At 62.7% G+C, this 54,896-nt stretch carries 57 protein-coding genes and 1 tRNA gene (2 of these 58 cut by a window edge); 37 read left to right on the forward strand and 21 right to left on the reverse strand.

Annotated features, from left to right (window positions below; genetic code table 11):
* Both HSDC_RS03210 and can read right to left on the reverse strand, forming a co-directional pair.
* On the reverse strand, positions 1–1,366 hold the 5' portion of the coding sequence (locus HSDC_RS03210) for an ABC transporter substrate-binding protein (protein WP_064698650.1). It extends 209 nt beyond the left edge of the window; the window shows 1,366 of its 1,575 coding nt (coding positions 1–1,366); its start codon is at positions 1,364–1,366; its stop codon lies beyond the left edge, outside the window.
* A gap of 166 nt (positions 1,367–1,532) precedes the next feature.
* Positions 1,533–2,186 (reverse strand): carbonate dehydratase, encoded by a 654-nt coding sequence (gene can / locus HSDC_RS03215; RefSeq protein WP_064698455.1) that lies wholly within the window; start codon positions 2,184–2,186, stop codon positions 1,533–1,535.
* A gap of 161 nt (positions 2,187–2,347) precedes the next feature.
* Here can and gorA point away from each other — a divergent pair, with 161 nt between their 5' ends.
* The 5 genes from gorA to HSDC_RS03240 all read left to right on the forward strand — a co-directional run bounded on the left by gorA (position 2,348) and on the right by HSDC_RS03240 (position 7,553).
* Positions 2,348–3,709 carry a glutathione-disulfide reductase gene (gene gorA, locus HSDC_RS03220; protein ID WP_244534408.1) on the forward strand — a complete coding sequence of 454 codons (1,362 nt, stop codon included), beginning with the start codon at positions 2,348–2,350 and terminating at the stop codon, positions 3,707–3,709.
* A gap of 261 nt (positions 3,710–3,970) precedes the next feature.
* Positions 3,971–4,549 carry a diaminobutyrate acetyltransferase gene (gene ectA / locus HSDC_RS03225; protein ID WP_013332344.1) on the forward strand — a complete coding sequence of 193 codons (579 nt, stop codon included), beginning with the start codon at positions 3,971–3,973 and terminating at the stop codon, positions 4,547–4,549.
* Between the two features lie 82 nt (positions 4,550–4,631).
* Entirely contained in the window at positions 4,632–5,897 is a 1,266-nt protein-coding gene (gene ectB / locus HSDC_RS03230; protein ID WP_064698457.1) for a diaminobutyrate--2-oxoglutarate transaminase, read from the forward strand.
* A gap of 94 nt (positions 5,898–5,991) precedes the next feature.
* Positions 5,992–6,405 (forward strand): ectoine synthase, encoded by a 414-nt coding sequence (locus HSDC_RS03235; protein WP_064698458.1) that lies wholly within the window; start codon positions 5,992–5,994, stop codon positions 6,403–6,405.
* A gap of 137 nt (positions 6,406–6,542) precedes the next feature.
* Complete coding sequence (locus HSDC_RS03240; protein WP_064698459.1) at positions 6,543–7,553, forward strand: AraC family transcriptional regulator; 1,011 nt, start codon at positions 6,543–6,545, stop codon at positions 7,551–7,553.
* 27 nt (positions 7,554–7,580) lie between these two features.
* Here HSDC_RS03240 and HSDC_RS03245 read toward each other — a convergent pair whose 3' ends face one another.
* A complete protein-coding gene (locus tag HSDC_RS03245) occupies positions 7,581–8,477 on the reverse strand; it encodes a LysR family transcriptional regulator (RefSeq protein ID WP_064698651.1) in 897 nt (298 codons plus the stop codon).
* 111 nt (positions 8,478–8,588) lie between these two features.
* Between HSDC_RS03245 and HSDC_RS03250 the strand changes: the two genes are divergently transcribed.
* The 10 genes from HSDC_RS03250 (at position 8,589) to yidD (ending at position 17,911) form a co-directional block, all read left to right on the forward strand.
* On the forward strand, positions 8,589–9,782 hold the full coding sequence (locus HSDC_RS03250) for an MFS transporter (RefSeq protein WP_064698460.1): 1,194 nt from the start codon (positions 8,589–8,591) through the stop codon (positions 9,780–9,782).
* Between the two features lie 108 nt (positions 9,783–9,890).
* Positions 9,891–11,099 (forward strand): DNA glycosylase AlkZ-like family protein, encoded by a 1,209-nt coding sequence (locus tag HSDC_RS03255; protein WP_064698461.1) that lies wholly within the window; start codon positions 9,891–9,893, stop codon positions 11,097–11,099.
* A gap of 55 nt (positions 11,100–11,154) precedes the next feature.
* Positions 11,155–11,571 carry a DUF1090 domain-containing protein gene (locus tag HSDC_RS03260; protein WP_064698462.1) on the forward strand — a complete coding sequence of 139 codons (417 nt, stop codon included), beginning with the start codon at positions 11,155–11,157 and terminating at the stop codon, positions 11,569–11,571.
* A 252-nt stretch (positions 11,572–11,823) separates the two neighbouring features.
* Complete coding sequence (locus HSDC_RS03265; RefSeq protein ID WP_064698463.1) at positions 11,824–13,002, forward strand: MFS transporter; 1,179 nt, start codon at positions 11,824–11,826, stop codon at positions 13,000–13,002.
* Positions 13,003–13,328: 326 nt separating this feature from the next.
* Positions 13,329–14,069, forward strand: coding sequence for an ATP-dependent zinc protease family protein (locus HSDC_RS03270; protein ID WP_439951090.1), 741 nt, complete (start codon positions 13,329–13,331; stop codon positions 14,067–14,069).
* A gap of 41 nt (positions 14,070–14,110) precedes the next feature.
* A complete protein-coding gene (locus HSDC_RS03275) occupies positions 14,111–15,622 on the forward strand; it encodes an inactive transglutaminase family protein (protein WP_064698465.1) in 1,512 nt (503 codons plus the stop codon).
* A gap of 4 nt (positions 15,623–15,626) precedes the next feature.
* A complete protein-coding gene (locus HSDC_RS03280; protein WP_064698466.1) occupies positions 15,627–16,601 on the forward strand; it encodes an alpha-L-glutamate ligase-like protein in 975 nt (324 codons plus the stop codon).
* A 79-nt stretch (positions 16,602–16,680) separates the two neighbouring features.
* Complete coding sequence (locus HSDC_RS03285) at positions 16,681–17,133, forward strand: Fur family transcriptional regulator (protein ID WP_064698652.1); 453 nt, start codon at positions 16,681–16,683, stop codon at positions 17,131–17,133.
* A gap of 14 nt (positions 17,134–17,147) precedes the next feature.
* Positions 17,148–17,597: a phosphoribosyl-AMP cyclohydrolase gene (gene hisI, locus HSDC_RS03290; RefSeq protein WP_064698467.1), complete on the forward strand. Its 450-nt coding sequence runs from the start codon at positions 17,148–17,150 to the stop codon at positions 17,595–17,597.
* An 8-nt stretch (positions 17,598–17,605) separates the two neighbouring features.
* Positions 17,606–17,911: a membrane protein insertion efficiency factor YidD gene (gene yidD / locus HSDC_RS03295; RefSeq protein WP_064698468.1), complete on the forward strand. Its 306-nt coding sequence runs from the start codon at positions 17,606–17,608 to the stop codon at positions 17,909–17,911.
* A gap of 99 nt (positions 17,912–18,010) precedes the next feature.
* On the opposite strand, the gene HSDC_RS03300 is transcribed toward yidD, so the two are convergent.
* Both HSDC_RS03300 and HSDC_RS03305 read right to left on the reverse strand, forming a co-directional pair.
* A complete protein-coding gene (locus HSDC_RS03300) occupies positions 18,011–18,436 on the reverse strand; it encodes a SufE family protein (protein ID WP_064698469.1) in 426 nt (141 codons plus the stop codon).
* Between the two features lie 28 nt (positions 18,437–18,464).
* Positions 18,465–19,625 (reverse strand): tyrosine-type recombinase/integrase, encoded by a 1,161-nt coding sequence (locus HSDC_RS03305; protein ID WP_244534421.1) that lies wholly within the window; start codon positions 19,623–19,625, stop codon positions 18,465–18,467.
* Positions 19,626–19,937: 312 nt separating this feature from the next.
* Here HSDC_RS03305 and HSDC_RS03310 point away from each other — a divergent pair, with 312 nt between their 5' ends.
* Complete coding sequence (locus HSDC_RS03310; protein ID WP_064698470.1) at positions 19,938–20,981, forward strand: DNA-binding protein; 1,044 nt, start codon at positions 19,938–19,940, stop codon at positions 20,979–20,981.
* Between the two features lie 288 nt (positions 20,982–21,269).
* Here the strand turns inward: HSDC_RS03310 and nfuA are convergent, their stop codons facing one another.
* The gene (nfuA, locus tag HSDC_RS03315; protein WP_064698471.1) at positions 21,270–21,860 is read right to left on the reverse strand and encodes a Fe-S biogenesis protein NfuA; all 591 of its coding nucleotides are present in this window, start codon (positions 21,858–21,860) and stop codon (positions 21,270–21,272) included.
* Positions 21,861–22,158: 298 nt separating this feature from the next.
* Here nfuA and metH point away from each other — a divergent pair, with 298 nt between their 5' ends.
* From metH to HSDC_RS03335, 4 genes are all read left to right on the forward strand, one after another.
* A complete protein-coding gene (gene metH, locus HSDC_RS03320) occupies positions 22,159–25,860 on the forward strand; it encodes a methionine synthase (protein ID WP_064698472.1) in 3,702 nt (1,233 codons plus the stop codon).
* Position 25,861: 1 nt separating this feature from the next.
* Entirely contained in the window at positions 25,862–27,241 is a 1,380-nt protein-coding gene (locus tag HSDC_RS03325) for an MATE family efflux transporter (protein WP_082919925.1), read from the forward strand.
* 163 nt (positions 27,242–27,404) lie between these two features.
* A complete protein-coding gene (locus HSDC_RS03330; RefSeq protein WP_064698473.1) occupies positions 27,405–29,057 on the forward strand; it encodes a nitrite/sulfite reductase in 1,653 nt (550 codons plus the stop codon).
* The gene (locus HSDC_RS03335) at positions 29,050–29,562 is read left to right on the forward strand and encodes a DUF934 domain-containing protein (RefSeq protein WP_064698474.1); all 513 of its coding nucleotides are present in this window, start codon (positions 29,050–29,052) and stop codon (positions 29,560–29,562) included. Before HSDC_RS03330 ends, HSDC_RS03335 begins: the two co-directional genes overlap by 8 nt.
* 120 nt (positions 29,563–29,682) lie before the next feature.
* Here HSDC_RS03335 and smrA read toward each other — a convergent pair whose 3' ends face one another.
* On the reverse strand, positions 29,683–30,276 hold the full coding sequence (smrA, locus tag HSDC_RS03340) for a DNA endonuclease SmrA (RefSeq protein ID WP_064698475.1): 594 nt from the start codon (positions 30,274–30,276) through the stop codon (positions 29,683–29,685).
* A 200-nt stretch (positions 30,277–30,476) separates the two neighbouring features.
* On the opposite strand from smrA, the gene HSDC_RS03345 reads away from it, so the two are divergent.
* The 6 genes from HSDC_RS03345 (at position 30,477) to pdxH (ending at position 33,726) form a co-directional block, all read left to right on the forward strand.
* Positions 30,477–30,905 (forward strand): gamma-glutamylcyclotransferase family protein, encoded by a 429-nt coding sequence (locus HSDC_RS03345; protein WP_064698476.1) that lies wholly within the window; start codon positions 30,477–30,479, stop codon positions 30,903–30,905.
* A gap of 140 nt (positions 30,906–31,045) precedes the next feature.
* Complete coding sequence (locus tag HSDC_RS03350) at positions 31,046–31,507, forward strand: MgtC/SapB family protein (protein WP_064698477.1); 462 nt, start codon at positions 31,046–31,048, stop codon at positions 31,505–31,507.
* Between the two features lie 85 nt (positions 31,508–31,592).
* The gene (locus tag HSDC_RS03355) at positions 31,593–31,934 is read left to right on the forward strand and encodes an arsenate reductase family protein (protein WP_064698478.1); all 342 of its coding nucleotides are present in this window, start codon (positions 31,593–31,595) and stop codon (positions 31,932–31,934) included.
* Between the two features lie 35 nt (positions 31,935–31,969).
* On the forward strand, positions 31,970–32,590 hold the full coding sequence (gene wrbA / locus HSDC_RS03360; protein WP_064698479.1) for an NAD(P)H:quinone oxidoreductase: 621 nt from the start codon (positions 31,970–31,972) through the stop codon (positions 32,588–32,590).
* Entirely contained in the window at positions 32,587–32,982 is a 396-nt protein-coding gene (locus tag HSDC_RS03365) for a DUF2069 domain-containing protein (RefSeq protein WP_064698480.1), read from the forward strand. Before wrbA ends, HSDC_RS03365 begins: the two co-directional genes overlap by 4 nt.
* A gap of 102 nt (positions 32,983–33,084) precedes the next feature.
* A complete protein-coding gene (gene pdxH, locus HSDC_RS03370; RefSeq protein ID WP_064698481.1) occupies positions 33,085–33,726 on the forward strand; it encodes a pyridoxamine 5'-phosphate oxidase in 642 nt (213 codons plus the stop codon).
* Between the two features lie 54 nt (positions 33,727–33,780).
* Here the strand turns inward: pdxH and HSDC_RS03375 are convergent, their stop codons facing one another.
* Entirely contained in the window at positions 33,781–36,528 is a 2,748-nt protein-coding gene (locus tag HSDC_RS03375) for a bifunctional acetate--CoA ligase family protein/GNAT family N-acetyltransferase (protein WP_064698482.1), read from the reverse strand.
* Positions 36,529–36,645: 117 nt separating this feature from the next.
* Here HSDC_RS03375 and HSDC_RS03380 point away from each other — a divergent pair, with 117 nt between their 5' ends.
* The 5 genes from HSDC_RS03380 (at position 36,646) to HSDC_RS03400 (ending at position 40,473) form a co-directional block, all read left to right on the forward strand.
* Positions 36,646–37,578, forward strand: coding sequence for a histone deacetylase family protein (locus HSDC_RS03380; RefSeq protein WP_064698483.1), 933 nt, complete (start codon positions 36,646–36,648; stop codon positions 37,576–37,578).
* A 152-nt stretch (positions 37,579–37,730) separates the two neighbouring features.
* A complete protein-coding gene (locus HSDC_RS03385; protein ID WP_064698484.1) occupies positions 37,731–38,363 on the forward strand; it encodes a helix-turn-helix domain-containing protein in 633 nt (210 codons plus the stop codon).
* A gap of 55 nt (positions 38,364–38,418) precedes the next feature.
* Entirely contained in the window at positions 38,419–38,745 is a 327-nt protein-coding gene (locus tag HSDC_RS03390) for a DUF1244 domain-containing protein (RefSeq protein ID WP_064698485.1), read from the forward strand.
* A complete protein-coding gene (gene moaB, locus HSDC_RS03395; RefSeq protein WP_064698486.1) occupies positions 38,742–39,263 on the forward strand; it encodes a molybdenum cofactor biosynthesis protein B in 522 nt (173 codons plus the stop codon). Before HSDC_RS03390 ends, moaB begins: the two co-directional genes overlap by 4 nt.
* Positions 39,256–40,473, forward strand: coding sequence for a molybdopterin molybdotransferase MoeA (locus tag HSDC_RS03400; RefSeq protein WP_064698487.1), 1,218 nt, complete (start codon positions 39,256–39,258; stop codon positions 40,471–40,473). The genes moaB and HSDC_RS03400 overlap by 8 nt, the downstream gene beginning before the upstream one ends.
* Positions 40,474–40,477: 4 nt before the next feature.
* On the opposite strand, the gene HSDC_RS03405 is transcribed toward HSDC_RS03400, so the two are convergent.
* The 6 genes from HSDC_RS03405 to HSDC_RS03430 all read right to left on the reverse strand — a co-directional run bounded on the left by HSDC_RS03405 (position 40,478) and on the right by HSDC_RS03430 (position 43,272).
* Positions 40,478–41,041 carry an acyl carrier protein phosphodiesterase gene (locus tag HSDC_RS03405; RefSeq protein WP_064698488.1) on the reverse strand — a complete coding sequence of 188 codons (564 nt, stop codon included), beginning with the start codon at positions 41,039–41,041 and terminating at the stop codon, positions 40,478–40,480.
* 1 nt (position 41,042) lies between these two features.
* Positions 41,043–41,399: a TusE/DsrC/DsvC family sulfur relay protein gene (locus tag HSDC_RS03410; protein WP_064698489.1), complete on the reverse strand. Its 357-nt coding sequence runs from the start codon at positions 41,397–41,399 to the stop codon at positions 41,043–41,045.
* A complete protein-coding gene (tusB, locus tag HSDC_RS03415; RefSeq protein WP_064698490.1) occupies positions 41,399–41,689 on the reverse strand; it encodes a sulfurtransferase complex subunit TusB in 291 nt (96 codons plus the stop codon). The genes HSDC_RS03410 and tusB overlap by 1 nt, the downstream gene beginning before the upstream one ends.
* Positions 41,690–41,717: 28 nt before the next feature.
* On the reverse strand, positions 41,718–42,095 hold the full coding sequence (tusC, locus tag HSDC_RS03420; protein WP_064698491.1) for a sulfurtransferase complex subunit TusC: 378 nt from the start codon (positions 42,093–42,095) through the stop codon (positions 41,718–41,720).
* Between the two features lie 45 nt (positions 42,096–42,140).
* Positions 42,141–42,533 (reverse strand): sulfurtransferase complex subunit TusD, encoded by a 393-nt coding sequence (gene tusD / locus HSDC_RS03425; protein WP_064698492.1) that lies wholly within the window; start codon positions 42,531–42,533, stop codon positions 42,141–42,143.
* 70 nt (positions 42,534–42,603) lie between these two features.
* Complete coding sequence (locus HSDC_RS03430; protein WP_064698493.1) at positions 42,604–43,272, reverse strand: Bax inhibitor-1/YccA family protein; 669 nt, start codon at positions 43,270–43,272, stop codon at positions 42,604–42,606.
* Positions 43,273–43,525: 253 nt separating this feature from the next.
* On the opposite strand from HSDC_RS03430, the gene HSDC_RS03435 reads away from it, so the two are divergent.
* From HSDC_RS03435 to HSDC_RS03445, 3 genes are all read left to right on the forward strand, one after another.
* Positions 43,526–43,615: transfer RNA gene (locus HSDC_RS03435), tRNA-Ser, on the forward strand.
* A gap of 497 nt (positions 43,616–44,112) precedes the next feature.
* Positions 44,113–44,739 (forward strand): hypothetical protein, encoded by a 627-nt coding sequence (locus HSDC_RS03440; protein ID WP_064698494.1) that lies wholly within the window; start codon positions 44,113–44,115, stop codon positions 44,737–44,739.
* 133 nt (positions 44,740–44,872) lie between these two features.
* A complete protein-coding gene (locus HSDC_RS03445) occupies positions 44,873–45,031 on the forward strand; it encodes a YqaE/Pmp3 family membrane protein (RefSeq protein WP_064698495.1) in 159 nt (52 codons plus the stop codon).
* Positions 45,032–45,104: 73 nt separating this feature from the next.
* Here the strand turns inward: HSDC_RS03445 and HSDC_RS03450 are convergent, their stop codons facing one another.
* Positions 45,105–45,839, reverse strand: a complete 735-nt coding sequence (locus HSDC_RS03450) for an aspartate racemase/maleate isomerase family protein (protein ID WP_064698496.1) — start codon at positions 45,837–45,839, stop codon at positions 45,105–45,107.
* A gap of 18 nt (positions 45,840–45,857) precedes the next feature.
* Complete coding sequence (locus HSDC_RS03455; protein ID WP_064698497.1) at positions 45,858–46,907, reverse strand: CNNM domain-containing protein; 1,050 nt, start codon at positions 46,905–46,907, stop codon at positions 45,858–45,860.
* 215 nt (positions 46,908–47,122) lie between these two features.
* On the opposite strand from HSDC_RS03455, the gene HSDC_RS03460 reads away from it, so the two are divergent.
* On the forward strand, positions 47,123–47,371 hold the full coding sequence (locus tag HSDC_RS03460) for a GlsB/YeaQ/YmgE family stress response membrane protein (protein WP_064698498.1): 249 nt from the start codon (positions 47,123–47,125) through the stop codon (positions 47,369–47,371).
* 101 nt (positions 47,372–47,472) lie between these two features.
* Here HSDC_RS03460 and HSDC_RS03465 read toward each other — a convergent pair whose 3' ends face one another.
* The gene (locus HSDC_RS03465; RefSeq protein ID WP_064698499.1) at positions 47,473–49,179 is read right to left on the reverse strand and encodes a potassium/proton antiporter; all 1,707 of its coding nucleotides are present in this window, start codon (positions 49,177–49,179) and stop codon (positions 47,473–47,475) included.
* Between the two features lie 247 nt (positions 49,180–49,426).
* On the opposite strand from HSDC_RS03465, the gene HSDC_RS03470 reads away from it, so the two are divergent.
* Positions 49,427–50,599 (forward strand): ABC transporter substrate-binding protein, encoded by a 1,173-nt coding sequence (locus HSDC_RS03470; RefSeq protein WP_064698500.1) that lies wholly within the window; start codon positions 49,427–49,429, stop codon positions 50,597–50,599.
* A 12-nt stretch (positions 50,600–50,611) separates the two neighbouring features.
* Here HSDC_RS03470 and HSDC_RS03475 read toward each other — a convergent pair whose 3' ends face one another.
* From HSDC_RS03475 to HSDC_RS03485, 3 genes are all read right to left on the reverse strand, one after another.
* Complete coding sequence (locus HSDC_RS03475) at positions 50,612–51,391, reverse strand: alpha/beta fold hydrolase (RefSeq protein ID WP_064698501.1); 780 nt, start codon at positions 51,389–51,391, stop codon at positions 50,612–50,614.
* Positions 51,392–51,417: 26 nt separating this feature from the next.
* On the reverse strand, positions 51,418–52,101 hold the full coding sequence (locus HSDC_RS03480) for a 7-cyano-7-deazaguanine/7-aminomethyl-7-deazaguanine transporter (RefSeq protein ID WP_064698502.1): 684 nt from the start codon (positions 52,099–52,101) through the stop codon (positions 51,418–51,420).
* 126 nt (positions 52,102–52,227) lie between these two features.
* A complete protein-coding gene (locus tag HSDC_RS03485) occupies positions 52,228–54,138 on the reverse strand; it encodes a propionyl-CoA synthetase (protein WP_064698503.1) in 1,911 nt (636 codons plus the stop codon).
* Positions 54,139–54,539: 401 nt separating this feature from the next.
* Between HSDC_RS03485 and HSDC_RS03490 the strand changes: the two genes are divergently transcribed.
* Complete coding sequence (locus HSDC_RS03490) at positions 54,540–54,857, forward strand: ArsR/SmtB family transcription factor (RefSeq protein ID WP_064698504.1); 318 nt, start codon at positions 54,540–54,542, stop codon at positions 54,855–54,857.
* 13 nt (positions 54,858–54,870) lie between these two features.
* Here HSDC_RS03490 and sohB read toward each other — a convergent pair whose 3' ends face one another.
* Positions 54,871–54,896, reverse strand: partial view of a protease SohB gene (gene sohB, locus HSDC_RS03495; protein ID WP_064698505.1) — the 3' portion only. It continues 1,012 nt past the right edge of the window; the window shows 26 of its 1,038 coding nt (coding positions 1,013–1,038); its start codon lies beyond the right edge, outside the window; its stop codon occupies positions 54,871–54,873.

Genomic DNA, 54,896 nt, shown 5'->3' on the forward strand with positions numbered 1-54,896 from the left:
GCTTGTCGACCTCGGGGTTGCAGTAGTTGCCGGCGTTGTACTGGCCGGCGCCGGAATCGGCGTCCGGGCAGGCCGTGAGGTATTCGTGGAAGTTGGCCGAGTCTTCGGTGTCGGCATGCCAGCCGATCATCATCATGTCGGCAACCCGATCATCGTACTCGCCCCAGTATTGAGCCTTGGGCAGGGTCTTGAGATCCACCGTCACGTTGATGCGTGCCAGCATGGCCGCAACCGCCTGAGCGATCTTGGCATCGTTCACGTAGCGGTTGTTGGGCGCCATCATGGTGATCTCGAAGCCATCCTCGTAACCGGCCTCGGCCATCAGCTGCTTGGCCTTCTCCAGGTCGTAGCGCGGCTCCAGTTCATCGTTGTGCCCCGCATAGCCTTCAGGCGAGAGCTGGGCCGCCGGCGTGGCGAAGCCCTTCATCAGTCGGTCGGCGATGCCTTCCTGATTGATGGCATAGGCGAAGGCCTGACGAACCCGCTTATCCTTGAAAGCCTCGACGCGTTCCTGATTCATGTGAAAGAGGATGATGCGGGTGCCGGACATGGTGACCAGCTTGGCGTCGTCGTCCTGACGGACGCGTTCCAGATCGTTGGGCGGCACCGGCGCGATGAAGTCGACATCGCCGGAGAGCAGGGCGGCCACTCGCGTGGCGTTCTCGCTGATCGGTGTCAGTTCGATCTTGTCGACGTTGCCCGGGGACTGCTCGTCCCAGTAGTCATCGTTGCGCTCGAAGACGACGCGCACGCCTTGCTGCCGTTCGGTGACCTCATAAGGACCGGTACCGGACTGATGTCGCGAGGCGTAGGAGTTGCCGTTCTTGACGATCTCGTCCTTGGGATCCCCGTCACTGTCTTCACCGGAGTAGAACTGGCTGTCCATCGGGAAGATGTAGGTCGCCAGGTTGAGCAGCAGCGGGTAGGGCTTCTTGGTCTTGATCTCGAGGGTATGCGCGTCGACCGCCGTGGCACCCTCGATGGGCGCGAAGATCGCCTTGAAATCGGGGCTGCGCTTGAGTCGATCGATGGTCCAGACCACGTCCTCGGCGGTAAAGGCATTGCCGCTGTGGAATTCGACGCCTTCACGCAGTGTCATACGTAGGGTGGTGTCGTCGACCCGTTCCCAGTCGGTGGCCAACCGCGGCTCGATCTCGAGATCCTTGGTCCAGCGCACCAGCGGGTCGAAGGTCATGTGCGAAAGCTGCAGGATCCCGCCGGACAGTTGCTCGTGGATATCCAGCGATACCGGATCGGCATCATAGGCCATGCGCAGGGTGGTGTTGGCCTGGGCGGCCGGGGCGAGGGCAGCGGAGGTCATGGCGGCGCCGATGACGCTAGCCAGCAGAGTCTTCTTGATTGTCATGTGTCGTTCCATGCCGGATGGATTGTTATCGGTATCACGGCCGACGGTCGTGATGACCATTATGCTCCATTCACCAACATAGAGAGGTTAGGGGGAAGCGCACAATCGAAATTGTGACACACCCCATGCGCCCGGCGAATAACGATGCCGGGCGCGAGGAGGGCGCTCAGTCTTCGCTGGCGGGCGTGACGCGGTCGATACGGTACAGTTGGGCGACCTGATCGAGTCCGTGGACACTGCATTCCAGGTCGGTGACGCGCCCATCGCTCAGGCCATAGACCCAGCCATGGACGGAGAGCTCCTGGCCACGTTGCCAGGCACGTTGAATGATCTTGGTACGGCACAGGTTCTTGACCTGGGCCTCGACATTGAGTTCGCACATGCGGTCGACCTGCTCATCCTGCGACAGCGAGGACAGCGAGGCACGATGCTGGCTGTAGAGGTCGCGTACCGAATGCAGCCAGTAATCGACGATACCGCACTCGCCTCCGGTGACCGCCGCACGAATGCCGCCGCAACCATAGTGGCCGACGATCATGATGTGCTTGACCTTGAGCACATCCACGGCGAACTGCACCACCGAAAGGGCGTTCATGTCGTTGTGGTGGAGCAGGTTGGCGACGTTGCGATGGACGAACACCTCCCCGGGCGGCAGGTCGATGATCTGGTTGGCCGGCACGCGGCTGTCGGAACAGCCGATCCACAGGTATTCAGGCGTCTGCTGCCGTGCCAGGCGAGCGAAGAAATCGGGATCGTCGCGACACATCTGCTCCGCCCAGGCACGGTTGTTTTCCAGCAGGGTATCGATGTCATTGCTCATGGTCGGGCTCCGGCAAGGATGGGACGAAAGACGAAGGAGCCTTCTTTTACCGTCAGCGGGGATGCGGGTCAACCGCTCTCCCGGGGTGCCACCTTGGCTGGTATGATCGCGCCATTGCCCACAGGGCCTGAATGGGGCCCGACCGTTTACAGGAGAATCGCGTGTCAGATTTCGACTATGACCTGTTCGTCATCGGAGCGGGGTCCGGCGGTGTGCGTGCCGCCCGCACTGCCGCCGCCACCGGAGCTCGGGTTGCCGTCGCCGAGGACCGTTATCTCGGTGGCACCTGCGTCAATGTCGGCTGCGTGCCGAAGAAGCTGTATTCCTATGCGGCCCACTTCCATGAAGCCTTCGAGGATTCCGGTGGGTTCGGCTGGCAATTGGCCGAGGAACCGTCATTCGACTGGGCGACCCTGCGTGACAACAAGATCGGCGAGATCAAGCGCCTCAATGGCATCTATGGTCGCCTGCTGGATAATGCCGGCGTGCGCCTGATCAATGGTCGCGCCAGTGTGGTCGACGCACACCACGTCGAGGTCGGTGGTGAGACGATCAGTGCCGAGAAGATCCTGGTCGCCGTGGGCGGCTGGCCCTGGGTGCCGGATTTCCCGGGCAACGAGTTGACCCTGAACTCCAACCAGATCTTCGATCTCGACGACTTCCCGCAGCGCTTCCTGGTGCTCGGCGGCGGCTACATTGCCGTGGAGTTCGCCAGCATCTTCAATGGATTGGGCAGCGAGTCCCATCTCGTCTATCGCGGCGAGCTGTTCCTGCGCAGGTTCGACAACGAGGTGCGTGAATTCACCCGCGACGAGATGGCCAAGAAGGGCGTCAATCTGCATTTCAACACCAACATCGAAGCCATCGAAAAGGTGGCGGGCGGCCTCAAGGTTACCCTCACCGACGGTCGCGTGCTGGAAGTCGATGCCGTGCTCGCCGCCACCGGGCGTCGGCCGCATCTGGCGGGGCTTGGCCTCGACCGCCTCGATGTCGCGACCAACGACGATGGCTCCCTCAAGGTCAACGAGCGTTTCGAGACCTCGGTGCCTTCGATCCTCGCACTCGGTGATGTCACAGGTGGCCCCGAACTGACGCCGGTGGCGCTGGAAGAGGCCATGAAGCTGGTCGAGCACCACTTTGGCGACTCCACCCCCGAGTCGCTGGATTACGAACGTGTGGCGACTGCCGTGTTCTGCCATCCCAACATCGGTACCGTTGGTCTCTCGGAAGAGGCGGCCCGTGAGCGTTTCGAGGCAATTCGCGTCTACAGTGCCGACTTCCGTCCCATGAAGCACACGCTCTCCGGCAGCAGCGAGCGCAGCCTGATGAAGTTGATCGTCGACGACGCCAGCGACGTGGTGGTCGGTGCTCACATGGTGGGCGAGGAGGCCGGCGAGATCATCCAGGGCATCGCCATCGCCGTGCGCGCCGGGCTGACCAAGGCGCAGTTCGACCAGACGGTGGGCATCCATCCCACCGGCGCCGAGGAATTCGTGACCATGCGAAGCCCGACACGCCGCTGACGCTCTTCGGGCCAGCTTGTCATGGCGATGTCATTCGGACGGGCCACCCTCAAGGGTGGCCCGTCGCGTTTTGCGCATGGTCAGAACGAATGTGGGCTAAGCTACATGAATGGAAAACGGAAGGAACCGCCACAGACGCGGCCTGAGGAGTAGATCATAATTTTGTATTATGGATTTTAGCGAGCAAGATAACCTGGTTTTTGAAATGGCCATAAGTGGCTGTTATGATGCCGATCAAATTCGCTACAGCGAACCATGACAATGAACGCAACCACAGAGCCCTTTACGCCCTCCGCCGACTTGGCCAAGCCCAGCGTGGCCGATGCCGTGGTCGGCCACGAGGCCTCGCCGCTCTTCATTCGCAAGCCCAGCCCCGACGACGGCTGGGGCATCTATGAACTGGTCAAGTCCTGCCCTCCTCTCGACGTCAACTCTGCCTACGCCTATCTGTTGCTGGCCACGCAGTTTCGCGACAGTTGTGCCGTGGCCACCAACGAGGAAGGGGAGATCGTCGGTTTCGTTTCCGGCTACGTGAAGAGCAATGCGCCTGACACCTATTTCCTCTGGCAGGTCGCCGTAGGCGAGAAGGCACGCGGCACCGGCCTGGCCCGCCGCCTGGTGGAGGCCGTGATGACGCGCCCGGAAATGGCCGAGGTGCACCACCTCGAAACCACGATAACGCCTGACAACCAAGCCTCCTGGGGCCTGTTCCGTCGTCTTGCCGACCGCTGGCAGGCGCCGTTGAACAGCCGCGAATACTTCTCCACCGATCAACTCGGCGGTGAGCATGACCCGGAAAATCTCGTTCGCATCGGCCCGTTCCAGACCGACCAGATCTGAGCCGGCACGCCGCCGCGCCGGCCCGGTACGGGCCGGCTGCCCGTCTTCTCGATTCATCACTTTCATCCCACAGGAGGTCGCAATGCAGACCCAGACCCTCGAACGCATGGAGTCCGACGTCCGGACCTACTCTCGCTCCTTTCCGGTGGTCTTCACCAAGGCACGCAATGCTCGTCTGACCGACGAGGATGGTCGCGAGTACATCGACTTCCTGGCAGGCGCCGGCACCCTGAACTATGGCCACAACAACCCGCATCTCAAGCAGGCCCTGCTCGACTATCTCGACAGCGACGGCATCGTTCACGGGCTGGACTTCTGGACGGCCGCCAAGCGCGACTACCTCGAAACCCTGGAAGAGGTGATCCTCAAGCCGCGTGGTCTCGAGTACAAGGTCCACCTGCCCGGGCCGACGGGGACCAATGCCGTCGAGGCGGCCATTCGCCTGGCGCGCGTCGCCAAGGGCCGTCACAACATCGTCTCCTTCACCAACGGTTTCCACGGCGTCACCATGGGGGCGCTGGCGACGACCGGCAATCGCAAGTTCCGCGAGGCCACCGGCGGCGTGCCGACCCAGGCGGCGTCCTTCATGCCGTTCGATGGTTACCTCGGCAGCAGTGCCGATACCCTCGACTATTTCGAGAAGCTGCTTGGCGACAAGTCTGGTGGTCTGGACGTGCCGGCGGCAGTGATCGTCGAGACGGTGCAGGGCGAGGGCGGCATCAACGTCGCCGGTCTGGAGTGGCTCAAGCGGCTCGAGAGCATCTGCCGCGCCCATGACATCCTGCTGATCATCGACGACATCCAGGCGGGTTGCGGCCGGACCGGCAAGTTCTTCAGCTTCGAGCATGCCGGCATCACGCCGGACATCGTGACCAACTCCAAGTCGCTGTCCGGTTACGGCCTGCCGTTCGCTCACGTGCTGATGCGCCCCGAACTCGACAAGTGGAAGCCCGGTCAGTACAACGGCACCTTCCGTGGCTTCAACCTGGCCTTTGCCACCGCCGCTGCCGCCATGCGCAAGTACTGGAGCGACGACACCTTCGAGCGCGATGTGCAGCGCAAGGCACGTGTTGTCGAGGAGCGCTTCGGCAAGATTGCCGCCTGGCTGAACGAGCAGGGCATCGAGGCCTCCGAGCGTGGCCGTGGCCTGATGCGCGGCATCGACGTGGGTTCCGGCGATATCGCCGACAAGATCACCCATCAGGCGTTCGAGAACGGCTTGATCATCGAAACCAGCGGTCAGGATGGCGAAGTGGTCAAGTGCCTGTGCCCGCTGACCATTCCCGACGAAGACCTGGTCGAGGGGCTGGACATTCTCGAAGCCAGCACCAAGCAGGCCTTCGGCTGATCGCCTGAGGTTCGCCATGGGGCCAGCCCATGGCATCACTGTATCGGCCGGCCAGTGTGTGGCCGGCCAGTCACTGATTCACCGGAGAATCGACATGATCGTTCGCAATCTCGAAGAAGCGCGCCAGACCGACCGTCTGGTCACCGCCGAAAACGGCAACTGGGACAGCACCCGTCTGTCGCTGGCCGAGGATGGCGGCAATTGCTCCTTCCATATCACCCGCATCTTCGAGGGCACCGAGACCCACATCCACTATAAGCACCACTTCGAAGCGGTCTACTGCATCGAGGGGGAAGGTGAAGTGGAAACCCTGGCCGATGGCAAGATCTGGCCCATCAAGCCGGGTGACATCTACATTCTCGACCAGCACGACGAGCACCTGCTGCGTGCCAGCAAGACCATGCACCTGGCCTGCGTGTTCACACCGGGCCTGACCGGCAACGAAGTGCACCGTGAAGACGGTTCCTACGCACCTGCCGATGAAGCCGACGACCATAAGCCGCTGTAAACCGGCATCGTCGTCTGCCATCTCGCACGAAGCGCCCCCGGTCATTGATCGGGGGCGCTTCGTTGGTCGCTTCGATCTCACCGGTGCGGATCGCCAGAGGCTGGACATGCCGGATTCTTCATGCCTATGATCGCGCCATGATTGACTCATCGTCCAGCTGTCGTCACTCCAGCGATGATCGGGGCGTGCCCAATGACCTGGTCAGCGAGCTTCTTCGCGGCATGCGTCTGAGCGGCATCCAATACCGCCGCATTCAAGCCGCTCCCCCCTTCGGTATCGAAGGGTTTGGCACCATCGCTGGATGGGCCCACTTTCACTTCATTGCCCGAGGACCGGTGTATCTGCGCAGCCCCGGCGGTGCCATGCATCGCCTCGAGGCCGGCGATGCGGTGCTCCTGCCGCGTGGCGGCCCTCACGCGCTGCTTTCGTCGCCGGATCAATCCGCCAGTCGTGATATCGCCAGCTGCGAGGCCGCTCCTCTCTGCAAGGCCGTCAGTGCAGTGCGCAACGGTTCTCCCGAAGCTTGTCAGGAAAACGGGGTCGTCATCTTCAGCGGTTGCATGGAGTTCGATCTCGGCGGCATGCATCCGCTCGTCGGCTTGATGCCTGAGGTGATGCGCGTCGATACGCTCCTGGAGCGCCATCCCGAGATGCTGCCGATTCTCCAGGCCATGGAACGCGAAGCCAAGGCCGAGCGGGCAGGCTTCGCGAGCATTCTGTCGCGTCTTGCCGATGTCGTCTCGGCCTTCATCGTGCGTGGTTGGGTCGAGTGTGGCTGTGGTGATGCCTCCGGTTGGGTCGAGGCCCTGCGCGATCCCAGACTGGGACGCGTTATCGCCGCCATGCATCGCGAGCCCGGGCGTCAATGGACGGTCGCCGAGCTGGCAAAGCAGATGGGCAGCTCGCGATCGGTCTTCGCCGAGCGCTTCTTGACCGTCACCGGGCTGACTCCTCATCGCTACATGACCGAGTTGCGCATGCACCTGGCCACTCAGTGGATCGGTCGGGACGCCCAGCCCATCGACGTCGTCGCCCAACGCCTCGGCTATGGCTCTCAGGCAGCCTTCAGCCGCGCCTACAAGCGAGTGACGGGCCGCTCGCCCGGTGCAGTACGTGCTGAGGCAAGGCACGACAGGCTTCGGGCTTGAGGCAGGCGCCGCACCGGACGTGCTCGCTCAATCGGGACGTCGGCCAAGCGCTTCGGCCAGCAACCTCGCGGCGGGGCCGAATGGCGCATCGACGCGCCGGGCGAGATAGGCGTCGGAGCGGCGTCGACGACCGTGCCTGCCTCGCACTGCCAGCTCTGCCAGCCGACCTGCACGAAGATCCCGCTCGACCTGCCATACAGGGAGGTACCCCCAACCGACGCCGGCGAGGATGAGCGCGTGCTTGGTGTCCTGGGTGTTCACGCGACAGGTGCGTGTCGAGATGACACCGAAGTCGCGTCCCCGGGAAGGGGGCGATGGGTCAGATTGCACGATCTGGAGGTGATCGGCGAGATGCAGGCTGTCGAGAGGTTCGTCATGGCGCGCCAATGGATGCTCCGACGCCACGACGGCGACGAGCTCCACCGGCGAGAGCGCCTCGAGTTCGACACGTGGGTCACGAAAGTGATCGCCCACCATGATGGCCAGTGCGCAACGCTCGTCGAGCAATGCCTGCAGGGGACCTGCCAGGGGTTCGACGTCGACCCTGAAGGCGACGGAGGGGTAGTGGGCCAGGGTTTCGGTCATGGCCTTGCCCACTTGATGGATGGGAAACAGGGTATCGACGACTAGGGGCAACGCCAGCTCGACACCTTCGCCCAGCCCGTGGGCCCGTGCTCGCATCGCGTCGACACGCAATAATATATCCCGTGCGTTCTCCAGCAGGGCGCGTCCTTCCGGCGTCAATATCGGGCGATGGCCCGAGCGATCGAACAGCGAGACCTCCAATTGTGCCTCGAGATTGGCGATCGCCACGCTGACACCGGATTGAACGCGGGCTAGACGTGCCGCACCGGCGCGAAAACTGCCGCTGTCGGCCACAGCGACGAAGGTGCGCAGTTGGTCGAAGGTGAGGGCATCCAGCATGATCATCTCCCATGATCAATTTGATAAAAATTTTATCACTCCCCAGCATAAGGCAACGACACTATCCTGCCCCTCGATGGACGTTTCGCTTCTCCGTGATCGAGGTGTTGCATGGATACTTCCCTGACTCCCAGAACCGCATCGATCTCCACCGATTGGCATGCCGTCATGCTGATCATCGGTTCCGGCATCGCCGCCTCTTTGCAGGTCGGCAAGGTGGCGATCGCCACTCCCTTGATTCAACAGGACATGAGTGTCGGGCTGGCAGCGGCCGGCTGGCTGATGGGCATCTTTTCGTTCCTCGGCCTGCTGGGCGGCATGCCGGTCGGTACAGTGGTCGCTGCCTTCGGCCACAAGCGCATGCTGCTGGCAGGGCTGGGTTGCCTAGTGTTGGGTGCCATATTGGGCGCACTGGCACCAGGTTTCACGCTGCTGCTGGTGTCACGCGTGGTCGAAGGAGCGGGGTTTTTGATCATCATCGTGGCGGCGCCCGCGATACTTCCGTACGTCGTCGACACTCGCCATCAGGCGCTCGCGTTCGCCATGTGGAGCTGCTTCATGCCGGGGGGCATGGCGCTGGCCATGCTTGTCGGCCCCTGGTTCGAGGCCTGGCGCATCCTATGGTGGGGCAGTGCCGTGATTGCGGCGATCATGGCCTTGGGCGTCATGTTCGCGGTACCCGCTGCAGCGAGGGAAGACATTGCATGGCATGGAAAGCTCCGGGACATGCTCGACACCCTGCGCACGCCGGCTCCCCTGGTGCTCGCCGGAGTCTTCGCTTTCTATAACCTGATGTTCTTTGCGCTGTTCAGCTTTTTGCCGATCCTGCTGATGGAACGCATGGCGGTCAGCCACCAAGCCGCCGGTGCGTTGAGCGCTCTGGCCACCAGTGCCAATATCCTCGGCAACCTCGCCGCAGGAACCCTGCTTGCACGCGGAGTGGGGCGAGTTTTCTTGCTGGCGGCGGCCTCGCTGATCATGGGCGTGACCGGATTGGGAATCTTCCTGTCAATGTTACCGGCGTTGCCGACGTTCTTGCTGTGCATGCTGTTTCTGGCGGTCGGTGGCTTGATACCCGCCACCTTGCTGGCCAGTGCCCCGATCTTTGCACCAAGGACTGTCTTGACGCCTCTGGTCGTCGGACTCTTGATGCAGGGAAGCAACCTTGGGCAGGTCATCGGTCCCGTGGCCATCGGCGACGCCATCGAGTGGCATGGGTGGACGGCAGCCGGCCTCATCGTCGCTGCCGTGGCGATCCTGACCGCCATGCTGGCTCAGGCGCTGCGTCGCCCACACATGGCATGACACATGGACTGAGCCGGCTGAGGAGGGCGGCAAGCTGTTAGACTGCAAGATGCTTCGACATCAGGAGGCGGCCGGGCCGCCCGCACATCCGATTGCCAAGGACCAACGATGACTGCACAGCAACGCCTCAGCCTGGGGCTCCCCGATGCCCGGCGCCTGCTGGCCCGCCATCATGGCCGACAGGGGTCGCTGGCGACGGTGATCCAGCGGCTGGGCACCATTCAGTTCGACCCGCTTGCGCCGCTCGGCACCAATCCCGATCTGGTGCTGCAATCACGCGTGCCGGGTTATCGGCAGGGCGACTGGCAAGATGCTGCCTATCGTCGCCGACTGCTGGTCGACGGGTGGGACAAGCAGGCCAGCCTGATTCCTCCCGATCAGTGGTGGGCTCAAGCTCCTTTCCATCACTGGTTCGCGCGGCGTTGGCAACAGCGCGGCGTGGACATCGACTCGCCGGAAGCCCGAAACCTTCTCGATCAGGTAACACAGCAAGGCCCCTCGACCAGCCTTGAATTGGGCGATCAACGATCCGATCCGGCCTTGCGCGGCAGCTGGTATGGCCCCAAGCGCTCACGCCATCTGCTCAAGGCACTGTGGGATTCCGGACGCTTGATGACGCATCATCGCGTCGGTGGTCGGCACGCTTATGATCTGCCCGAGCGCGTGCTGCCGAATGGTGCCTGCACGGTGGAGCGCGACGAAGATGACGCCCTGGAGCACTTGATCGTGCGTCGCGTTCAGGCTGCCGGGCTATTGCGTCCGGCGGCCGATGCCGCTGTCTGGTTGCTCCCTTGTCAACGCACCGAACGCGACCGTATCGCGTCCCGAGCGCTCGACCAGGGAAAATTGGTCGCCTTGGATGTGGCAGGCGAGTGTCACTGGGCCACTCCCGAGGCCGTTTCATGCCTGGATGATGCCGGCTCGTTCAACGACTCGGATCAAGGCATGCGTTTTCTCGCGCCACTCGATCCGCTGATGTGGGATCGACGCGGCATTTCCCGAGTCTTCGGCTTCGATTACGTCTGGGAGGTCTACAAGCCCCGGAAACAACGGCGTTGGGGTTATTACGTACTGCCGGTGCTGTGGCAGGATCGGTTCGTCGCGCGATTCGATGCCCAATGCCGAGAGGGCACCCTGACCATTCTTGCCTGGCATTGGGAAGACGATATCGTCTCATCCCGGCTTCCCGACGGCATGGCCGAGGCGCTGCAGCAAGCCGCCCGTCGCTTTCTCGACTATCTAGGCGCCGACCGGGTCGTGTTGCCCAGAGGCCTGGGCCGCCAGGCGCGATACGCATGGCAAAGCGCGCTCAAATGACATATCGTCCGTTATTCATGCTTTCGTATGACTCCATGACACAGGATACATGACCATGAAACGGACCTTTCGCAGCATCCTTCCCGCGATGATTCTCGCCATGCCCATTGCCTTCGGGCAACAACAGGCCCTTGCCGACGAGGTGGATTCACTCTGTCAGGACAAGGTGGAAGCCATCCAGAAGCAGCTTCGTATCGCCGAGGAGTACGGCAATGAGCATCGTGTGCGAGGCTTGAAGAAGGGACTGGAAAATGTGCAGCGCCACTGCACCAATGACAGCGTCATCAAAGACGCTGAAGAAGACGTCAGCGAGAGCATGACCGAGGTTCGAGAGCGTCAGGACGAATTGTCCGAGGCCCAGCGCGAAGGCGACGGGGACGATATTCGCAAGCACAGCGAGAAACTCGAAGAAGCCGTCCAGGAGCTTCGCGAGCACCAGGACGAGCTGGAAGCCCTCCAAAGCAAGCGATAAGGAAAAGACAGCCGTCGGGAAATCGCGGTGGCCATGCCTGGCAGTGGAGCGTTCAGTTGGATTCCACACGAAGCATGGCCATGTCTTGGCATATCTAATTTAACATAATATACATTCTGCGAATGTGCTGGTTAGCTGCCAAGAATCGGATCAATGATCAAATATTCGGGAGTCTCTGGTATATACCGTCCGGCGACGGTCGCTCTATCCTGCCCAGCCAACGAGTCACTTCGGCAAGGATAGGAGTCTGCGATGAATGATGTCTCACAACGGACCCCGCCGGCATGGAGCGCGGTCTTCTCGATGACATTGGGCGTTTTCGGCTTGGTAACGGCAGAGTTCCTGCCGGTGAGCCTGTTAACCCCCATGGCTGCGGACCTGGCGATCACCGAAGGCATGGCCGGACAAGCCGTGACCGCGACCGCTGCGGTCGCACTGGTGACCAGCCTGTTGATCACGGCCGCCACTCGGCGAATCGATCGACGCTACGTGCTGTTGGCATTTTCAGGGCTTCTGGTCATTTCCAATCTGCTGGTGGCGTACGCACCGAACATGCCATCACTGCTGCTCGGCCGGGTTCTGCTGGGCGTCGCGCTGGGCGGTTTCTGGACCATGTCGGCGGCCACGGTGATGCGGTTGGTGCCCGAGGACAGCGTGCCACGAGCGCTCTCGATGATCTTCAGCGGTGTTTCGGTGGCCACCATCGTCGCCGCGCCCATGGGCAGCTTCTTCGGCGAGATCATCGGTTGGCGCAATGTCTTCTTGATTGCCGCGCTGTTCGGGGCACTGGCCTTTCTCGTGCAACTGGCCACCTTGCCACGCATGGCGCCAAACGCTCGAACACGCCTGAAAACCCTGTTCGAGGTTCTACAACGCCCGATGGTCGGTCTCGGCATGCTGGCCGCCGCCATGATCTTCGCGGGACATTTCGCGTTCTTCACGTATATTCGTCCCTTCCTCGAGACCGTCACCCGCGTCGATGTGAACGGCATGTCCAGCATCCTGCTGGGCTTTGGGCTGGCCAATTTCCTGGGCACCTTCCTGGGGGGCTTCATGCTCGAACGCAACATGCGCCTCACGCAAATCGTGATGCCGGCGACGATGGGCATCCTTGGCCTGGGGCTGGCGGGCGTCGGTGGCGTCCCGCTGCTTGATGCCATGATGATTGCGCTCTGGGGCATGGCATTTGGCACCGTGCCGGTGGCATGGTCCACCTGGCTGACCCGCACGGTCCCCGATGAAGCCGAAAGTGCAGGCGGTCTACTGGTAGCAGCGATTCAGTTCGCGATTGCCAGCGGTGCGGCCGTCGGAGGGCTGATCTTCGATGCCGGTGGCGCCATCGGCGTCTTTATGGTGAGTGGCTCGGTGCTACTGTTGGCGGCGCTGCTCATTCTCTTCGGCATCAAGGCTCAAACGGCCGCCGCGACCTGATAGATACCATGAGGGCGCCAACATGGCGCCCTTCCTTCGTTCATATTCTGCTAATTCTGCTAATCTCCCACGGTGATCACCCCGCGTCCGTCGGGATCACGCCCGGGCGATAATTCCCGTATCATGGCGCCCCCGGACCGTCATCGTGGACACCGGAGGGCCGGCTCCTTATCATCCCTGCAGTTCACTATCCCGTTCACGTCAGTGTAAAGGACACCCACGATATGCCGAATCGCCCAACATTGATGTTATCGCTCTTCGGCTCAATGGCATTACTCGGAGGGTGCGCCCTGCCGTCTTCGCAGCAGCAGGAACCCCCGCCGCCCGTGACGGCGACACAGTTCGAGGAAGGCATCCAGCGCCTGGAAAGCAATCTTGCCGCCCGCTGCGAGAACCAGTCGCATCTGCTGTCGTTGCAGAGGATGGAACAGAGGACACTGACGGCCGATGTGCGTGAGGTCGGCAGTCTATTGCGGGGCATGCGGGGCGACATTGCTGCCCTGGACGACAGCAAGGGCAAGGAGACGACCAAGATCGTCACCGAGTGCCAGGCAACCGATGACAGGTTGGCCAACAAGGAGCTACTCGGACGCAGCGAGTGGATCGGCCTGCCGAACGTCGGCACCTACCTGCAGGCTCGAGTGGATTCCGGGGCTGACACCTCTTCGCTCAGTGCCAATGACATCACCAGCTTCGAACGGGATGGCGAAGACTGGGTGCGCTTCAAGCTCGGTCTCGACGACGAGGACAGCGTGGTCGAGAGCGTGAGGGACAGCTGGCTCGAAGCACCGGTAGAGCGTCGTGTACGAATTACGCAGGCATCGGGCGAGGAATCTCGGCCGGTCATCGAGTTGCTGATGACCCTCGGGCCGATCCGCGAGACGGTCGAATTTACCCTGACCGATCGTCGTCAACTCGATTATCCGGTCCTGCTCGGGCGTCGCTTCCTGATGGACATTGCCATCATCGATGTCGCCGAGGACTTCCTTCATGAGCGTCCCGAGTTCCCGCGGTCATCCGAACGTGTGGATGATGACGCCAGCAAGGCGGAAGACGAAACATCCTGATATACGGATATATTTTTACTTGATTCGCCAAGGAAGTTGAGATGTCCCGACTGCCCTTCTATGTCATCGTTGCCCTGTTGCTGGTTGCCGGCATCGGCTTGAGCATTCACCGCCATGTCCAGTTCGAGGTACCCTGGACGCCGGGCGAACAGCGACAAGTCTGGGAGATCGAGGCTCAGGTCAACTTCCTGGCCGATGGCGGACCCGCCAAGGTGGAGATGGCACTCCCCTCCACCCAGCAAGGATTCCGGGTCCTGACCGAGCATACGGCATCACCGGGCTACGGGCTTTCCTTCCTCGAGGAAAACGGTAGTCGTCGGGCCCTCTGGACGATACGCGATGCCACCGGCAGCCAGCAGCTCTATTACAGCAGCCGCATCCAGGTAGCCCCTCAGGCGCGCGCCTCCGAAGTCCCGCCTCCTGCACCGACGTCAGATGTCGTCTGGGAACGCCCCTACGACACGGCGGCCTCCCAGGTCATCGACCGTGCCTGGTCACGCAGCGCTGACCCTTTCACCTTCACACGCGAGCTGATTCGTGAGTTCAGCGAAGAGCGTCAGGGGGAAAACGCCCGCCTGCTGCTGACACAGTTCGATCGCGTGCCGCTGCTGGTTCGCCTGCTCAACCAGGCCGGCATCTCGGCACGCGAGGTCAGCGGCTTGATGCTGGAAGACGGCCGTCGCCGGCAGAGCCTGACGCCCTGGATCCAGGTCTACGACGGAGAAGATCAATCGCTCTTCGACCCGTCTACCGGCAAACAGGGACGCCCCGACAATCTTCTTCTCTGGGAGAACGCTGGACAATCGGTGCTCGAGGTCCAGGGCGGCACCAACTCCCAAGTCTATTTTTCCATGCTGTCGCGCAACCAGCCGGCCGGGGCTGCCATCCGCAGCCGCATGGCCGAGACATCCGACACCATCCTCAACTTCTCGATCCACAGCCTGCCCCTCGAGGAACAGGCACTGTTCCAGACGATCCTGCTGATTCCCATCGGAGCCCTCGTCGTCGTCCTGCTACGCGTGCTGGTCGGCATCAAGACGTCAGGCACCTTCATGCCGGTGTTGATCGCCCTGGCCTTTATCCAGACGACCCTGGCGACCGGCCTGATAGGCTTCTTGCTGGTGGTGGCCGTGGGCCTGGTGATCCGGAATTACCTTTCCTATCTCAATCTGCTATTGGTGGCGAGGGTCACGGCAGTCATCATCACGGTGATCGCCATCATTTCCCTGTTCTCGGTGCTGTCCTACCGCATCGGACTGAACGCCGGCCTGACGATCACCTTCTTCCCGATGATCATCCTCTCCTGGACCATAGAGCGCATGTCGATCCTCTGGGAAGAGGAAGGCCCCAAGGAGGTTCTGATCCAGGGGGGTGGCAGCCTGCTGACAGCAGTACTGGCTTACCTGGCCATGAATAACCCCTGGATTCGCCATATCACCTTCAACTTCCTCGGCGTGCAGCTGATCCTGATGGCACTGATCCTGATGCTCGGCAATTACACCGGCTATCGCCTGCTGGAGCTGCGTCGCTTCAAGCCGGTCACGGAGGACTGAGCCGATGTGGACGACCCCCGGCAAGCTTCGTGCCAAGGGCATCATCGGCATGAATCGGCGCAATATCCGTTATATCGGCCGCTACAACGACCGGCGGCTCTATCCGCTGGTCGACGATAAGCTGCAGACCAAGCTGCTCGCCCAGCGCTACAACATCACCACCCCCGCTCTGATCGGCACGGTGTCGACCCAGTTTGGCGTCAAGCACATCCGCGACATGCTCGACGGCCACACGGGCTTCGTTATCAAACCGGCCAAGGGCAGCGGCGGCAAGGGCATCCTGGTCGTCGAGCGGGTCGAGGGGCAGCATTACATCAAGCCCAGCGGCGCTCACTTGACGCTCAAGGATGTGGAGCGTCATGTGTCCAACATCCTCTCGGGTCTCTATTCCCTGGGGGGATCGCCGGACGTGGCGATCATCGAGGATCTGATCAACTTCGATGCCACCTTCAGCGAGTACACCTACGAAGGTGTGCCGGACATTCGTGTCATCGTCTTCAAGGGCTACCCGGTGATGGCAATGATGCGGCTCTCCACCGCCGCCTCGGACGGCAAGGCCAACCTTCACCAGGGGGCGGTGGGTGTCGGTATCGACATCGCTTCCGGTCAGGCGATACGCGGTGTGCAATTCGATCGTTCACGCCACGACCATCCGGATACCGGCCACGAACTGGCCAGCCTGCGGATCAGCGACTGGGGCACGCTGCTGCGATTGGCGGCGGGCTGCTACGAGATGACCGCACTGGGCTATCTCGGCACCGACATGGTACTGGATCGCGACCATGGCCCCATGCTGCTGGAGCTCAACGCGCGTCCCGGCCTGGCCATCCAGATGGCCAACGGCGAGGGACTCCGCAACCGGCTGGATCTCATCGAGCGTCAACCCGATGGTCTCGAGGTCGAGCAACGCGTGGCATTTGCCCAGCACCACTTCGCCCGTCGCAGCGAGCTGGACACGCTCCAGGAGGCGACGGCATGAAACGACGCGGGTCGTTGCCTGGCGATGGTCGTGTGCGGCGCGTAGAATGGGTCATCCACCCCGAGACCACATGGCCAGCATGACCGATTCCCGCGCCTTGATGGACCAGGCCGAACGACAGTGTCGTTATCGTGGCGTCCGCTTTACGCCGATTCGCCGACGTGTGCTGCAGATGATTGCCGACACGCGCGGCGGGTTGAAGGCTTATGACCTGCTCGATCGTCTCACCACCGAGCACGCCTCTGCCCGACCACCGACGGTATATCGTGCCCTGGAATTTCTCATCGATCAGGGGCTGGTGCATCGCATCGAGTCGCTCAATGCCTATGTGGCCTGCCCCTGTCCCGAGCATGCCCACGGCTTTCAACTCTTGATCTGTCGCGATTGCGGCCGGGTCGAGGAGCTGCACCTCGACGATATCAACGAACAATTGGGGCAACGCGCCCGAGAACTGGGGTTCACGGTACAGCGTCAGACCATCGAGCTGCTCGGCCGTTGCGACGCCTGCCAGAGCGTTTCCCAGACTCCCTGATAGCCGGAGAGACCATGTCCGATGCCCTCAAGGCGCTGGAAGGCGCCGCCCTCGATACTCGCCGCCCGCTCGACGAGATCCTCGATGCCGCCCGCTTCAACGACGCCGGCCTGATGCCCGCTATCGCCCAGCAGCATGATTCCGGCGAAGTGCTGATGATGGCCTGGATGAACCGCCAGACCCTGGAAGAAACCCTGCGGACGGGGCGCGTCTGCTATTGGTCGCGCTCACGGGGCAAGCCCTGGCGCAAGGGAGAATCATCCGGACAACAGCAGCACCTTCGCGCCGCCAGCCTCGACTGCGATGGCGACACCTTGCTGCTTCAGGTCGACCAGGACGGGCCGGCCTGTCACAGCGGGCGCCGCAGCTGCTTCTACGTGGCACTGGAGGGTGACCAGGCACGCGTCACCAGCGAGCCGATGGTCGACCCTGCGGCGCTCTACGGCGACAAGTCGCCCCACTGAGACGCGCCATGCATGCCCTCGCCCGAAGCCTGCGCGCCGGGCTCGCCTTCATCATGATCGGCCTGGTGCGTCTCTACCAATGGCTGATCAGCCCTCTGCTCGGCCCACGTTGCCGCTACTGGCCCAGCTGTTCCGATTACACCGCCGAGGCCCTGCGCGTGCATGGTCCCTTGCGCGGTGGCTGGCTGGCGGCTCGACGCCTTCTGCGTTGCCATCCCGGTGCCTCGGGGGGCATCGACCCAGTGCCCGGCGGCCCCAGTGAACGGCTGTGCCAGGCAGATCCTGACCTGGATGACGACTTTCGCTGTCGATAGCTCCACCGAGGGCCTCAGGTTAGTCGGCCCGCCGGCTTCACCGACAAGATGCCCGGTCGGCACCAAGAGGCCGACCGTGCGCAAGGCGTGACGACGGCATCATGCCGCTTCCTGCTCGGCGACCCGATAGATTCGATCGAGCATGGCATGCAGGCCGTTGCTGCGAGTCGGCGACAAATGCTTGTCGAGACCGAGATCTTTCAGAAAATGCGGGCTGGTCGCCCGGATATCCGATGGATGCCGGTCGTTGTAGATGCGCATCAGCACCGCGATCAGTCCCGAGACAATGGCGGCATCCGATACGGCATCGAAATGCAGCGCCTCGCCGTCACGGCGATGATGCATCCAGACATTGGACTGGCAGCCCTGGATCTTGAGCTCCTCGACCTTCCACTCGTCGGGGAAAGCCGGTAGCTGCTTGCCCATGTCGATGATGTACTGGTAGCGGTCCATCCAGTTGTCGAACATCTCGAACTCTTCCAGCAGCGCCTGCTGGGCTTGTTCGGCGGTGGTCTCTGCGTTCATGAGGGCTCCTGACTGGCTTCTGGGCATATTATACCGGTTGCTCCCCTGGTTCGTCCGCCCCTCCTGTGCCCTGGGGCGTCAGGCCGTGCCGAGCCTGCTGTCGATGCCACTCCTCGGCCTCGGTATGCAGGTAGCGGGCCGTGGTGTCGAGCCGGGAGTGGCGCGCCGTCTCGGCGAGGTAGCGCAGCTCGACACCGGCCTGGGCTTGATGCGTCAGCGCCGTATGGCGCAACCAGTGCGGCGTGGCACGCCTTAGTTGCGCCACTTCGCGTTCCGCATCGGCACCGAGCTGGTGTTCCAGGGCAATGGCCGCTTCCTCGAAGGTTGCCCGAATCAATCGATACAAATGATTGTCCCCCACGCCGCGACGGCCATCGAGTCCCCGTAACAAGGGCGTCGGCTCGTCGGCCGACGGCTCCGGCGAAAGATTCAGGCAGACGCGCCAATCGGCGAGCAAGCGCATCATGTCCGGCGGCACGGGAATACGAGCCGTCTTGCCGCCCTTCCCCGTCACCCGCCACCACCAGCGCCCCTCGCGCCGGATGAAGTCATCCATGCGGGCACCGGTCATCTCGCCGATGCGTGGCGCCAATAGATAGGCGAAGCCGAATACCAGACGCCGCCGCATCCAGACGAAGCGCGCTCGGCGGGAGGCCGATGACGCCGGCGGCCGGTCCAGCCATTGCCAGAGCCACTCCCACAGCGGCCGCTCCAGATAGCGCTCGATCGCGCCCCGACGATTGTCCATTCGTCGGCGCTTGTCACGCATCAACCGGAAAGGATTGTGGTCGAGCCACCCTGCTTCGACCAACCAAGCGCACAGGCCCTGCAGGATAATCAAGCTCTGCCGTCGGCTCGAGGGCGACAAAGGGCCCCGAAACGGCCGCCAGCGCGGATCCTGGCGGGCGCGGGTCGGGCCGACCCAGCGCTCGCGTGGCGTGGGATCGCCAAGAAAGGCCTCGAAGGCATCGAGATGGTCGCGACGTAACTCGGCCAGCGACATGCCCTGCTCGCCCAGCCACAGCAGCAAGCGCTCGGCCTCACGGCGGTAAGCCCGCTGAGTGTTCGGACTGGCGCGGTACTCCTCCAGCCAGAGCGCGACGGCCTGGACGTCGTTGGTGGCCGCGATGCGTCCCGCCCCGGCTGGCGAGAGGCCGCTTGGAAGCCAGCCGTCGGTGCCATAGAGCACCGCCCCAATCTCCGAAGCCACCGGATAGGCTGCCTGCGGCACACCTGCCCCGCCCAAGGCCTTTCCTTCGGGCCATTCGTCCGGCACTTGCCCTCCTGTTTCTGTCTGCACATGGCGTACCGAGGCCTATAGTGTCACGCCGTAAGGCAAAATAATCAAGATAATTCGCGTAATCTTGATTATAAAGCATACAAAATAAATAAAATTACATTACACATAATACGTAATAAGCTTTATCTTCGCCTTGGAAAGCGCTATCCTTCGCCCATCAATCGGGCTGCTGCCCCGATAAACCGCGACGAGGAGACCCCCATGGCACGCACCGGTGTGCGATACGAGGATGTACAGCGCGCCATCGACACTCTGATGGCCAAGGGCGATGCCCCCAGCGTGCACAAGATTCGCGAGACGCTCGGTACGGGTAGCTTCACGACCATCAGTGAGCATCTGCGCGAGTGGCGCCGCCTGCGCGAGGAAAACCGTGACGTGCCACCGCCCCAGGGAATGCCCGTCGAGCTCCAGGAGCTGGCCGAGACGCTCTGGACTCAAGCCCAGGAAGCGGCCAATCAGGCACTGGCACACTATCGCCAAGAAGCCGACTCCCGCGTCGACGATGCCCGTCAGCAGGCTGCCGATGCCGAACGTCGCGCCGAAGATGCCGAGCAGCGCGAGACCGCCCTGTCGGCCCACCTGACCCAGATCGACCAGCGTCTCGAGCAGCGCACCTCGGAACTGGCTCAGTTGCGCACCGAGCACGAGGCCCTTCAGAAAGAGGAAGCTCGCTCGAAGGAGCGTCTCGATGAGCTGGTGCGGCGCCTGGAAGCGGCCGAGGCGGAAGTGAAACGCCGTGAGCAGGCCCACCAGCAGGCCTTGGAGGAACAGGCCGAGACGCACCGCGAGCGTCTGGCACAGGAAGAAGAACGCAATGAAACCGCCGAGGCGCGCCTGATGGGACTGCTCGATCAGGAGCGCCAGGAACGCCAGGCGGCCGAAAAGGCCCATGCCGGCCGGGAACAGCGCCTGACACGTCGACTCGAAACCCTCCAGGAACAGCAGAGCGCCCTGCAGACAGATCTCGCTGCGGCTCGCCAGGCACAGCACGACGCCGAACAAGCCCGGGACAATGCCGAGCAACGCGAGGCCGCCTTGCGCGACCAGCATGAACAACTCAAGGCACGTCTCGAGGAACAGGAACGACGTATAGCGGAGCAGACGGAACAGTGGCGCGAACGCGAACGTCAGTTCGAACAGCGGCTATGGGCCTCGCTCGAAGCCATGCGCGAAGAGTGGCGAAGCGAAAGGACTGCCTCGCCCGAGAACGGAAACGACACCCCAGACACAACGAACCCCGCTTGAGCGGGGTTCGAGGAGAAGAAGGTTAGAAGTACTACTTTCAGCGCCCCTAGCCCCGGATAGCCCCAGGGCATGGGGGGCGCCGTGTTACACAGACTTAAAGGAGCGCTGATTTATGTCGCGAGCGATGACAGATTTGGCTGCCGCCGGAGCACAGGAACCGGAGTTTACGCGGTGTCAAATGAGGATTTCGAGCACCGCCGACAGCCAAGGCTAGGCCCGTTCCCGACGGGCCTTCGCACTTCCCGCATCCATGCGGGTCGTCGAGCGCAGCAATAAATCAACGCCTCCTTAGCGATAATAGGCGTTGGTGGTATCGGTGTGGTCGGTCACGTCGCGAATCCCGGAGAGCTCCGGAATGCGCTCCATCAGCGTCTTCTCGACACCATCCTTGAGAGTGATGTCAACTGCCGCGCACCCCTGGCAGCCACCGCCGAATGACAGGACAGCGACCTGTTCCTCGGTCAACTGCACCAGGCGGACTTCCCCGCCATGAGCTGCCAGACCGGGATTGATCTCGCTATACAGCACATAGTTGACCTGGTCCTCGATGGGGCTGTCGGCATTGACCTTGGGCATCTTGGCGTTGGGCGCCTTGATGGTGAGCTGCCCGCCCATGCGGTCGGCATTGAAGTCGACCACGGCCTCCTCGAGGAACGGCACGCTGTTCTTGTCCAGGTAGACGGCGATCTTCTCGAGCTCGAGACGCTCGTCGCTGGGCTCTTCCTCACCGGGGCGGCAGTAGGCCAGACAGGTCTCGGCGTAGGGCGTCCCCGGCTGAGTGATGAAGATACGCACGGCGATCCCCTCGACGTTCTGCTTGGCCAGCAGTTCGGCGAGGTAATCCTGGGCACTATCGCTGATCTGGATGCTGTCGCTCATGATGCTCTCACTGGTCTGGCCCGACCGGGGATGAGGATAACGGACGTGGCCGGGACTAATCGGTGTTTTCCCTAATGGTAAGCGAGCAATGGCGCCGAGACAATCCCGAGTGATTTGCTGGGTCTTTGATGCCCTGCCGCCGGGCGTCACCATTTGCTACCATAGGGCGCCTATCCGGCGCGCCACGCCGAACAAGGAAAAACACTGCACCATGTTGCGCGTGCAGATCGCAGCTTGCGCGGCGATCCGCTCAGCGTTTCCACGACCGATGCTTTCACGCTGGAGATCACCCCGACCCATGGCCGACGTTCCCGTATCCTCGCTTGCGACACTCACCGACAGTCTCGCCAGACGCATCCTGATGCTGGATGGCGGCATGGGGACCATGCTGCAGAATGCCGGCCTCTCCGAAGACGAGTTCCGAGGCGAACGATTCGCGGACTGGCCGACGGATCTCAAGGGCAACAACGACCTGCTGGCGCTGACCTGCCCTGACCTGGTGACGCGCATTCACCGCGACTACCTCGAGGCCGGTGCCGACATCGTCGAGACCAATACCTTCAACAGCACGCGGTTGTCCCAGTCCGACTACGGCATGGAGAACCTGGTACCAGAGTTGAATCGCGAATCCGCGCGCCTGGCCCGTACCATCTGCGATGCCGTGGCACAGGAAACCGGCGTGCCGCGCTACGTGGCGGGCGTGCTGGGGCCGACCTCTCGCACGGCCTCGCTGTCTCCGGACGTCAATGACCCGGCCATGCGCAACGTCACTTTCGACGAATTGCGCGACAACTATCGCGAAGCCGCCGAAGCCCTCGTCGAAGGTGGCAGCGACCTGATCCTGATCGAGACGATCTTTGACACCTTGAACGCCAAGGCCGCCATCTACGCGCTCGAAGAGCTGTTCGAGGCGCGCGGCGAGCGCCTGCCGGTGATGATCTCGGGGACCATCACCGATGCCTCAGGTCGCACCCTGTCGGGCCAGACCACCGAGGCCTTCTGGAACTCGGTACGCCATGCCCGGCCGCTGTCGGTGGGCCTCAACTGTGCACTGGGGGCCGAAGAGCTGCGTCCCTACGTCGAGGAGCTCTCCCACAAGGCCGATGTCTTCGTCTCCGCGCACCCCAACGCCGGGCTGCCCAACGAATTCGGCGAGTACGACCAGACGCCCGAGGAAATGGCAGCCATCGTCGCCGAGTTCGCCGAAAGCGGGCTGGTCAATATCATCGGTGGCTGCTGCGGCTCGACGCCCGAGCACATCGCCGCCATTCACCGGGCGATCCGTGACACCGCACCACGCCAGCTTCCCGAACGCCCCCTGGCCTGCCGGCTTTCCGGGCTCGAGCCGTTCAACATCGAGCACGACTCGCTGTTCGTCAACGTCGGGGAGCGCACCAACGTCACCGGATCGGCGCGCTTCAAGCGACTGATCAAGGAAGAAGATTACACCACCGCCTTGGAGGTGGCCCTCGAGCAGGTCGAGAACGGCGCCCAGGTCATCGACATCAACATGGACGAGGGCATGCTGGAATCCGAGGAGGCGATGGTACGCTTCCTCAACCTGATCGCCGGCGAACCGGATATCGCTCGGGTGCCGATCATGGTCGATTCTTCCAAGTGGGAGATCATCGAGGCCGGCCTGAAGTGCATCCAGGGCAAGGCGGTGGTCAATTCCATCTCGCTGAAGGAAGGCGAGGACGCCTTCCGCGAGCAGGCCACCAAGTGTCGCCGCTACGGCGCCGCGATCGTGGTCATGGCCTTCGACGAACAGGGCCAGGCCGATACCTTCGCGCGCAAAGCCGAGATCTGCCAGCGCGCCTATCGTCTGCTGGTCGACGACATCGATTTTCCGGCCGAAGACATCATCTTCGACCCGAACATCTTCGCCATCGCCACCGGCATCGAGGAACACAACAATTACGCCGTGGACTTCATCGAGGCGACTCGCTGGATCCGCGAGCACCTGCCCCACGCCATGGTGTCCGGCGGCGTGTCCAACGTTTCCTTCTCCTTCCGTGGCAACAACGCGGTACGCGAGGCGATCCACTCGGTCTTTCTCTACCATGCCATCCGTGCCGGCATGACTATGGGGATCGTCAACGCCGGCCAGCTGGCGGTCTATGATGATCTGCCCGAGGAGTTGCGCGAAGGTGTCGAGGACGTGGTGCTCAACCGCCGCGACGACGCCACCGAACGGCTACTCGACCTGGCCGACAAGTACAAGGACGACGGCAGCGGCGCTTCCCGCCAGGAAGACCTGGAGTGGCGTGGCTGGGAGGTCGAAAAGCGCATCGAGCACGCCCTGGTCAAGGGCATCACGGCCTATATCGAGGAAGACACCGAGCTGGCCCGGCAGCGTGCCACACGCCCCATCGAGGTCATCGAAGGCCCCTTGATGGACGGCATGAACGTAGTTGGCGACCTGTTCGGCGCCGGCAAGATGTTCCTGCCCCAGGTGGTCAAGTCGGCCCGCGTGATGAAACAGGCCGTGGCCTACCTGATTCCCTACATCGAGGCCGAGAAGAGCGAAGATGCCCAGGCCAAGGGCAAGATCGTCATGGCCACGGTCAAGGGCGACGTTCACGACATCGGCAAGAACATCGTCGGCGTGGTGCTGCAATGCAACAACTACGAGGTCATCGACCTCGGCGTGATGGTACCGGCAGAGAAGATCCTGCAGACCGCCCGCGAAGAGAACGCCGACATCATCGGCCTCTCCGGGCTGATCACGCCCTCTCTCGACGAGATGGTTCACGTCGCCAAGGAGATGCAGCGTCAGAACTTCGATATTCCGCTGCTCATCGGCGGGGCCACCACCTCCAAGGCGCACACCGCGGTCAAGATCGAACCCGGCTATGACCACCCGGTGATCTACGTCACCGATGCGTCCCGCGCCGTGGGCGTGGCCGGCAAGCTGCTCTCGCCCGGGCTCAAGGAAGCCTATGTCGCCGAAATCCGCGAGGACTACGAAAAGGTTCGCGAGCGCAATGCCAAGCGACGTCCAAAGGCCGCCGAGATCAGTTACGCCGAGGCCCGCCGACACAAGCCGGCCATCGACTGGCAGGACTATACGCCACCTCGCCCGGCGCTTTCCGGTCTCGAGGTCTTCGACAACCATGACCTGGCGCCCCTGATCGAGCGCATCGACTGGACGCCCTTCTTCATGAGCTGGCAACTGGCTGGCAAGTATCCGCGCATCCTCGATGACGAGAAGGTCGGCGAAGCGGCGCGCAACCTGTTCGATGACGCCCAGGCGATGCTCAAGCGGCTGGTCGACGACGGCCTGATCCAGGCTCGAGGCGTGATTGGCATGTGGCCGGCCAACACCGTCGACGATGACGTCATCGAAGTCTATGCCGATGAGTCGCGCACCGAGGTCGTCGAGCGGCTTCATCATATTCGCCAGCAGACCACCAAGAACCGCGAAGGCGTGTGTTATAGCCTGGCCGACTTCATTGCCCCCAAGGAAAGCGGCAAGCCGGACTGGATCGGCGGTTTCGCGGTGACCGCCGGGCATGGCGTCGAAGCACTCACCGAGCGCTACAAGGCAGCCGGCGATGATTACAACGCCATCATGGTCCAGGCCCTGGCCGACCGCCTCGCTGAGGCCTTCGCCGAGTACATGCACGAACGCGTGCGCAAGCAGTACTGGGGCTATGCGCCCGACGAGGCACTGGACAACGAGGCGCTGATCGCCGAGAAGTATCGCGGCATCCGGCCGGCCCCGGGCTATCCGGCCTGCCCCGATCATACCGAGAAGGCCACGCTGTTCCGCTTGCTCGACGCCGAGACGCATAGCGGCCTCTCGCTGACCGAGAGCTTCGCCATGTGGCCGGCGGCCGCGGTGGCCGGCTGGTACTTCGCTCACCCGCAGTCGAAGTATTTCTCCACCGGCAAGATCACCCGTGACCAGGTCGAGACACTGGCCGAACGCAAGGCGATGTCGCTGGCCGAGCTGGAGCGCTGGCTCATGCCGGTGCTGTCCTACGACCCCAGCTGACATGTCTGACCGCGTCACCCCTCATGCGCGTTCGGCTGCCGTGACGACCTCGTTGCTACCCGGCGGCAACAGGCATCGCGTCATCCTGCGCCTCGCCCTGCCGATCATCGGCGGCATGCTCAGCCAGAGCCTGCTGAACCTGATCGATGCGGCCATGGTGGGCGCCTTGGGTGAGATTCCGCTGGCCGGCGTCGGCATCGGTGGCTATGCCATCTTCTTGATCACCGCCGTGACGTTCGGGCTGTCGTCCGGAGTACAGGCCCAGACCGCCAGGCGCCACGGCGAGCAGGCTTGGGGGCAACGTGCCCAGGCCCTGAATGCAGGGCTCGCCATCGCCCTGGTCGTCGCCGTACCCTTGACCCTGCTCTGTCTGTGGCAGGCGCCACGGCTGATGACCTGGATCAATCAGGATCCAGCGGTGAATGCCGAGGCGGTGACCTATTTCCGCTGGCGCGTGGTATCGCTGGTCCCGGTGGCCATGATCTTCTGCTTTCGCGGCTACTGGAACGGCATTCAGCGTACAGGCCTCTACCTGCGCATCATGCTGGCGATGCACCTGGTCAACGGCCTGGCCAGCGCCGGGCTGATCTTCGGTCTCGCGGGATTGCCCGCCATGGGTGCCGCTGGCGCCGGTGCCGGCACCACGCTGTCGCTGTACGTGGGGCTGGCGATCTGGGCCACCTACAGCCTGCGTCACGCCATGGCCAGTGGTTTTCTCGCCGCACGCCCTCATCTCGAGACGTTGCTAACGACCCTGCGGCTGGCCATTCCCCACTCCTTCCAACAGATATGGTTCGCCGCCGGCTACGCGATGCTGTTCTGGATCCTCGGCCATATCGATACCGCCAGCGTGGCGGTGGGTCACGTGCTGGTGAACCTCTCGCTGCTGCTGATACTGCCCGGCGTCGGTCTGGGTATGGCGGCCATGAGCCTGGTGGGGCAATCGTTGGGTCGGCAGGACCATCGCGACGCACATCGCTGGGGCTGGGACGTGGTGCGCGTCGCCCTGCCTTGCCTGCTGCTTCTGGCCCTGCCGTTGCTGGCCTTTCCCGAGGCGGTTCTGGGGACCTTTTTGCACGATGCCGATCTCATCGCGCTCGGACGGTTCCCCTTGCAGCTCACCGCCATGATGATCGTGCTAGATGCCGCCGCCCTGGTGTTTGCCCAGGCCCTGCTTGGCGCCGGCGCCAATCGCACCGTGATGACCACAACCCTGGCCCTGCAATGGCTGGTCTTCCTGCCGCTTGCCTGGTGGGTCGGCGTCCACCAGGGCTTTGGCCTGGTCGGCATCTGGTGGGTACAACTCGGCTACCGATGCCTGAATTCCACCTGGTTCGCCGTCATCTGGCAGCGAGGCCGCTGGGCGTCACTGAGCATGTGACGAGAGGTGGGGCCGAGAGGACATGACCCGACATGCCTGTCCTTTTCTCTATCCCTCATTCCATTTCGAATATAAACTATGCACATTTATTCTTTTCTCGTATAAAGATCACCCGGTAAGCTAGTCGCAACCGTGCCACTTCCCTATCGAAGGAAGGCGTCGAATGTATCGCTACGACAATCATGACCAAACCCTGGTGGACGAGCGCGTCGCCCAGTTCCGTGACCAGATGCGCCGTTATCTCGAGGGCAAGATCAGTGATGAGGAATTCCTGCCGCTGCGTGTGCAGAACGGTCTCTACATCCAGCGTTACGCCCCCATGCTGCGTATCGCCATCCCCTACGGGATGCTGGCCTCCTACCAGCTGCGCAAGCTCGGCGAGATTGCCGCGCGTTACGACCGAGGGTACGGTCACTTCACCACGCGCACCAATTTGCAGCTGAACTGGCCGAAGCTCGAGGACGTGCCGGACATCCTGGCCGATCTGGCCAGCGTGCAGATGCATGCCATCCAGACCAGCGGCAACGATATCCGCAACACCACCACCGACCAGTTCTCCGGCATCGCGGCCGACGAGGATGTCGACCCGCGCCCCTGGTGCGAACTGATCCGTCAGTGGTCGACCTTCCATCCGGAGTTCGCCTATCTGCCGCGCAAGTTCAAGATCGCCGTGACCGGTGCCGAAGAGGACCGTGCGGCCATCCAGGTTCACGATGTGGGCCTGCGCTTCTGGCGCGACGACGCCGGCGAAGTTCGCGTCAAGGTACTCGCCGGCGGCGGCCTGGGCCGCACACCGATGATCGGTGCCGTGATGTGCGAGGACCTGCCGTGGCGGCACCTGCTCACCTATCTGGAAGCCCTGGTGCGGGTGTACAACCAGTTCGGCCGCCGAGACAACAAGTTCAAGGCGCGCATCAAGATTCTGGTCAAGGCATTGGGCATCGACGAGTTCCGGCGCCGTGTCGAGGAAGAATGGGCCCATCTCAAGGACGGCCCCCAGACCTTGACCGAGGAAGCCGTCTCCGCCGTGGCCGCTCACTTCGTCGATCCGCCCCGCCGTGAGGTCACCCAGGACGCCATCGAGGCCTACGAGCGCCTGCGCGGGGAAAACCGTGCCTTTGCCCGCTTCGTGACCAACAACGTCACCGACCACAAGGTGGCCGGCTACAAGGCCGTGACCCTTTCGCTCAAGCGCTCCGGCCATTCGCCTGGCGACGTGACCTCCGAGGACATGGCCGCAGTGGCGGATCTGGCCGACGAGTTCAGCTATGGCGAACTGCGCGTCACCCACGAGCAGAACCTAGTGCTGACCGATGTGCCCGTGGATCGCATGGAGGAGCTCTGGCAGCGTCTCGATGAACTCGGCATGGCCAACCCCACCGTGGGCACCCTGGCGGATCTGATCTGCTGCCCGGGCGGCGATTACTGCTCTCTGGCCAACGCCAAGTCGATTCCGGTCGCCCAGGCGATCCAGGAACGCTTCGAGAACCTGGACTTCCTCTACGACCTGGGGCCCCTGGAACTCAACATCTCGGGCTGCATGAACGCCTGTGGCCACCATCACGTGGGCCATATCGGTATTCTCGGCGTCGACAAGAAGGGCGAGGAGTATTATCAGATCTCGCTTGGCGGCAGCCAGGGCAACGAGTCTTCCCTGGGCAAGATTCTCGGGCCTTCCTTCTATCGCGAGGATGTGACGGACGTGATCGACAAGCTGTTGCAGGTCTACATCGGCGAGCGCACTCCCGACGAGACCTTCCTCGATACTTATCGCCGCATTGGCCTGAAACCCTTCAAGGAGCATGTCTATGCCTGAACAGCGTACCCTGATTGCCGATCGCCGCGTCCAGCAAGACGACTGGGTGCTCCTCGAGGAAGGCGCTGAGCGTCCCGCGGACGCCGGTGTCATCGTCCCTGTGGCGGAGTGGCTGGAGGCCCCGGGCAAGGATGTCGCCCCACTGCTGAGCAGCGACACCGAGCTCACCCCCGAACTCGCCGGGCAACTGCTTGATGCGCCATTGATTGCCATCGACTTTCCCAAGTTCACCGATGGCCGCGGTTACAGCATCGCACGCCTGCTGCGGGAGCGTTATGGTTACGCTGGCCAGATTCGCGCCGTGGGGGATGTGTTGATCGATCAGCTGTTCTACATGTCGCGGTGCGGCTTCAATGCCTTCCTGCTGCGCGAGGACCAGATCGTCGAAGATGCCCTGAATGCCCTGGACACCTTCAGCCTGAGCTACCAGCCCGGCACCGACACCGAGGAGCCGCTGTTCCGGCGTAGGATGCGCGAGGCCCGCCGCGAGCAGGCTGTCGCCTGACGCTGCCCTCCGCAGGTGAATCCTGTCGCCATCACGCTCGTGACGACACCTGAAGCCTGAAAAAGCCGGCCATCATTGGCCGGCTTTTGCGTTCCTTGCTCCTTCCTTTCTTACCTGTTCTCAGCCACGACGCTTCTGTTGTCGCTCGCGATTGGCGGCGCGGGCACGCTCGCTCTTGCGCAACATGACCCAGGTGGCCCCGATACCGCCATCACGCTGCCCCGCCGAGGCAAACGCCTGTACCTCGTCCAGGGTGGCGAGCCACTTGGCAAGATAGGAACGCAGCACGTTGGGCGAGCTGTCGATCTCGCGACCGCGGCCATGCACGATCAACACCGAGCGCAGGTCATGTTCGCGAGCTTCGCGAAAGAACTCGGGCAAGGCACGGCGACATTCTTCCAGTGGACGGCGCAACAGATGCAGGCTGGCCTGGGCCGGATAGCCGCCATGACGCAAGCGCTCCACCACACCCTTTTGAATGCCGTCACGACGAAATTCGAGCGGATCAAAGGGCGGCACAAGGTCAACGAAATCATCCGACAATCCCGGCGCTGCCCCGTCTTCGGCGATGGCACTTTGCCGTCGTGCCAGTTGAGCTTCGCTGGGACCGCGCCGCGAACGGCCGGGATCGGCACGGTCTGCCCCGCCACGCACGGGGCGGACCTCACCCACCAGTGCCCGGAAATCCATCTCATCATGTCGGGACTGTGTCATGGGCACCTCCTGCTCGAATGGGGAGCCTTCATCCTAGCGTCGCATGGCAGACCAGCAAAGATACGCTGATCCCCGGCCGGCCGAAGATGGCGGTGAACGTCCAACTCGCATGGGGCGAGAAATTTCACCAACCCGATGTTATCGTCGGCGCCGAGCGCTCGCCCCCCACAGGACGAGATTTGCATGGAACGAGACCAATCATGATGACGCTGCGCCGCCTGGGGCTATTGAGCCTATGCCTTGCGCCTTTCGCCATCGCCGCCTGGTTCTGGCTGACCTGGCTCAGTCCCTGGACCTACGAACGTCCCGATTCGCTCCCGGCAATCGCCCATGGCGAACACCATCTCTTCGTCTACGGCACCCTGCGCTATGCGCCGGTTCGCTGGCTCGTCTACGGTCGGAGCGGTGATCCGCAGCCCGTGGAACTGAATGGCTACCAACGCCAGGGACTCGATCTGGTGCCATCCGAAGAGGACAGCGTCGAGGGCCTCATGCTGACGGTCGATGAAGAAGAGCTGGCACGCCTCGACCGTTACGAACGACTGGGGATTCGCTACTATCGAGAGGAAATCACGCTCTCCAATGGCCAACGAGCCTGGGTATACCGACGCTTGCCGTCATCGGATTGAGCTGAAATTTTTCGGATTCAAGAGGTGAAAGATAACGGTATAAATTTCATATTTCTTTCTCAAACCTCCGTGAGTAGACCACCCTCTATAGAGAAAAGAGCGCGCGACGTCTCGCCACGCGACATGACAAGAGGGTGACCATGGACGCTGAACTGACATTGCTGGAAATGTTCACTCGCCTATCGACAGCCGCAGGGCTGGCACTGGTACTCGGCATCGAACGAGAGTTTCGCGGCAAGCCCGCCGGATTACGCTCTCATATGCTGGTCGCCCTGGGGGCCGCCGCTTTTCTGTTGGTCGGGCTGGAAATTCTGTTTTCCTCCACCGGGAATGACCCGACAGCGCGCATCGACCCGACCCGCATTGTCGAAGGCGTGATCGGTGGCATCGGCTTCCTTGGTGCCGGCAGCATCATCCGCAGCGGTACCAGCGTACAAGGCATCACGACCGGCGCTTCCATCTGGCTGGCCGGCGCCATCGGCATCGCCGCGGGGTTCGGTGACCTGGCGCTAGCGGCCATGGTCACGGTGCTCGCGCTGATCATCATGACGGTGCTGGGCGCCATCGAGCGGGCCCTGCCCTGGCACAAGCGCGATGACTGAGTCGAACTCGCCCGATGTTGTGGGGCTCATCGGCGACAGCCTACAATGATCGAGCTATTCGATCCGACTCGACATGAGGCCTCGCATGCTGACCCTGCTGCACAATCCGCGTTGCTCGAAATCCCGTCAGGCCCTGGCGCTGCTCGAGGAGCGCGGCGCCGACATCCGGATACGCCGCTACCTGGACGACCCGCTCGACGAGAAGGAGCTTCGCGCCCTGATGTCACGCCTCGATGCCGATGGCAGCGCCCTCGTGCGCACCAATGAGGCGGAATGGAAGGCGTTGAATGCCGATATCGAGGATCCCGATCAGGTCGTGCGCGCCATCCTCGACCACCCGAAGATCCTGCAACGTCCGATCGCCGATGATGGACAGCGCGCCGTTATCGGGCGCCCGCCGGAGGACGTGCTCGGCCTACTCGACTGACCCGCTCCCCCTTTCCTTTCGCCCCAGGAAGCCGCATGTCATCCCAACCTTACATTCTGATTCTCTACTATTCGCGTCAAGGCGCCACTCGCGCCATGGCCGAGCGCCTCGCCGCTGGCGTCGAGTCGGTTCGTGGCATCGAGGCCCGCTTGCGTACCGTCCCGCCGGTCTCCCCGACCTGCGAGGCAGTGGACCCGGAGATCCCCGCCGAAGGCGCGATCTATGCCGATCTCGATGACCTCCGCCATTGCGCCGGCCTGGCTCTCGGCAGCCCGACTCGCTTTGGCAACATGGCCGCTCCCCTGAAGTACTTCATCGACACCACCAGCGAGCTCTGGCTAGGGGGCGCCCTGATCGATCGGCCCGCCACGGCCTTCACTTCCACCTCCAGCCTGCATGGCGGCCAGGAGACGACCCTGATCTCCATGCTGCTGCCACTGCTGCACCACGGAATGGTCTATGCAGGGCTGCCCTACAGCGAAGTCGAGTTGATGGAGACGCAGGCCGGCGGCACGCCCTATGGCACCAGCCATCTGGCAGGCAAGCGCAGCGATCGCCCGCTCGATGAGCACGAACGCCGCCTGGCCTTTGCCCAGGGCAAGCGCCTGGCAAGGTTGGCACTGGCACTGGACCGCCATGACGAGGAGAACGCATGAAGCGCTGGCTGGACAATCTCGAGGCTCGCGTAGGAGTGAATGCTCTGGTGACCCGCTGCCGCCGCCTGGTCATCGGCAGTTATGCGATACTGATCCTGATGATGATCTATCGGGGCGTGGCCGTGGAAAGCGATGCCAGCCGCATCGGGCCCATGGTGGCCTTCGTGCTGCCCCTGGTGCTCTTCCTGCCCTCCATCCTGGCCAAACGCGCGAGGGGGCATGCATGGCTCGCCTTCGTCAGCCTGCTCTACTTCGCTCAGGGCGTCATGGTTGCCAGCCTGCCCGGACAGCTGGCACGAGGCAGCCTGGAGGCGCTGGTCTCGCTGGCCCTGTTCGCCGGTTGCGCGGGATATGCGCGCTTTCGCAGCCGCCAGGTCAAGACGGGCACATGAGCCGGGATCGGCCTCTTCACATGCCTGGCCGGTTCGACCCCAACATCCCTTGAGCTTGATACGCCAAGCGGCGACCATGATCGAACATTCTAGGAGAACGCCATGACACGAGATATTGCCGATATACGGCGCGACTACGAAGGCGGTCGGCTCGAGGAAGATCAGGTGCCGGACGATCCCCTGGCCCTGTTCGACGAGTGGCTGGCACTGGCACTGGAGACCGAAGGCGACGACGGCAACGTCATGACGCTGGCCACCGCCGACAGCCAAGGCATGCCTCATGCCCGGGTGGTACTGCTCAAGGACGTCAGCGAGCAAGGTCTCGTCTTCTATACCAACTACCAGAGCCACAAGGGCAGCGAGCTGGCCAATGTCCCTCATGCGGCCCTGGTCTTCTGGTGGCCCTCACTGGGTCGTCAGGTGCGCGTCGAAGGCCCCGTCGAGCAAGTCAGCGACGCGGAGTCCGACGCCTACTTCGCCAGTCGTCCCCGCGCCAGCCAGCTGGGTGCCTGGGTGGCGACCCAGAGCGTGGTCATTCCCGGCCGAAACTGGCTCGAAGAACGTGAACAGCGCTTCCAGCGAGCCTACGAAGGCCAGGAAATCGAGCGCCCTGGCCACTGGGGCGGCTATCGCGTGGTGCCGGAAATGATCGAGTTCTGGCAAGGCCAGCCCAGCCGCCTGCACGACCGCATCCGCTACGAGTGCCGAGCCAACGCCTGGCACCGATTCCGGCTCGCCCCCTGAAGCAACAAGCGGCGCATGGCCGCGCTCAGGCGCTGTCGCCTGGAACGGAGACGTTCAGTCCGTCAGCGCCTCGAGCCGATGCCGTTGCCATTCGCTGCGCGGCTCGTTGAGACGCAGCACGGCGTCCACGACCTGCTCTTCCATGTTGTAGCGCTGGCGAAACCCGAGCTGTTTCATCAGCGCTCGCATGGGATGGTTGTCGGCCATGATCTGGCCGACCATTTCCAGCGTCCCGACCCCTTTGCTGTAGCGGATCATCCTCTCCATCAACAGTTTGCCGATGCCCAAGCCTTGCAGGTCGTCGCGGATGATGATCGAGAACTCGGTGCGAATGTTGTCGGGGTCGTTCCAGACCCGCACGACCCCCAGCATTTCCTTGCTGCCATCCTCGAGCGGATGTTCGGCGATGAAGGCCATCTGGCGGTCATAGTTGATATGCGAGAGCATCGACAGGTCGCGCTGTGACAGATCGGCCTTGTTGTGAAAATACCGAAAACGAATACTCTGCTCGGAGAGCTGAGTGTGGAAACGGGTGATCAGCGGTGCGTCCTCGGCGCGTATCGGCCGGACCTCGACATCCCAGCCATTGCCGAGCGTCACCCATTCCCGCAGTTCTTCTGGATACGGCATGATCGCAAAGCGCGCCGGCTCACCCAGGTCCATGGCAAAATCCACGGCCACTATGCCATCGCGATTGAGCAGGACAGGGTTGAGCTCCAGTCCCTTCAAGGTCGGCAGGTCAGTGGCCATCTGCGAGAGCTTGACCAGCAGCTCGCAAATGCGCTCGATATCGCGTTCCGGATCGCTCGAATGTTCACGAATCATGCGTGCCGCATGGGTACGGCCGACCACATCCGCCGCCAAGGTCATGTTCAATGGTGGAAGAGCCACCTGGCGATCGGCCAGAATGTTCACCTTGTAGCCACCGATGCCGAACACGATCAACGGACCGAACACCGGATCCCGCGTGATGCCCGCGCACAACTGCATGGAATGCTTGCCGCGCTGCATCGCCTGAAGGCAATACTCGCGGATGGTGAAATCGGGAAACTTTTCGCGCACCTTGTCGCCCAGACGCGTCACGCCCTCGGCCACCTCCTCGGGGGTGGCCAGATCCTGCAACAATCCCGCCGAGAGCTTGTGTGGATGCCGCCGATAGCGGAAAGGCCGGCAGTTGCCATCATGGACGACCTTGAGCGCCATGGGGCCATCGAAACCTTGCGCTGCATCGTCGGCCTCCTCGGGCGTCATCAGGTAACGGCTGGGCGCCGAGGGAATACCATAGGTCTCGAGGACCCGTGACACTTCCGAGTGATCGAGACTCTCTCGCCCCTGCTCCCTGGAGCTTTCGATCAGTTCGCGACAGTGAGCCCGGATCGCCGGTGTCGTGGCGAAAGGCAAGCTCGGGGGTGTTTCCTGGAGCAGCGATTGCACTCGCTGGTAATCGACCATGTGCATGAAGGCCTTGACGGCCTTCTCCGGCGAGATATAGGTAGGAATACCGGCCTGGTTGCACTCGTGTCGAGCCGACAGCGCCTCCTCCAGGCCCATCCAACTGGTCAGCAGGTTGCGCTTGAAGCGCTTACGGGCATCGATGATGGCCCGCGCCGTCTCCAGCGATGGCGCCAGGCGGGTTGGCGCATGTACCACCAGCACGGCATCGACACCAGGGTCGGCGGCGACCCGTTCCAGGGTCTCGACGAACTGCGCCGGCGTCGCGAGACCGCCCAGATCGACGGGGTTCTCGCCAGGCTTGCTGCGATCGCGCTGCTCCTGTCGCAGGTGCTGTTGCGTCGCGGCCTCGAAGGTGGCCAGGCGGCCGCCGGCACTGATCAGCTTGTCGATGGCCAGCATCGCCGGCCCCAGGCCATTGGACACCACCGCCAGGCGGTCACCGCGCAGGGGCTTCATGCGCGAGAGGGTCTCCAGTGCGTCGAACAACGCATCGGAGTCGTCGACGCGCACCACCCCGGCACGCGCGAAAGCCGCATCGAAAACCTGATCCCGGTTGGCGATGCCCGGTGTTGCCGGCAGGTTGGAAATATCCGATTCGGCAGTGCGCCCGCTCTTGATGGCCAGCACCAACCGATGACGCGAGGCATCGCGCATCGCGGTCATGAAATGCTGGGCATCGAGGATACGCTCCAGGTGCAGCAGGATGGCCTGGGTCGGCGCATATTGATTGATGTAGTCGATCAGGTCGGGCAGCATCACATCGACGCTGTCGCCGAGGGTCAGCAAGTGCGAGAAGCCGATGCCTCGCCCCGCTGCCCAGTCGATCATGGCGTTGCCCAGCATGCCGGATTGTCCCAGATAGGCCACGCGCCCACGCTTGACCGGCTGACTGGCGTAGGAGGCATTGAGTTTGCGCCCCGGCACGATCAACCCCATGCACTCGGGCCCGAGAACGCGTATGCCGGATGTTCGCGCTGCGCTCAGCATGCGTGAGCGTATCGATTCCGTTTCGCCTCGCACCTCATCGAGATGCGCGCCTCCCGACAACACCAACGCTGCCCGCACCCCGAAGCGCCCCAGCCGATCGATCAACGCCGGCACCGTTTCCACCGGCGAGCAGATCACCGCCAGGTCCGGCACGTGCGGCAACCGGGAGACACGACTCACGCAGGGCACGCCGAACACCTGGTCATAGCCCTTGGGATTGAGTGCCCAGACTTCGCCGCCGAACCCGCCTTCGCGCAGGTTGCGCAGGACCAGTCCACCCATGGAATGGGGCTTCTCGGACGCACCGACCACCACGATGCTGCGCGGCTCGAAGAAGTGGGACAGGAAGCGGGTGCTCATCGAATACTCCGTCGGAGGACAGAAAGACCACAGGCTTGTTCCTGTGTACGACTTATTGCCAGTGTCATGCAAGGACTTCCCACCCCTATCGTAGGCGCAACCCAGCGGAGGGTACGCATGATCACGGCCTACATCACACATCCCGATCAGCCCCGGCACTACATGGGCTCCGAGCATCCCGAATCGCCCCAGCGCCTCGAGGCCATTCGGGCTCGTCTGCTGCGCTCGGGCACTCTCCAGCAGACCATGCAGTCCGAGGCCGTCGAGGCAAGCGAGGCGCAACTGCGGCGCGTCCATTCCGAGGCACACTTGCGCACTCTCGAGCGCTGCGCCCCCGAGCACGGCATCATACCGCTCGATGGCGATACCCTTATGACGCCCGACAGCCTGCGCATCGCCAGGCTAGCCGCCGGCGCGGCCATCAAGGGCGTCGACCGGGTCTACCGACATCAGGCCGACAACGCTTTCTGCGCCATGCGCCCGCCCGGCCATCATGCCGAGGCCGCCACCGCCATGGGCTTCTGCTTCTACAATAATATTGCGGTGGCCGCTGCCCACGCCCGCAGCGAACATGGCGCACGCCGGGTGGCCATCCTCGATTTCGATGTCCACCAATGCAACGGCACCATCGATATTTTCCAGAACGATCCGGGCGTATTGATCTGCACCAGCTTCCAGTATCCCTTCTACCCTTGGCGCTATCTTGACTGCCGGGCCCCCAACGTCGTCAATACGCCGTTGCCGGCCGGCACCGAGGGCCCCGCCTTCCGTCGCGCCATCGAGGCGAGCTGGCTGCCGGCCCTGCACGACTTCCAGCCCGATCTGGTACTGGTCTCGGCCGGCTTCGACGCCCATCGCGAGGATCCCCTGGCCGAGTTATGCCTGGGTGACGAAGACTTCTACTGGGTGAGCCGCCTGGCCATCGACATCGCCGAGCGCTATGCCGAGTGCCGCCTGGTGTCAGTTCTCGAAGGTGGTTACACCGGCGATGCCCTGGGACGCAGTACAGAGGCGCATCTCAAGGCACTGCTGGGCCTGCCCTTCGATTGACGAGGCGTTTCCCGGTGTCAGGAAATCTCGTCGATGGCGACGTGACGCACCCTAGATGTCGTCATCGGCCAGATACGGGTCGCCGAGACTATCTGACAGCCCTGATGGTTATGGTAATCTGGTGAAAACTCCGTTTCCGATAGTGAACTCCGATGACCGCCAGCAACGATCAGGACGCTGCCCTGCGCATTGCCTCCGGGCGCAAGCCGTTCGTCGAGCCCCTGCGGCTCGGTGAACGGCTCAAGGAGATCCGCCTGGCCAACGAATGGACGCTGGGCGACGTCAGCGAGCGTACCGGGCTGGCACGCTCCACCCTTTCCAAGATCGAGAACGACCAGATATCGCCGACCTTCACCGCGGTTCAGAAGCTGATCGGCGGCCTCGGCATTGATCTGCCCCAACTGCTCACCCAACCGCGCACCAAGCCGCGCACCATGGGACGCCGCGACCTGACACGCCGTGGCGAGGGGCAACTGCACCCGACCCCGACCTACGAGCACGAGCTGCTCAGCTGCGAACTGGCCCAGAAGCGCATGATTCCCTTCAAGACCATTGTGCGTGCACGCCGCTTCGAGGAATTCAGCGAGTGGGTCCGTCACGACGGCGAGGAATTCCTGATGATCCTCGAAGGGGCAATCCAGCTGTTCTCCGAATTCTACGAGCCACTTCACCTGGCCAAGGGCGACAGCATCTACTTCGACAGCGACATGGGCCATGCCCTGGTGTCGGTCAGCGAAGAAGACGCCGTGGTGCTTTCGGTGTGCACACCGCGGGACGGCCACTGACGAGCCGCCTTGCTCAGCGGCACGCTATCGAATCTCTAGCCAATGGAGCGACACCATGCAGGATTTCGACGATACCACCCGTACCGAACTCGAAGCCGCCGCCTTTCGACGGTTGCTGCGCCATCTGGACGAGAACAAGGACGTGCAGAACATCGATCTGATGATACTGGCCGACTTCTGCCGCAACTGCCTGTCCAAGTGGCTGGTGGCCGAGGCCGAAGCCCGCGGCGAGTCGCTGGACTATGAAGCAGCCCGGGAATACGTCTACGGCATGCCCTACAGCGAGTGGAAAGCGCACTATCAGACCGAGGCGACCCCGGAGCAGTTGGCGGCCCTCGAGGCACGCCAGGCCGCGAAGCGTGAGCGGAGCGACGACGAATGAGCGAGGCGATGATCCCCCTTTCCGTGGCGGTGCTCACCGTCTCCGACTCGCGCACCGAGGAGACCGACCGCAGCGGCCAGGCCCTGGTGGAACGCCTGGAGGGCGCCGGCCACCGGTTGCATGACAAGCGAATCGTCGTCGACGACGTCTACCGGATTCGCGCTCAAGTCGCCGCCTGGATCGCCGAGGCCGAGGTCCAAGTCATCCTGACCACCGGCGGTACCGGCTTCACCGGGCGCGACTCAACGCCGGAAGCCGTCTCGGTGCTGCTCGACAAGCGCATCGAAGGATTCGGCGAACTCTTTCGGCATCTCTCCTGGCAGGAGATCGGCAGCTCTACCGTTCAAAGCCGCTGCCTTGGCGGTCTGGCCAACAATACCGTCGTGTTCTGCCTTCCCGGCTCGACCGGCGCCTGTCTCACGGCCTGGGACGGCATCCTTGCCGAGCAACTCGACAGTCGCCATCAGCCCTGCAATTTCGCCAACCTGGTGATTCCCGAACGAGGCCAGCATGCCTGAGACAGCTTCCCTCCAGCCCGTGGAAGCGGGCCTCGATGCCCTGCTCGAAGATGTCCCGGTGATGCCCGCGGAGAATCTTCCTTGCAGCCAGGCGGCACGTCGCGTGCTCGCCGGCGATGTCATGGCCCGCCTCGATGCTCCCCCCTTCGACAACAGTGCCATGGACGGCTACGCCCTGCGCCACGAAGACGCCGGGCGTACCCTGCCGGTCTCCCAACGCATCGCTGCTGGAGCGAGGGTCACCCCCTTGGCGCCGAACAGCTGCGCCCGGATATTCACCGGCGGCGCCTTGCCTGAAGGCGCCGACTGCGTCGTCATGCAGGAACGCGTCGAGATCACCGACGACGGCATCCGCTTCCCCGACAACATCCCTTTCCACGACAATGTACGTCTTCAGGGCAGCGACGTGAGCGCTGGCCGCCCGTTGCTCGATGCCGGCACTCGCCTCGATGCAGCGGCCCTCGGCCATCTCGCCGGACAGGGCATCACCGAGGTCGCGGTGCGCCGTCGGCCGCGTGTCGCCCTGCTCTCCACCGGAGACGAGCTCATCGAGCCCGGCCAGCCCCTGGCATTCGGTCAGATCTACAACGGCAATCGCCCCATGCTGACACACCTTCTCGAGACCTTCGGGGCTGACGTCACGCATCTGGCGACAGTACCGGACGATGTCGAGGGAACCCGGGAGATGCTGCGCAACGCGGCGCAGCAAACTGATGTGGTCGTCACCACCGGCGGTGTCAGCGTCGGCGAGGAAGACCACGTCAAGGCTGCTCTCGAGTCCCTGGGACGTCTCGACCTCTGGCGGCTGGCCCTTCGCCCTGGCAAACCCCTTGCCCTGGGCCGACTGCCCGACGGCCATGGCGGCGAGACTCGCTTCGTCGGTCTGCCCGGCAATCCGGTCTCTTGTTTCGTGGGCGCCTGGCTCTTTCTGCGCCCCCTCATGGGCGCTCTGCTTCATTGCCCCGAGCTGGCCCAGCTTCCCCGGCTCTCCGCCCACGCCGACTTCTCGACCCGTACTGGTCCGCGCCGCCACTATATGCGCGTGAAGCTGGCGTTCACCCGGGAGGGAATCGTGGCTCACGCCTATCCCGATCAGAAGTCCGGCGTGCTGTCATCCTGCGTCGGTGCCGATGCCCTGGCGGTCATCGAGCCCGATGCCGATATCGCCAAGGGGGATGTCGTCGACTGCCTGTGGTTGCGTGGCGACTAACCCCTCAGGGGGCCACGCTCAATTCCCCCTCGAGATCGCCCCATAAGGCCTCGAAATCCTTCGCCAGCCGGACATAATCGCGCTCCATCCAGGGCACCAGGCGTGCGAGATGGTTGGGGCCGGTGATCCGGCGCCCCACGCCGGCCACCGCTCGGCAGGTGAAGGAAAAGTCCGCATAGCCCCTCAGCCAATCCTGGCGTATCAGGGCCGGCATCATGGCCTCCAGGCGAGCCGGTGCGACACGCCCTTCCAGAACGCGATAGCAGCGCATCACCAGGACATCGCGTTCAGGCGTCATCAATTGCCGAGCGAGGAAATGATCCCACAGCAGGTCGAGGGCGATCCCCGCATAGCGACGCTGAGGCGATGGCGCCCTGGCCCTGGCCTCGCGCACGACAGGATGTGCATCGACATAGGCATCCACCCGGCGGTGGTGACGAATACCTCCGGCGACCTCCTCTCCCCAGGCGTCGAGCTCAACCCCCTTGACGCCATCGGCGATGAGATTGCCGTACAGGAAATCATCCGAACCACCTCTCGCCAGCCAGCCGTGCGCCAGAAAGTTCATGTCACAGGCAATGGCTGGGTTTGGGCAGCCCCGCCAGGCGAGCCGCCACCTTGGCAGGGCTGCCGGGAAACAGGCGCATCAGATGGATGGAACGCCCCTTGTCAGGCCCCAGGCTGCGTCCCACCGCCTTGACCAGAGGACGCATGGCAGGTGCCATCTCGTAACGCGCATAGAAGTCGCGCAACACCTCGATCACCTCCCAATGCGCCTCGTCCAGCGAAATGCCTTCTTCGCCTGCCAGCGCCCTGGCAACGTCGGGGGTCCATTGCGTGAGGTCGACGAGATATCCTTCGGGATCGAGGCCCACCTCTGTTGTTTCATCGACCGTTAGATAACGGTATATTTCCGTGGTTGCCATCAGTACCAACTCAAGGTTCGTTCGGCCTGCTCGGTCAAGGTCACGAAGCCCTCGACATCCACTACCTCGACCCGTTCGTCATGGCGATTCATGAGCCCTCGGGCTTCGAGGTCTTCGTGCAGTGCGTAGAGTCGCCCCTCGATACTCGCAAACTCATCAACCAAAGACGGCAATGCCCCTTGCACGCCATCTTCGATGAGCAACAATCGATCCTCGGCCGCCATGGCCGAGAGCGCCTGTTCAACCGCTCGCCCGGCATCCGGAGCACGGTTCACGATATGCAGTTTCATCACTTCCTCATCGGCAGCACGCAGCTCGCTAGAACGTCAGTATCAGGGCATGGCGCTCCACCAGCTCGGCAATGGCCGTATCCTCCAGGGCGACAGGGGCCAGCAGCAAATCCTGTTGTGCGATGCCATATCGCGCCATGGCCGGCCCTTCGACGTAGAGAGTTTCGATATCATACATCTCGAGCATCTCGAGCGTCGGGCTCGTGCCCTTCTGTCCGAGCACTCCTGCCCCCTGACCATCCAGCAGCGCCAGGACACCCTCGCCCATGAACAACAACGCCACCCGCCGGCCGAAGGCGGCTCCCACGAGGGCAGCATCGAGGCCTTCCCGCAACCAGCTCGTGCCGTGAGGGCCGTGGCGCAGGATCACCAGTAGATCGCCATCGGGCATTTCAGCATTACTCATCATCATTCCTTGCGCGAAACATCCGGACCGCTGCCCAATCAATCGCTAAGGGCCGAAGGTCACCAGCCGATCGCAACTCAGCCCAACATCGACGAGCTGGCCGAGCCCCGTCAACTCGAAGGGAGCTTCCACACTGTAGCCAGACTTGCCATGTCGACTCGCTTCTCGCTCGTCCAGCAAGCCGCGTCGCAATGCCGCCGCGATACAGACCTGCAGCGTGACGCCATGTTCGGCATGCAATGCCGCCCATCCATCCACCAGGTGAGGCTCATCCTGGGGAGGCGCCGCCAGCCGGGCGGCGTTGTACACGCCATCATGGTAGAAGAACACGGTCTCCAGCCGATGCCCACGAGCCAGCAAAGCCCGGGCGAAGCGAAGTGCCGAATGACTGGCCTGATCACTGTAGGGGGCACCCATCAACAGGATCGCATAGCGCATGATACATCTCTCTGAACGCGCTGGCCCCGCCGTAGCGGGGCCAGCTTGGAGGTAGACGTCCGAGCTCGGTTCAGTCCTGACTCATGATACCCAGAATGGAAAGCAGGCTGATGAACAGGTTGTAGATGGAAACGTACAGAGTGATGGTGGCGAGGATATAGTTAGTCTCGCCGGCACGGTGCACGATCTCGCTGGTTTGATAAAGGATGGCCGCGGCGGAGAAGAGCACGAAGCCGGCGGAGACCATCAGGGAGAGGCCAGGAATCTGCAGAAAGATGCTGGCCAGCATGGCAAGCACCAGCACGATGGCCCCGGCAAGCAGGAAGTTGCTCAGGAAGCTGAAGTCCTTGCGGGTCACCAGCGCCACGGCGGAAAGCCCCAGGAACGTGAGGCCGGTCATGCCCAGTGCGGTCATGATCAGCTGCGCCCCATTGGGCAGGGTCAGGTAAGCACTCAGGATGGGCCCGAGCGTGAAGCCCATGAAACCGGTAAAGGCGAAGGTCGCCAGAAGGCCGAGGGCAGAGTTGGCGGTCTTGTGGACCAGGAACATCAGCCCATAGGCACCGATGAAGAATACCAGAATGTTCATCTGCTGGACGCCAAGCGCCATGGCGGCGCCGGCCGTCACGGCCGAGAACAGCAGCGTCATCGCCAACAGCCCATACGTGTTGCGCAGCGTCTTGTTGGCACTGACGCCTCGTGACTGCTGATGTGTCACGTGCGTGTCTTGGTAAGCCATTGATCCAGAGCTCCCTGTTTTATGATGATCCAGGCAATCGACACAGAATGCCCCCTGAAGGTTCCCGACGCAAGCGCCCATCCGGACGGCCCCGCCGCTCTTCTCCAAGGGCCGGCGCCTCGTTGTCTGGCAGACGATGCCAGAGACGCGCCTGTACAGTATACGCCACGCGCTCCGTTGCATGGATAACATCTTGATCGGCTTGGGCTCTTGACTCAACGCAAAATATTGGTAGGATACACCGCCGTGAGCCGGAGGGATGGCAGAGCGGTTGAATGCACCGGTCTTGAAAACCGGCGAAGGCGCGAGTCTTCCCAGGGTTCGAATCCCTGTCCCTCCGCCACCTTCTTCAAGGGAATCAGCTACTTAGCTGGTTCCCTTTTTCATTTCCGATAGTCAAAAACTGCCCAAGCGTGCAACGGCGCAGCGCTACCCATTGCCGGGCTTTCCTGCCGCAGGCCGCCCCGTCAAGGTCGTCGACGCAATCTGATATGAGCAAGCCTCGTCACGGACTTGCGCAAAACACCCCATGTTCCACGAAACAACCTGGCAAACAACGCGGCACGTGACCGGGCGTTGAGTCGCTCTATCGCCTGCATTTTTGGGTCCGGGTTGTGAAAGGCCATAAGCGCTCCTCCCTTCTCATCCCCACAGGCTACCACAGAGGCTATCGATCACAGCGGCTATCGAGGTTCGTCGCCTGCCAACGACTAACGACTGGACACGACAATCGCCACAAGAGATCTTCATAACAATCGCGCATCGACTTCGGTTCTTTTCAGAATGTCAGCGGTCCCACACCATTACGACGTCATTCCTGTCAGGCAAGGAGCGCCCAACATGATCGACTGGATCAGTCAGCACAGCAGTTTTCTGCAGGTCCTCACGAGCGTCGCGACACTCGTGATCTGGATTGTCTACGCCCAGATGTTGCTGGCGGGATTCATCCGGCAACGCCGTCCCAAGGTCGTCATCAACCAGGTCATGGGGTTGTCGACCAGGGGGCGCTGCCTGATCAGCAACATGAGTGCAGAACACATCCATATCGAGTCGGCACATGTCCGGCTGCATAGTCACGAGGGGGTCAGACGCTGCACCGTATCCGAGATACAGCGGGAAGAAGACGCCACGACGCCGACGTCGATTCAGGGTGGCACCCTGCAAGGTCCGTTGTCATCGGGGAGTTACATTGATGCCGGAGAGATTCAGCATCTGGTCAGTCGGGCACGCCAGGCTCCCATCGAGGACAAGTCGACACTGTGCCGCGACGAGAATGCCCAGTACGTGCTCGAGCTGCTCGTGCTCTACATCTACAGCTCAGCGCCCGGCATCATGGGCGCAAGCCGCCAGTTCGTGTTCGATGACGATGGGCAGGCCACACCGGCCCATCTGGAGACGCGCCAGCACCGCAACCGGCGCGAACGCAAACGCATGTCGAGACTCTATCGCACTTATCTGGACAGTTAGGCGGGACCGATACCTGACATTTCCCGGTCTCATTTCCATCATAAGCTCTGGCATAATGAAGACGCCGGACATCGAAGCCTGGCGTCGTGATCCATTCACGAGCAATCTCAGTCATCATTACCGAGGGATAGAAATGGACATCATCCGTATCATTCTCGCCATCATCTTGCCGCCGGTCGGCGTCTTCCTTCAGGTTGGCCTTGGCCTGCACTTCTGGGTAAACATCCTGCTGACGATCCTGGGATACATTCCAGGTATCGTGCATGCCATCTGGATCATCGCGCGACGCTAGCAAAGAGGACACGCGGCTCCTTCACCGGGGCCGCGGCCTTTCATCACTCGGGCATCAGTCTCGATCGCTCGGTTCAGAGCGTCGCCAACGGCCCCAGCAACGCCTCCGGCAACGGTGCCCCCAGGCGCCGCAGGCCGGCCCACAAGGTCACCTGATTGGCCGTCAGGACCTCACGCCCCACCTCTCGGCACAACGCCGGACGCAATGCCAGACTATTGATCGCGGTATCGGGTACCATCAGCGGTCGTGCCGACGGATGTGCCTCGCTGAAGCGACGCACCTCCCCCAGGATATCCGCCGTGTTGGAATCGGCGGCATAGGGGCAGTCGAGGGCATGGCTGTGCACTACTTCGATACCGCTCTCGCGCAGGAAGGAGACCAGGCGCAGGGTGACATCGTCGGGATAGGGACTCAACAGGTCGAGAGACCGGCAGCCCAGCGCCTCGAAGGCTTCACCGAATGCCAGGGCAGTGCTGGTGACCGGCACGCCGAGAGTCTCTTCCAGCTCATGGACCTGCCGCCACGCCCACGACAGCCCACCGATGAAGCTGCCGCTGGTGCAGGCCCAGACCAAGGCGCCAATGTCATGTCGACGCACCAGCGCCTCGCCGGCCGGCTGCAGCCGCTCGGTGGCTCCCAGAGCCAGCAGCGCGGTGGTGGTGTGATGACCATCGCTGGGAATTCCGCCTACCGCGATATGCGGCAGACGACTGCCACCCTCGAGGCATTCCGGTGCGTACCATTCATAGTCGTCGGGTCCGTCATCGGGCAACAGGATGCCCAGAGTCGACACGGACGCTTTCGTCATTTCCGCCTCCCCGCGCCATCACGACGACGTTTCGGCCGAATCCTCTTTATTGGGGTGACGACGCCGCAGGTTCTTGGTCCATCGCTGCCTGGCGTACTTGCGCAGGTTGGCGACATTGTCGGTCTCATCGACGATGTCCTGACCCAGGATCGTCTCGATCACATCTTCCAGCGTGATCAGCCCCAACCAGGTACCCAGGTCATCATAGACGACACAGAGGTGCTGCTTGTCGGCCACCATCATGCTGAATACGCGCTCGACGCTCTCTTCGGCGGCCACCGATTTGACCGGATGCATCAGCGACTTCAGCGTTTCCCCATCGTCAGCGTGGTACGTATCTGCCTTATGGACATAGCCCATCGCCTGCTCGCCACCATCCATGACAGGAAAACGCGTGAAGGCAGCATTGCCCAGGGCCTCGTCGAACTCCGCCACAGTCATCTGGGGCTTGACGGCCATGCATACCGTACGGGGCGTCATCACGCTTCTCACGTCGATCTCATGGAGATTGAGAATGTTGGTGATCACTCGTGCCTCGTCGGCATCCAGAGCGTCCTCTTCGAGCCCGATCTTGGCCAGCGCCTTGATTTCACCGCGCATGTCGGTGTCATCGCCTTCACGACCTATCCGACGAGTGATCCGCTCGGAGAGCCAGACGAAGGGCTTGAGCAACCAGACCATGGCTTCCAGCATCGGGGCGATGAAGCCCGTCAGCGGACGCCAGTAGGTGGCACCGATGGTCTTGGGAATGATCTCTGAGGCAATCAGGATGAGTAGCGTCATCACTACCGAGGCCGCTCCCAGCCAGGCCTCGCCGAACACGACCGTGACCTGGGCACCGACGCCGGTGGCACCGACGGTGTGCGCCACGGTATTGAGCGTCAGAATCGCCGACAATGGCTGGTCGATGTTCTGCTTCAGGCGTGCCAGCCGACGATGCAACGCTGGCTTGGTATCCCGCAGCTGCGCGACATAGCTCGGTGTCATGGAGAGCAACGCCGCTTCTAGCAGCGAACAGAGAAAGGAAATACCGATGGCAACAAGGGCAAAGGTAATCAGCAGTATCATGGGGCCTCGAAAGGATCGCCTAGGAAAGCCACCCAAGGGTAGCTTCTCAATCATCGCTGATCGCCTGCCACCGGGCAAGCAAGCACCGGCCGGCTGTGACATTCGTTAACGACTGGGATGCCACATCGGCGTGGACAGCACAGCACTGGTCGACCAGACTAATGATCGCCTATCACTTATATGGCAAGACGACGACAACGGATCAGGAGGATCGCATGGGCATCATTTCTTGGATCATTTTCGGCCTCATCGCAGGCATCGCCGCCAAGTTCATCATGCCTGGCAAGGATGGCGGGGGCATCATCATGACCTGCATCCTGGGCATCATCGGCGCCGTGGTGGGGGGCTGGATCAGCACTCTGCTGGGCATGGGTCAGGTGGACGGCTTCAATATCGGCAGTTTCGTGATCGCCATCATCGGCGCACTGGTCGTGCTCTTCATCTACAACAAGGTCGTGAAATGAAACATCTGGGCCGGTCATCATGGCCGGCCCGCTTCTCCTCTCTCTTCCCTCTTTCTCTTCCGTCCTTTCTCTCGCGTCGCATCAGGGTGCCCACGCTCAGCTCAGTAGAGCCGTAGGCCCACCTGGGTTACGCGGTTGCCCTCCATCTTGCTCACGACCCAGTGGATACCGTGCCAATCGACGTCATCGCCCACCACAGGATGACCGCCGACGCGTAGCGACAGGAATTCTTCCAGCGTCATCTCGTGCTCTCCGGGACTCAGCGTCAGCCCGTACGCTTCCGCCAGATCCCCCATGCGCACGTCGCCGGAGAAAGTGAAGGTGCCGAAAAACGCCTTCTCGCGCTTGAGCGTGGCATCACCATTGAACAGCTTGTTGAGCGCCGGCAGATCATCGGTGCGGCCGATCACGCAAAGCACGTCGCCACGACACAGACGCGTCGACCCCTTGGGATGCAGCATCACGCCATCACGGAACAAGGAGGCAATCAAGGCGCCCGAGGGGAAACGCAGCAAACGGATCGGCACGTCCTCCAGATCGCTGTTCTCCACCACGTAGACAAACATCTCGAAGTCATTTTCGGCCTGGATACCGAGCGGCCCCCGTCGGTTGGGCGTGACCATGGGGGGCAGCATCACCTTCATGCGGCGTGCCATCCACGGCAGAGAGCCCCCCTGGATGAGCAGTGAAAGCAGCACCACCGCAAAGGCGACATTGAAATACAATGAGGCGTTCTCGACGCCCCCGATGACCGGGAAGATCGCCAGCACGATCGGGACGGCGCCTCGCAGCCCCACCCAGGCGATGAAAACGACCTCGCGCCAGCGAAAACGAAAGAATGGCTTGATGGCCACCAGCACGGCCAAAGGGCGCGCCACGAAGATCAACCCCAACGCCACCAGGGCAGCCGGCAAGGCATACTCGAGCATCTCGCTGGGCGTGACCAGCAGGCCCAGCACCAGGAACAGGCCGATCTGGCTCAGCCAGGCCAGACCATCATGCACCGGAAGAATGAAGTTGAGATGACGCCCCGGCCGGTTGCCGATCATCAGGCCCGTCAGATAGATCGCCAGGAAGCCACTTCCTCCCAGGGCGGCGCTGACGCCGAAGACACAGAAACCAAGGGCCAATGCCAGCAAGGAGTAGAGGCCCGGCGCGAGATCCAGCCAGCTCAGCAGGCGCGCACTCACCCAGCCACCGCCGATACCGATGACGATCCCCAGGCCAAACTGCTGGAGGAAGAACAGCCCGGTCTCCCAGGGACCACCGATATCGCCGACCAGCAGTTCGACCAGCATCAAGGTCAGAAAGATGGCCATCGGGTCGTTGGTACCGGACTCGATCTCCAGCGTCGCCCCGACCCTTTCATTGAGGTTGATACCGCGGCCCCCCAGCATCGAGAAGACCGCCGCGGCATCAGTGGAGCCGACAATGGCCCCGACCAGCAGGCCCTGTACCAGCGTCAGATCGAAGACCAGCATAGCGATGCCACCCACCAGACCGCTGGTCAGGAAGACCCCCAGCGTCGCCAGGCTCAAGGCCGGCTTGAAGCCGACACGGAATGTCTTCAGCCGGGTACGGAGCCCGCCATCCAGCAGGATCATCGCCAGGGCGAGATGGCCGATCAGAAAGGCCAGTGCATAGTCATCGAACTGGATCCCCAGTACACCTTCCTCGCCGGCCAGCATGCCGAGCCCGAGGAAGATCAGCAGCAGTGGCACGCCAACCAGGGTCGAAAGCCGGCTGGCGAGAACACTCAAGGCGATGAGAAAGCCACTGAGCAGAAAAAGGGTATTGATCGAATCCATGCGCCCTACCCCTGGAGATGATGTTTGATTGTCTCATGACACAGCGAGCATCGCGATGGCCTCATACTGGCCAGGCACCGGCCTGCGCCGATAGACTAGCCGGAATCGCTCGCACCGCAGAAAGTCGCCCGTGAAGGCCCGCGGCTGCCATCATGGGCGGATCGATTCGGGCTGCCGCCCGCCCCATTGCCGGCCCAACGATCATTGCGGGACAACTGAGCCGGACGTCACCGCTGGAGTCACTGCCATGTTCTCATTTCGCCGGTCGTTACTGGCGCTGGGTATCCTGCTGCTTGTCGGCAGCCTGTTTCCCTCCTTGCATGCCATCGGGATGGAGGAAGGCAACGCCACCGAGCAACGTTATCCGCCATTGAACACCGTCGTCATGGTCCCCGACCTGCCAGCGGTGGCATCGACTGATCCCCTGGAGGCTTACCGTGGCTTGCCCAGCGGTCCGGCAGTGGACACACCTTCCCATCCCATCGCACCGGCGATCGCCCTAGGGCCGCCAGGCCCCATTGCCCCACCGCCGGTCGACCGGCTCACGGTCTCGCTGGACTGGTACCCAAGCCCGCGGCACGCTGCCCTGTACGTTGCCAAGGCGCTCGACATGTTCGAGCACCGAGGGCTGGACATCCGGCTGTCGACCCCCGCCGACCCGGAGGTGCCAACCAAGCTCCTTGCCGACTCGAGAATCGACCTGGCACTGACTCGCCAACCGCTCCTTCATCGGCAAGTCGATCAAGGCATGCCGCTGGTCCGTGTCGCCACGCTGGTGGGAGTTCCGCTGACTGCTCTGGTCGTGAGGCGCGATAGCGGCATCGCCTCTCCCGCCGAACTGGCAGGTGCCCGCATCGGCCATGCCGATCAAGACGCGGAAGCGATACTCCTGCCCGCCATGATCGCCGGCCACGACGTTTCCATGGACAGCATCGACACCCCGAACGTTCACTATCGCCTCGAACAGGCCATGCTCGAGGGGCGGGTGGACGCCGTGATCGGCGGCATGCGGCACCTGTTGCCCCGCGCCCTGGCCAACGACGGCCTGGCAACGCGCAGCTTTGCGGTGGAAGACCATGGCATGCCCCGCCACGACGGCCTGATTCTGGTGGCCAATCGCAACAACCTGGCACAGCAGCGTTCAGCCATCCGGCGCTTCGTGTCGGCCCTCGAGGAAGCCACGGCATGGATCCTCAAGCACCCTGACGAAAGCTGGCCTTTGCTCATTGCTACCGAACCGACGCTGGATACGCCCGTCAACCGCGACGCTTGGCCGGAGATACGAGCGCGCCTGACCCAGACACCCGGTGCCTTGAGCCATGGGCGCTACCAGGATGTCGAATCGTTTCTCTTCGAAACCGGGCTGATCAAAGAGCGCCAACCCGTGACGCGTCTCGCCGTGGATATCAGCTCGCCTTGAGAATCAGCGGCGTCAACTCACCTCGTCGAGAAAGCGATTGACCGCCGCCTGAAACGCCTCGGGCTGCTCGGCATGCAACCAATGTCCGGCCTCCAGGGTCACCAGCTCGGCCTCCGGCAACACCTCGCGCAGGGCCGGCAGCATCTCGTCGGTCACGTATCGCGAGCGCGAACCGCGCACCACCAACGTCGGCCCCGTGAAAGCCCCTTCCCCGGCCGGCTCGGCCATGATGGCATCGTAATCGCCCTCGATCTCGTCGAGTCCGATGCGCAGGCGAAGCCCCTCGGCCTGCTCGTCGCGCTCCAGGTTGGTCGCCAGAAATAGCCGGGTGGGCCGCTCATCGACATGCTCGGCGAGCAAGGCATCCGCCTCCCCACGCGTGGTCGGCGCCCCGCGCTCGAGGCGCCGCAATCCGGCGAAGATACTGTCGTGATCGTGGCCATAGGCTCGTGGCGCGATATCGGCGACGATCAGGGACGCCACGCGTGATGGTGCGAGCCGCGCTACGCTGATTACCACCTTGCCTCCCATGGAATGCCCCAGCAGGTGGGCCTTTTGCACGTCCAGGCGGTCAAGCAGCGCCAGCAGATCTTCGGCCATCGCCTCGTACCCCATGCCCTCGACATGGGGTGACCGGCCATGATTGCGCAGATCCACGGCAATCACCCGGCGTGACTCGCGCCACTTCTTGATGTGCGAGCGCCAATTGTCGGCACTGCCCAGCAGGCCGTGAACCACCACCAGCGGCACGCCCTCGCCACCGGTATCGATATGGTTGAGTGCGACGGGCATCGAAGTCTCTCCTTGTACGGTTGAATTCAAGAACGAGCGCGGGCCTGTTCGGGTGTCACATCCTCGCCGCCGGTCATGGCCACCAGACGACGCGTCAACCAGCCGAGCAGAACACCGTACAACGGCAGGAACAGCGCCAGGCTGATGCCAAGCTTGATGGCATAGTCCACCCAAGCGATTTCGGGCCAGTGGGCCGCCATGAAAGGATCAGGGCTGCGGTGGAAGGCAACCGAGAAGAAGGCGAAGGTATCGGCCAGATTGCCGAACAGTGTCGACATCGCCGGTGCCACCCACCAGGTCCGCAACTGGCGCAGTCGATCGAATACCGTGACATCCAGCAACTGGCCGACCACATAGGCCATGAAGCTGGCGAGCGCGATGCGTGCCACGAACAGATCCCACTGGGCCAGCGCCTCGAACCCGGCGAACCCGCCCCGGGGAAAGACCACCGAGACGACATAGGACACCAGCAACGCCGGGAACATGACCCGAAAGATTATGGCCCGGGCCGGCTCCTTGCCGAACAGCCGCACCGTGAGGTCGGTGGCAAGAAAGATGAAGGGAAAGCTGAAGGCACCCCAGGTGGTATGCAGGCCAAAAAGGCTGAACGGCAACTGAACGAGATAGTTACTGGCCGCAATGACCAGAATATGAAAGGCAACCAGCAGGACCAGGCAGCGGCGGGTCTGGGCGGCGGACAACACGAACATCAAGACAACCTTTTTGGCGGGAGGGGTGAGGGAACCCTCATGGTGATGGGCAAGCCGGGACAGCGGCGCGACGCACGCATTATACGCACCTGCCGGCACCCGGCCAAATGCCGTGCCCAGTGCCGTTCATTCCATGCGAGCCTGCCCCGAGGCACCGACATCGTGTTGCCGCATGGCGTCGTGGACCGACTCAAGGCTCGCCGGATCATCGATGGTCGAGGGAACGCCGTACGCTTGGCCATCGGCGATGTTGCGCAACAGCTTGCGCAGGATCTTACCGGATCGCGTCTTCGGCAGCCGATCGACCACCAGCACCTGACGAAAGCAGGCGATCGGCCCGATCCATTGCCGTACTCGCTCGATCAGCTCAACCTCGAGCGAAGCCTCGTCGCCGGTGAAGCCATCCTTGAGAATGACCAGGCCTACCGGCACTTGCCCCTTGAGTGCATCCTGGATACCGATCACCGCACACTCGGCCACTGCGGGATGCGCGCCGACCACCTCCTCCATCTCGCCGGTAGACAAGCGGTGCCCTGCCACATTGATCACGTCATCGGTGCGCCCCATGATGAATACATAGCCCTCTTCATCGACATAACCGCCATCGCCGGTCAGGTAATAGCCAGGGAAGGCAGCCATGTAGGCCGAATGGAAGCGTTCGGTGTCCCGCCATATGCCACTCAGGCAACCGGGCGGCATGGGCTCCTTGATCACCACGGCACCCTGTTCCTGAGCCACGGCACGACGCCCTTCGCGATCCAGCACCTGGACATCGAATCCCGGCACGGGGACTGTCGCCGAGCCAGCCTTGATCGGCATCGGCTCCAGCCCGAGGAGATTCGCGGCCACCGGCCAGCCGGTCTCGGTCTGCCACCAGTGATCGATGACCGGCACATCGAGTCTCTCCTGCAGCCAATGGAACGTCGGCGGGTCCAGACGCTCCCCGGCAAGGAACAATGACGCCAGGCATGACAGATCATATCGGGAGAGCCATTCGCCCTCCGGGTCCTCCTTCTTGATGGCCCGGAAAGCGGTCGGCGCGGTAAAGAAACTCTTCACCCGATAGTCGGCGATCAGCCGCCAGAAGGCTCCCGCATCCGGCGTGCGAACCGGCTTGCCTTCGTACACCACAGTGGTGCAGCCCCTCAGCAAGGGGGCATAGACGATGTAGGCATGGCCAACCACCCAGCCGACATCCGACGCCGAGAAGAAGACCTCTCCCGGCGCCATGTCATAGATCTTCTCCATCGAATAATGCAACGCCACACCATAGCCGCCGGTATCGCGCACCACGCCCTTGGGTCGGCCCGTAGTGCCGGAGGTATAGAGGATATAAAGGGGATCGGTAGCCTTGACCGGCACGCACGGCGCCGGTTCGGCCGCCGCCTCGAGGGTTGCCCAGTCGTGATCCCCTGCGCCGAGTTCAGCTTCATGCCGCTCGCGTTGCAGCACCACACAGGCGGCCGGCTGATGCGCGCTGCGCGCCAGCGCCTCATCGACGATGGGCTTGTAGGGAACGACCCGGTCGATCTCCACACCGCAGGAAGCCGTCACGACGACCCGTGGCTCGGCATCCTCGATCCGAACCGCCAGCTCATGGGGTGCAAAACCCCCGAAGACCACCGAATGCACGGCACCGAGACGAGCGCAGGCCATCATGGCAACCAAGGCTTCGGGCACCATCGGCATGTAGATCACTACTCGGTCGCCATATTTCACGCCCAGCTCGCGCAATGCACCGGCGAAGCGCGCCACGCGATCCAGCAGCTGGCCATAACTCAGGGTTCGCTTCTGCCCGGTGACCGGCGAATCCCAATGAATGGCGGCCAGCTCGCCTCGCCCCTGCTCGACATGGTGGTCCAGAGCGGCGTGGCAGAGATTGAGTTCACCGTCCTCGTACCAGCGCGCATGCCCCTGGTCATCGTAACGCAGAATGGTTTGCGGAGGCGTGAACCAGGGCAGACGCCCGGCCTGCTCGGCCCAGAAGAGCTCGGGGGACTCAATGGAACGCAGAAACTCGTCTTGATAGCGGGACATTCGACATCACCTCGCATCGGAGCGGTTCGCTTCGGGACCCTTCATATCGAACAGTGCTGTTCGCGTTGTTCACATGATTGTTGACACCCTAGACCACCCCTGGGCCGAAAAACCTCCGACCATTGGCTAGACTTCGACAAAAGAACGAAACCCGTTCGAAGCATTGTCGACAAGCAGGAGAACCCCGGACTCGTACACGCTGATTCAGCCATTGAGTCAGCGTTGAATCGCGGGTGGTCAGCCCGGTGGGCTATAGTGATGAAAGATTGTTGAGTAATGCCTGAATCAGAGAACCGAGGTGACAATGGCATCCGGTGGAGGGCTGCCGAAGGACCCATCAAGACCCGGTGACCGGCGAGGGAAAGTGCGGCATTGGGCTCGCTAGCTCAAGGGGGCACATCATGACCAACGCTCAGCGCCAGGCCAAGCGCCTGCTGGATGGAGGCGACACGGTCGTCGACCAGGCAAGCGCGCTACTCAAGGCGATGGCCAACGACAATCGCCTGCGGATCCTCTGCTTGCTGGCCGGGGCGGAACTTTCCGTGACCGAGCTCAACCAGCGACTCGCCCTCAGTCAGTCCGCCCTGTCCCAACACCTCGCCATACTTCGCCGGGAGGAACTGGTCGCGACCCGGCGCGCCTCCCAGACGATCTACTATTCCCTGCAGGGCGAGCACGCCAATACGCTCATCGAGGCACTCGGCAAGCTGAAGCTGTGACGCTGGCGCGATCTCAACGCTTCTGCCAACGGCTGGCAT

The organism is Halomonas caseinilytica (assembly GCF_001662285.1).
GTDB lineage: Bacteria > Pseudomonadota > Gammaproteobacteria > Pseudomonadales > Halomonadaceae > Halomonas > Halomonas caseinilytica.

Excerpts from the sequence above, each read along its gene's own strand:
- HSDC_RS03450 (WP_064698496.1), bottom strand. The coding sequence starts at position 45,839 with ATGACGAAAGCGTCCGTGTCGACTCTGGGCATCCTGTTGCCCGATGAC.
- HSDC_RS03265 (WP_064698463.1), top strand. The coding sequence starts at position 11,824 with ATGAATGATGTCTCACAACGGACCCCGCCGGCATGGAGCGCGGTCTTC.
- HSDC_RS03465 (WP_064698499.1), bottom strand. The coding sequence starts at position 49,179 with ATGGATTCGATCAATACCCTTTTTCTGCTCAGTGGCTTTCTCATCGCC.
- HSDC_RS03345 (WP_064698476.1), top strand. The coding sequence starts at position 30,477 with ATGATGACGCTGCGCCGCCTGGGGCTATTGAGCCTATGCCTTGCGCCT.
- HSDC_RS03325 (WP_082919925.1), top strand. The coding sequence starts at position 25,862 with ATGTCTGACCGCGTCACCCCTCATGCGCGTTCGGCTGCCGTGACGACC.
- HSDC_RS03475 (WP_064698501.1), bottom strand. The coding sequence starts at position 51,391 with ATGCCCGTCGCACTCAACCATATCGATACCGGTGGCGAGGGCGTGCCG.
- HSDC_RS03250 (WP_064698460.1), top strand. The coding sequence starts at position 8,589 with ATGGATACTTCCCTGACTCCCAGAACCGCATCGATCTCCACCGATTGG.
- HSDC_RS03310 (WP_064698470.1), top strand. The coding sequence starts at position 19,938 with ATGGCACGCACCGGTGTGCGATACGAGGATGTACAGCGCGCCATCGAC.
- HSDC_RS03375 (WP_064698482.1), bottom strand. The coding sequence starts at position 36,528 with ATGAGCACCCGCTTCCTGTCCCACTTCTTCGAGCCGCGCAGCATCGTG.
- HSDC_RS03400 (WP_064698487.1), top strand. The coding sequence starts at position 39,256 with ATGCCTGAGACAGCTTCCCTCCAGCCCGTGGAAGCGGGCCTCGATGCC.
- HSDC_RS03460 (WP_064698498.1), top strand. The coding sequence starts at position 47,123 with ATGGGCATCATTTCTTGGATCATTTTCGGCCTCATCGCAGGCATCGCC.
- HSDC_RS03455 (WP_064698497.1), bottom strand. The coding sequence starts at position 46,907 with ATGATACTGCTGATTACCTTTGCCCTTGTTGCCATCGGTATTTCCTTT.
- HSDC_RS03440 (WP_064698494.1), top strand. The coding sequence starts at position 44,113 with ATGATCGACTGGATCAGTCAGCACAGCAGTTTTCTGCAGGTCCTCACG.
- HSDC_RS03350 (WP_064698477.1), top strand. The coding sequence starts at position 31,046 with ATGGACGCTGAACTGACATTGCTGGAAATGTTCACTCGCCTATCGACA.
- pdxH (WP_064698481.1), top strand. The coding sequence starts at position 33,085 with ATGACACGAGATATTGCCGATATACGGCGCGACTACGAAGGCGGTCGG.
- HSDC_RS03275 (WP_064698465.1), top strand. The coding sequence starts at position 14,111 with ATGTCCCGACTGCCCTTCTATGTCATCGTTGCCCTGTTGCTGGTTGCC.
- HSDC_RS03445 (WP_064698495.1), top strand. The coding sequence starts at position 44,873 with ATGGACATCATCCGTATCATTCTCGCCATCATCTTGCCGCCGGTCGGC.
- HSDC_RS03380 (WP_064698483.1), top strand. The coding sequence starts at position 36,646 with ATGATCACGGCCTACATCACACATCCCGATCAGCCCCGGCACTACATG.
- HSDC_RS03405 (WP_064698488.1), bottom strand. The coding sequence starts at position 41,041 with ATGAACTTTCTGGCGCACGGCTGGCTGGCGAGAGGTGGTTCGGATGAT.
- moaB (WP_064698486.1), top strand. The coding sequence starts at position 38,742 with ATGAGCGAGGCGATGATCCCCCTTTCCGTGGCGGTGCTCACCGTCTCC.
- HSDC_RS03245 (WP_064698651.1), bottom strand. The coding sequence starts at position 8,477 with ATGCTGGATGCCCTCACCTTCGACCAACTGCGCACCTTCGTCGCTGTG.
- HSDC_RS03485 (WP_064698503.1), bottom strand. The coding sequence starts at position 54,138 with ATGTCCCGCTATCAAGACGAGTTTCTGCGTTCCATTGAGTCCCCCGAG.
- HSDC_RS03355 (WP_064698478.1), top strand. The coding sequence starts at position 31,593 with ATGCTGACCCTGCTGCACAATCCGCGTTGCTCGAAATCCCGTCAGGCC.
- tusC (WP_064698491.1), bottom strand. The coding sequence starts at position 42,095 with ATGAGTAATGCTGAAATGCCCGATGGCGATCTACTGGTGATCCTGCGC.
- HSDC_RS03255 (WP_064698461.1), top strand. The coding sequence starts at position 9,891 with ATGACTGCACAGCAACGCCTCAGCCTGGGGCTCCCCGATGCCCGGCGC.
- HSDC_RS03365 (WP_064698480.1), top strand. The coding sequence starts at position 32,587 with ATGAAGCGCTGGCTGGACAATCTCGAGGCTCGCGTAGGAGTGAATGCT.
- ectA (WP_013332344.1), top strand. The coding sequence starts at position 3,971 with ATGAACGCAACCACAGAGCCCTTTACGCCCTCCGCCGACTTGGCCAAG.
- wrbA (WP_064698479.1), top strand. The coding sequence starts at position 31,970 with ATGTCATCCCAACCTTACATTCTGATTCTCTACTATTCGCGTCAAGGC.
- smrA (WP_064698475.1), bottom strand. The coding sequence starts at position 30,276 with ATGACACAGTCCCGACATGATGAGATGGATTTCCGGGCACTGGTGGGT.
- can (WP_064698455.1), bottom strand. The coding sequence starts at position 2,186 with ATGAGCAATGACATCGATACCCTGCTGGAAAACAACCGTGCCTGGGCG.
- HSDC_RS03260 (WP_064698462.1), top strand. The coding sequence starts at position 11,155 with ATGAAACGGACCTTTCGCAGCATCCTTCCCGCGATGATTCTCGCCATG.
- HSDC_RS03335 (WP_064698474.1), top strand. The coding sequence starts at position 29,050 with ATGCCTGAACAGCGTACCCTGATTGCCGATCGCCGCGTCCAGCAAGAC.
- tusD (WP_064698492.1), bottom strand. The coding sequence starts at position 42,533 with ATGCGCTATGCGATCCTGTTGATGGGTGCCCCCTACAGTGATCAGGCC.
- HSDC_RS03430 (WP_064698493.1), bottom strand. The coding sequence starts at position 43,272 with ATGGCTTACCAAGACACGCACGTGACACATCAGCAGTCACGAGGCGTC.
- hisI (WP_064698467.1), top strand. The coding sequence starts at position 17,148 with ATGTCCGATGCCCTCAAGGCGCTGGAAGGCGCCGCCCTCGATACTCGC.
- HSDC_RS03390 (WP_064698485.1), top strand. The coding sequence starts at position 38,419 with ATGCAGGATTTCGACGATACCACCCGTACCGAACTCGAAGCCGCCGCC.
- tusB (WP_064698490.1), bottom strand. The coding sequence starts at position 41,689 with ATGAAACTGCATATCGTGAACCGTGCTCCGGATGCCGGGCGAGCGGTT.
- nfuA (WP_064698471.1), bottom strand. The coding sequence starts at position 21,860 with ATGAGCGACAGCATCCAGATCAGCGATAGTGCCCAGGATTACCTCGCC.
- HSDC_RS03280 (WP_064698466.1), top strand. The coding sequence starts at position 15,627 with ATGTGGACGACCCCCGGCAAGCTTCGTGCCAAGGGCATCATCGGCATG.
- yidD (WP_064698468.1), top strand. The coding sequence starts at position 17,606 with ATGCATGCCCTCGCCCGAAGCCTGCGCGCCGGGCTCGCCTTCATCATG.
- HSDC_RS03480 (WP_064698502.1), bottom strand. The coding sequence starts at position 52,101 with ATGTTCGTGTTGTCCGCCGCCCAGACCCGCCGCTGCCTGGTCCTGCTG.
- HSDC_RS03285 (WP_064698652.1), top strand. The coding sequence starts at position 16,681 with ATGACCGATTCCCGCGCCTTGATGGACCAGGCCGAACGACAGTGTCGT.
- HSDC_RS03490 (WP_064698504.1), top strand. The coding sequence starts at position 54,540 with ATGACCAACGCTCAGCGCCAGGCCAAGCGCCTGCTGGATGGAGGCGAC.
- HSDC_RS03385 (WP_064698484.1), top strand. The coding sequence starts at position 37,731 with ATGACCGCCAGCAACGATCAGGACGCTGCCCTGCGCATTGCCTCCGGG.
- HSDC_RS03235 (WP_064698458.1), top strand. The coding sequence starts at position 5,992 with ATGATCGTTCGCAATCTCGAAGAAGCGCGCCAGACCGACCGTCTGGTC.
- HSDC_RS03410 (WP_064698489.1), bottom strand. The coding sequence starts at position 41,399 with ATGGCAACCACGGAAATATACCGTTATCTAACGGTCGATGAAACAACA.
- ectB (WP_064698457.1), top strand. The coding sequence starts at position 4,632 with ATGCAGACCCAGACCCTCGAACGCATGGAGTCCGACGTCCGGACCTAC.
- metH (WP_064698472.1), top strand. The coding sequence starts at position 22,159 with ATGGCCGACGTTCCCGTATCCTCGCTTGCGACACTCACCGACAGTCTC.
- HSDC_RS03330 (WP_064698473.1), top strand. The coding sequence starts at position 27,405 with ATGTATCGCTACGACAATCATGACCAAACCCTGGTGGACGAGCGCGTC.
- HSDC_RS03470 (WP_064698500.1), top strand. The coding sequence starts at position 49,427 with ATGTTCTCATTTCGCCGGTCGTTACTGGCGCTGGGTATCCTGCTGCTT.
- HSDC_RS03300 (WP_064698469.1), bottom strand. The coding sequence starts at position 18,436 with ATGAACGCAGAGACCACCGCCGAACAAGCCCAGCAGGCGCTGCTGGAA.
- HSDC_RS03240 (WP_064698459.1), top strand. The coding sequence starts at position 6,543 with ATGATTGACTCATCGTCCAGCTGTCGTCACTCCAGCGATGATCGGGGC.